The organism is Streptomyces sp. NPDC059679, from assembly GCF_042734105.1.
Lineage (GTDB): Bacteria > Actinomycetota > Actinomycetes > Streptomycetales > Streptomycetaceae > Streptomyces.
This window is the reverse complement of record NZ_JBHWES010000056.1, coordinates 1-56,861: the sequence shown is the minus strand read 5'-3', so window position 1 is coordinate 56,861 and position 56,861 is coordinate 1. Positions and strand designations below refer to the sequence as shown.

Annotated in this window: 49 protein-coding genes and 1 pseudogene (1 of these 50 running past the window's edge); 25 read left to right on the top strand and 25 right to left on the bottom strand. The window is 71.4% G+C overall.

All coding sequences use genetic code 11. The annotated features are described in order from the left end of the window. Positions 1–443, bottom strand: partial view of a WD40 repeat domain-containing protein gene (locus ACFV2X_RS40615; protein WP_385626330.1) — the 5' end (the start) only. 574 nt of this gene lie to the left of the window's left edge; 443 of the gene's 1,017 nt are visible here — the first part of the coding sequence; the start codon lies at positions 441–443; the stop codon falls past the left edge of the window. A gap of 24 nt (positions 444–467) precedes the next feature. Here ACFV2X_RS40615 and ACFV2X_RS40610 point away from each other — a divergent pair, with 24 nt between their 5' ends. The 3 genes and pseudogenes from ACFV2X_RS40610 (at position 468) to ACFV2X_RS40600 (ending at position 2,527) form a co-directional block, all read left to right on the top strand. Continuing rightward, positions 468–1,067: a hypothetical protein gene (locus ACFV2X_RS40610; RefSeq protein ID WP_385626329.1), complete on the top strand. Its 600-nt coding sequence runs from the start codon at positions 468–470 to the stop codon at positions 1,065–1,067. Between the two features lie 62 nt (positions 1,068–1,129). Then, positions 1,130–1,360, top strand: a pseudogene (locus ACFV2X_RS40605) (alpha/beta hydrolase); the annotation flags it as partial. A gap of 237 nt (positions 1,361–1,597) precedes the next feature. After that, complete coding sequence (locus ACFV2X_RS40600) at positions 1,598–2,527, top strand: oxidoreductase (protein ID WP_385626328.1); 930 nt, start codon at positions 1,598–1,600, stop codon at positions 2,525–2,527. 18 nt (positions 2,528–2,545) lie between these two features. On the opposite strand, the gene aroQ is transcribed toward ACFV2X_RS40600, so the two are convergent. The 5 genes from aroQ to ACFV2X_RS40575 form a co-directional block, all read right to left on the bottom strand. Further along, positions 2,546–3,019, bottom strand: a complete 474-nt coding sequence (aroQ, locus tag ACFV2X_RS40595) for a type II 3-dehydroquinate dehydratase (protein WP_385626327.1) — start codon at positions 3,017–3,019, stop codon at positions 2,546–2,548. A 2-nt stretch (positions 3,020–3,021) separates the two neighbouring features. Further along, positions 3,022–3,342 carry a hypothetical protein gene (locus ACFV2X_RS40590; RefSeq protein ID WP_385626326.1) on the bottom strand — a complete coding sequence of 107 codons (321 nt, stop codon included), beginning with the start codon at positions 3,340–3,342 and terminating at the stop codon, positions 3,022–3,024. Positions 3,343–3,514: 172 nt separating this feature from the next. Then, positions 3,515–4,867 carry an MFS transporter gene (locus ACFV2X_RS40585; protein ID WP_385626325.1) on the bottom strand — a complete coding sequence of 451 codons (1,353 nt, stop codon included), beginning with the start codon at positions 4,865–4,867 and terminating at the stop codon, positions 3,515–3,517. 52 nt (positions 4,868–4,919) lie between these two features. Continuing rightward, entirely contained in the window at positions 4,920–5,771 is an 852-nt protein-coding gene (locus tag ACFV2X_RS40580) for a sugar phosphate isomerase/epimerase family protein (RefSeq protein ID WP_385626324.1), read from the bottom strand. After that, a complete protein-coding gene (locus tag ACFV2X_RS40575) occupies positions 5,758–6,813 on the bottom strand; it encodes a zinc-binding dehydrogenase (protein WP_385626323.1) in 1,056 nt (351 codons plus the stop codon). The genes ACFV2X_RS40580 and ACFV2X_RS40575 overlap by 14 nt, the downstream gene beginning before the upstream one ends. A 295-nt stretch (positions 6,814–7,108) precedes the next feature. Here ACFV2X_RS40575 and ACFV2X_RS40570 point away from each other — a divergent pair, with 295 nt between their 5' ends. Then, on the top strand, positions 7,109–7,921 hold the full coding sequence (locus tag ACFV2X_RS40570) for an IclR family transcriptional regulator (RefSeq protein ID WP_385626322.1): 813 nt from the start codon (positions 7,109–7,111) through the stop codon (positions 7,919–7,921). A 5-nt stretch (positions 7,922–7,926) separates the two neighbouring features. Here ACFV2X_RS40570 and ACFV2X_RS40565 read toward each other — a convergent pair whose 3' ends face one another. Further along, positions 7,927–8,364: a MarR family winged helix-turn-helix transcriptional regulator gene (locus tag ACFV2X_RS40565; RefSeq protein ID WP_385626321.1), complete on the bottom strand. Its 438-nt coding sequence runs from the start codon at positions 8,362–8,364 to the stop codon at positions 7,927–7,929. Between the two features lie 232 nt (positions 8,365–8,596). On the opposite strand from ACFV2X_RS40565, the gene ACFV2X_RS40560 reads away from it, so the two are divergent. The 10 genes from ACFV2X_RS40560 to ACFV2X_RS40515 all read left to right on the top strand — a co-directional run bounded on the left by ACFV2X_RS40560 (position 8,597) and on the right by ACFV2X_RS40515 (position 18,827). Beyond that, positions 8,597–9,439 carry a CoA transferase subunit A gene (locus tag ACFV2X_RS40560; RefSeq protein WP_385626320.1) on the top strand — a complete coding sequence of 281 codons (843 nt, stop codon included), beginning with the start codon at positions 8,597–8,599 and terminating at the stop codon, positions 9,437–9,439. Further along, positions 9,436–10,227, top strand: a complete 792-nt coding sequence (locus ACFV2X_RS40555; RefSeq protein WP_385626319.1) for a CoA-transferase subunit beta — start codon at positions 9,436–9,438, stop codon at positions 10,225–10,227. The genes ACFV2X_RS40560 and ACFV2X_RS40555 overlap by 4 nt, the downstream gene beginning before the upstream one ends. A gap of 5 nt (positions 10,228–10,232) precedes the next feature. After that, a complete protein-coding gene (locus tag ACFV2X_RS40550; RefSeq protein ID WP_385626318.1) occupies positions 10,233–11,429 on the top strand; it encodes a thiolase family protein in 1,197 nt (398 codons plus the stop codon). 11 nt (positions 11,430–11,440) lie between these two features. Beyond that, entirely contained in the window at positions 11,441–12,208 is a 768-nt protein-coding gene (pcaH, locus tag ACFV2X_RS40545) for a protocatechuate 3,4-dioxygenase subunit beta (RefSeq protein ID WP_385626360.1), read from the top strand. Next, positions 12,208–12,810: a protocatechuate 3,4-dioxygenase subunit alpha gene (gene pcaG / locus ACFV2X_RS40540; RefSeq protein ID WP_385626317.1), complete on the top strand. Its 603-nt coding sequence runs from the start codon at positions 12,208–12,210 to the stop codon at positions 12,808–12,810. Before pcaH ends, pcaG begins: the two co-directional genes overlap by 1 nt. Next, positions 12,797–14,269 (top strand): 3-carboxy-cis,cis-muconate cycloisomerase, encoded by a 1,473-nt coding sequence (gene pcaB, locus ACFV2X_RS40535; RefSeq protein WP_385626316.1) that lies wholly within the window; start codon positions 12,797–12,799, stop codon positions 14,267–14,269. Before pcaG ends, pcaB begins: the two co-directional genes overlap by 14 nt. Next, on the top strand, positions 14,262–15,524 hold the full coding sequence (gene pcaC, locus ACFV2X_RS40530) for a 4-carboxymuconolactone decarboxylase (protein WP_385626315.1): 1,263 nt from the start codon (positions 14,262–14,264) through the stop codon (positions 15,522–15,524). Before pcaB ends, pcaC begins: the two co-directional genes overlap by 8 nt. Before the next feature lie 113 nt (positions 15,525–15,637). Beyond that, positions 15,638–16,912 carry an ABC transporter substrate-binding protein gene (locus tag ACFV2X_RS40525; protein WP_385626314.1) on the top strand — a complete coding sequence of 425 codons (1,275 nt, stop codon included), beginning with the start codon at positions 15,638–15,640 and terminating at the stop codon, positions 16,910–16,912. A gap of 8 nt (positions 16,913–16,920) precedes the next feature. Then, positions 16,921–17,919 (top strand): carbohydrate ABC transporter permease, encoded by a 999-nt coding sequence (locus ACFV2X_RS40520; RefSeq protein WP_385626313.1) that lies wholly within the window; start codon positions 16,921–16,923, stop codon positions 17,917–17,919. Positions 17,920–17,924: 5 nt separating this feature from the next. Continuing rightward, positions 17,925–18,827 carry a carbohydrate ABC transporter permease gene (locus tag ACFV2X_RS40515; protein ID WP_385626312.1) on the top strand — a complete coding sequence of 301 codons (903 nt, stop codon included), beginning with the start codon at positions 17,925–17,927 and terminating at the stop codon, positions 18,825–18,827. Here ACFV2X_RS40515 and ACFV2X_RS40510 read toward each other — a convergent pair. After that, positions 18,785–19,915, bottom strand: coding sequence for an ArsR/SmtB family transcription factor (locus tag ACFV2X_RS40510; protein WP_385626311.1), 1,131 nt, complete (start codon positions 19,913–19,915; stop codon positions 18,785–18,787). The two genes, ACFV2X_RS40515 and ACFV2X_RS40510, sit on opposite strands and share 43 nt — an antisense overlap. A gap of 245 nt (positions 19,916–20,160) precedes the next feature. Further along, positions 20,161–21,213 (bottom strand): AraC family transcriptional regulator, encoded by a 1,053-nt coding sequence (locus ACFV2X_RS40505; RefSeq protein WP_385626310.1) that lies wholly within the window; start codon positions 21,211–21,213, stop codon positions 20,161–20,163. A 100-nt stretch (positions 21,214–21,313) separates the two neighbouring features. Here ACFV2X_RS40505 and ACFV2X_RS40500 point away from each other — a divergent pair, with 100 nt between their 5' ends. Next, entirely contained in the window at positions 21,314–22,225 is a 912-nt protein-coding gene (locus ACFV2X_RS40500; protein ID WP_385626309.1) for an MBL fold metallo-hydrolase, read from the top strand. 49 nt (positions 22,226–22,274) lie between these two features. On the opposite strand, the gene ACFV2X_RS40495 is transcribed toward ACFV2X_RS40500, so the two are convergent. Then, positions 22,275–23,897 (bottom strand): MFS transporter, encoded by a 1,623-nt coding sequence (locus ACFV2X_RS40495; RefSeq protein WP_385626308.1) that lies wholly within the window; start codon positions 23,895–23,897, stop codon positions 22,275–22,277. Positions 23,898–24,325: 428 nt separating this feature from the next. Continuing rightward, on the bottom strand, positions 24,326–25,390 hold the full coding sequence (locus ACFV2X_RS40490; RefSeq protein ID WP_385626307.1) for an aldo/keto reductase: 1,065 nt from the start codon (positions 25,388–25,390) through the stop codon (positions 24,326–24,328). A 117-nt stretch (positions 25,391–25,507) separates the two neighbouring features. Here ACFV2X_RS40490 and ACFV2X_RS40485 point away from each other — a divergent pair, with 117 nt between their 5' ends. After that, a complete protein-coding gene (locus ACFV2X_RS40485; protein ID WP_385626306.1) occupies positions 25,508–26,341 on the top strand; it encodes a helix-turn-helix transcriptional regulator in 834 nt (277 codons plus the stop codon). A gap of 182 nt (positions 26,342–26,523) precedes the next feature. Here the strand turns inward: ACFV2X_RS40485 and ppdK are convergent, their stop codons facing one another. Next, positions 26,524–29,250 (bottom strand): pyruvate, phosphate dikinase, encoded by a 2,727-nt coding sequence (gene ppdK / locus ACFV2X_RS40480; RefSeq protein ID WP_385626305.1) that lies wholly within the window; start codon positions 29,248–29,250, stop codon positions 26,524–26,526. Positions 29,251–29,796: 546 nt separating this feature from the next. Between ppdK and ACFV2X_RS40475 the strand changes: the two genes are divergently transcribed. Next, positions 29,797–31,188 (top strand): hypothetical protein, encoded by a 1,392-nt coding sequence (locus ACFV2X_RS40475; RefSeq protein WP_385626359.1) that lies wholly within the window; start codon positions 29,797–29,799, stop codon positions 31,186–31,188. Here the strand turns inward: ACFV2X_RS40475 and ACFV2X_RS40470 are convergent. The 5 genes from ACFV2X_RS40470 to dusB all read right to left on the bottom strand — a co-directional run bounded on the left by ACFV2X_RS40470 (position 31,130) and on the right by dusB (position 40,474). Next, positions 31,130–34,660, bottom strand: a complete 3,531-nt coding sequence (locus ACFV2X_RS40470) for an SAV_2336 N-terminal domain-related protein (protein ID WP_385626304.1) — start codon at positions 34,658–34,660, stop codon at positions 31,130–31,132. The genes ACFV2X_RS40475 and ACFV2X_RS40470 overlap by 59 nt on opposite strands. Then, positions 34,660–35,622 (bottom strand): AAA family ATPase, encoded by a 963-nt coding sequence (locus tag ACFV2X_RS40465; protein WP_385626303.1) that lies wholly within the window; start codon positions 35,620–35,622, stop codon positions 34,660–34,662. The genes ACFV2X_RS40470 and ACFV2X_RS40465 overlap by 1 nt, the downstream gene beginning before the upstream one ends. A 14-nt stretch (positions 35,623–35,636) precedes the next feature. Continuing rightward, complete coding sequence (locus ACFV2X_RS40460; protein ID WP_385626302.1) at positions 35,637–37,862, bottom strand: caspase family protein; 2,226 nt, start codon at positions 37,860–37,862, stop codon at positions 35,637–35,639. 23 nt (positions 37,863–37,885) lie between these two features. Beyond that, a complete protein-coding gene (locus tag ACFV2X_RS40455; protein WP_385626301.1) occupies positions 37,886–39,136 on the bottom strand; it encodes a hypothetical protein in 1,251 nt (416 codons plus the stop codon). Between the two features lie 129 nt (positions 39,137–39,265). Beyond that, positions 39,266–40,474 (bottom strand): tRNA dihydrouridine synthase DusB, encoded by a 1,209-nt coding sequence (gene dusB, locus ACFV2X_RS40450; RefSeq protein WP_385626300.1) that lies wholly within the window; start codon positions 40,472–40,474, stop codon positions 39,266–39,268. A 164-nt stretch (positions 40,475–40,638) separates the two neighbouring features. On the opposite strand from dusB, the gene ACFV2X_RS40445 reads away from it, so the two are divergent. Then, on the top strand, positions 40,639–42,117 hold the full coding sequence (locus tag ACFV2X_RS40445) for an MFS transporter (RefSeq protein WP_385626299.1): 1,479 nt from the start codon (positions 40,639–40,641) through the stop codon (positions 42,115–42,117). 124 nt (positions 42,118–42,241) lie between these two features. Next, positions 42,242–43,336, top strand: coding sequence for a serine hydrolase domain-containing protein (locus tag ACFV2X_RS40440; RefSeq protein ID WP_385626298.1), 1,095 nt, complete (start codon positions 42,242–42,244; stop codon positions 43,334–43,336). A 65-nt stretch (positions 43,337–43,401) separates the two neighbouring features. On the opposite strand, the gene ACFV2X_RS40435 is transcribed toward ACFV2X_RS40440, so the two are convergent. Further along, complete coding sequence (locus ACFV2X_RS40435) at positions 43,402–44,283, bottom strand: helix-turn-helix transcriptional regulator (protein WP_385626297.1); 882 nt, start codon at positions 44,281–44,283, stop codon at positions 43,402–43,404. 101 nt (positions 44,284–44,384) lie between these two features. Here ACFV2X_RS40435 and ACFV2X_RS40430 point away from each other — a divergent pair, with 101 nt between their 5' ends. Beyond that, positions 44,385–45,851, top strand: a complete 1,467-nt coding sequence (locus ACFV2X_RS40430) for an MFS transporter (RefSeq protein WP_385626296.1) — start codon at positions 44,385–44,387, stop codon at positions 45,849–45,851. A gap of 102 nt (positions 45,852–45,953) precedes the next feature. On the opposite strand, the gene ACFV2X_RS40425 is transcribed toward ACFV2X_RS40430, so the two are convergent. Both ACFV2X_RS40425 and ACFV2X_RS40420 read right to left on the bottom strand, forming a co-directional pair. After that, complete coding sequence (locus tag ACFV2X_RS40425) at positions 45,954–46,598, bottom strand: response regulator (RefSeq protein WP_385626295.1); 645 nt, start codon at positions 46,596–46,598, stop codon at positions 45,954–45,956. Further along, a complete protein-coding gene (locus ACFV2X_RS40420) occupies positions 46,586–47,782 on the bottom strand; it encodes a sensor histidine kinase (protein ID WP_385626294.1) in 1,197 nt (398 codons plus the stop codon). The genes ACFV2X_RS40425 and ACFV2X_RS40420 overlap by 13 nt, the downstream gene beginning before the upstream one ends. Positions 47,783–47,965: 183 nt before the next feature. Here ACFV2X_RS40420 and ACFV2X_RS40415 point away from each other — a divergent pair, with 183 nt between their 5' ends. After that, on the top strand, positions 47,966–48,520 hold the full coding sequence (locus tag ACFV2X_RS40415; RefSeq protein WP_385626293.1) for a hypothetical protein: 555 nt from the start codon (positions 47,966–47,968) through the stop codon (positions 48,518–48,520). Here ACFV2X_RS40415 and ACFV2X_RS40410 read toward each other — a convergent pair. Both ACFV2X_RS40410 and ACFV2X_RS40405 read right to left on the bottom strand, forming a co-directional pair. Next, complete coding sequence (locus ACFV2X_RS40410; RefSeq protein ID WP_385626292.1) at positions 48,489–48,782, bottom strand: hypothetical protein; 294 nt, start codon at positions 48,780–48,782, stop codon at positions 48,489–48,491. The two genes, ACFV2X_RS40415 and ACFV2X_RS40410, sit on opposite strands and share 32 nt — an antisense overlap. 135 nt (positions 48,783–48,917) lie before the next feature. Next, the gene (locus ACFV2X_RS40405; RefSeq protein ID WP_385626291.1) at positions 48,918–50,300 is read right to left on the bottom strand and encodes a glycine--tRNA ligase; all 1,383 of its coding nucleotides are present in this window, start codon (positions 50,298–50,300) and stop codon (positions 48,918–48,920) included. Between the two features lie 219 nt (positions 50,301–50,519). On the opposite strand from ACFV2X_RS40405, the gene ACFV2X_RS40400 reads away from it, so the two are divergent. The 4 genes from ACFV2X_RS40400 (at position 50,520) to ACFV2X_RS40385 (ending at position 53,919) form a co-directional block, all read left to right on the top strand. Then, positions 50,520–51,485, top strand: a complete 966-nt coding sequence (locus tag ACFV2X_RS40400; protein WP_385626290.1) for a metal ABC transporter substrate-binding protein — start codon at positions 50,520–50,522, stop codon at positions 51,483–51,485. Between the two features lie 29 nt (positions 51,486–51,514). After that, on the top strand, positions 51,515–52,423 hold the full coding sequence (locus ACFV2X_RS40395; protein ID WP_385626289.1) for an ATP-binding cassette domain-containing protein: 909 nt from the start codon (positions 51,515–51,517) through the stop codon (positions 52,421–52,423). A 1-nt stretch (position 52,424) separates the two neighbouring features. Then, positions 52,425–53,354: a metal ABC transporter permease gene (locus tag ACFV2X_RS40390; protein ID WP_385626288.1), complete on the top strand. Its 930-nt coding sequence runs from the start codon at positions 52,425–52,427 to the stop codon at positions 53,352–53,354. Between the two features lie 145 nt (positions 53,355–53,499). Next, positions 53,500–53,919 (top strand): Fur family transcriptional regulator, encoded by a 420-nt coding sequence (locus ACFV2X_RS40385; protein ID WP_385626287.1) that lies wholly within the window; start codon positions 53,500–53,502, stop codon positions 53,917–53,919. 16 nt (positions 53,920–53,935) lie between these two features. On the opposite strand, the gene ACFV2X_RS40380 is transcribed toward ACFV2X_RS40385, so the two are convergent. From ACFV2X_RS40380 to ACFV2X_RS40370, 3 genes are read right to left on the bottom strand one after another with little or no spacing between them, the layout of a single operon-like run. Next, positions 53,936–54,580 (bottom strand): response regulator, encoded by a 645-nt coding sequence (locus tag ACFV2X_RS40380; RefSeq protein WP_385626286.1) that lies wholly within the window; start codon positions 54,578–54,580, stop codon positions 53,936–53,938. Then, positions 54,532–55,845, bottom strand: coding sequence for a sensor histidine kinase (locus ACFV2X_RS40375; RefSeq protein ID WP_385626285.1), 1,314 nt, complete (start codon positions 55,843–55,845; stop codon positions 54,532–54,534). The genes ACFV2X_RS40380 and ACFV2X_RS40375 overlap by 49 nt, the downstream gene beginning before the upstream one ends. Before the next feature lie 23 nt (positions 55,846–55,868). Then, positions 55,869–56,585: a CPBP family intramembrane glutamic endopeptidase gene (locus tag ACFV2X_RS40370; RefSeq protein WP_385626284.1), complete on the bottom strand. Its 717-nt coding sequence runs from the start codon at positions 56,583–56,585 to the stop codon at positions 55,869–55,871. Positions 56,586–56,861: the final 276 nt, after the last annotated feature.

Sequence of the window (56,861 nt, the reverse complement as noted above, 5' to 3'; positions counted from 1 at the left end):
GCCTCGGGATCCGCCGGATCCCATACCCACACCTCGGGGGTGGGTCCACCGGCCACGAGGGTGATGCGCCCGTCCACCGACACCATGCCCAGGGCGTGAACGCAGCTGCGGAACTCCGGCGGGGCATTGAGCAGTTCGCCGCTCATCACATCCCACAGACCCGGCCCTTGATGCTGCCCACCCGCGGCGAACAGCACCCGCCCATCGACGACGGTCACGTCCATATGCTCGAAGTCCGGGTACACGGGAATTCCGTACGACCCGTTGTCGAAATCGTCCAGTGGCCGCTCCAGCCACTCGTCCCCGATCAGGTCCCACGTCCACACGTCGTTACGACTGGCGCAAACCGCCCACGGCTGTCCATTCACATCGGCCACAGCGAAGTCGTCGATATTTCCTTCGGACGGAATCATGCTGCTCTTGATCAGCCGAGGGTCAGTCATGCCTGCCATCCTAAACTGGCCGCCATGTCACCCAAGAGCTTTTACGAGTTGGTCTTCAGCGTGTCCCCCGGAGCTGCCCGTAAGGACGCCCATTACGTCGTCGGCACCCTTGATGAGGTCAAGCGCGCCCTGGATTCCGAGCTCTCCGCCAGCACCAATGTCTACTTGCTGTGCTGGCACAGCACGAAATTGGCGTTGAATGTGTACGAGCGGGGCGAATGCGTCCACTCGATCAACCTCCACCCGTACATCACCGTCTCAGTCGACGGATATCCGGACATCACCTTTCTTGAATCGGGCAAGCCGGTCGGCTATGAAGTCGGCGCGGATGACCCGTACAAGGTGGAAACGGCGCTATCCGATGGAATGTTCTCCGGAGAACTCGACGACGCCATCGAGGCCACCGTCGATTGGGCGAGCGTCGAGGTCCCGGCGCCGGCCGGCGAGATCGCGGTGGACGGCGACTATGTGAAGCTCGTCGATCACCCCTCGGGCGACGGCAATGACGAGGGCTATGAGGATGACGAGGACTTCGACGAGGACGACTTCGATGAGGATGAACTGGAGGACGAGCTCATCGAGCGCGGCTATGTCCCGTACGGGTTCAGCGACTTCGAGGAGTGAGACCGCCGCATCCGGCGAGAACCCATGTGTGCGGCGCCCCGGCCCCGGCCAAGATGGCGATCATGAGCGTGTTCATCGAGGATCCCGCACGGCTCGGTGAGGAACGGCTGTCCGACGGGCGGTCGCTGGGGTGGGCCGACTGGGGGCCGCCGGACGGTGTGCCCGTGTTGCTGTGTCCGGGGGCCGCCACCAGCCGGTGGCTCGGCTTCGGCGCGGGTGTCGTCCAGGGCCTCGGGGTGCGCCTTGTCTCGGTGGACCGTCCGGGGCTCGGCGTCTCGGCCACCGCACCCGGCGGGAGTGTGGACCCACGCCGAGCCCGTCCTCACCTCCCTCCTGCGGAAGGCCGCGGCCAACCGGTAGCCAGCGGGTAGGCGGCCGGTGGGCGACCGTCCCGCAGGCCGACCCACGCCGCGCACGCCGCCTACGCCACACATGCCTCGCACCTTCGCGGCCTCGCGCCTAGGCTGTCGCCGGAGGCGATGGCTACCGGCCGGTAGCCCAGACGGCGACAGACCGCGAAGGAGCGCGAGATGAAGGGCTGGACCGCGAGCGACATCCCCGACCAGACCGGCCGCACCGCCGTGGTGACCGGCGCCAACAGCGGCATCGGCTACATCACCGCCCGCGAGCTCGCCCGCCACGGCGCCCAGGTGGTGCTGGCCTGCCGCAGCGAGGCCCGCGGGGCCGAGGCCGCGGAGCGGATCCGGGCGCAGGCCCCGGGCGCGGATGTGCGGGTCGCGCCGCTGGACCTGGCGGACCTGAAGTCCGTACGGGCCTTCGCGGCCGAGCACAAGGGCGACCGGCTCGACCTGCTGATCAACAACGCGGGTGTGATGGCCCTCCCCTACCGCAGAACCGCCGACGGCTTCGAGATGCAGTTCGGCGTCAACCACCTGGGACACTTCGCGCTGACCGGCCTGCTGCTGCCGAAGCTGCTGGAGGCGGGCCCGGGGGCGCGGGTGGTCAGCGTCTCCAGCTTTATGCACATGCTGGGGACGGTCGACCCGCGCGACCTCAACATGGAGCGAAAGTACGGGCGTTGGACCGCCTATGCCCGCTCCAAGACCGCCAACCTCCTCTTCGTCCACGAGCTGTCCCGCCGCCTGCGCGCCTCCGACACCCCGCTCACCGCCGCCGCGGCCCACCCCGGCTACGCCTCGACCAACATCGCCACCACCGCCCCCAAGATGGAGGGCCGCCGCGGCACCCAGCGCTTCATGGAAATCGGCAACCGCTTCTTCGCCCAGTCCCCCGACAACGGCGCCCTCCCCACCCTCTACGCCGCCACCGCCCCCGACGTGCACCAGGACGACTTCTTCGGCCCGTCCTTCGGCATGTGGCGCGGCACCCCCACCCGCTCGGCCCGCGCCAAGTGGACACGGGACGACAAGGCGGGTCGGGGGCTGTGGGCGGCGTCCGAGCGGCTGACGGGCGTACGGTACGACGCGCTCGCGGGCTGACGGCGCACGCTCACCGCTCTACTCCGCGGCGCGGCGCCGCTCCTCGATGCGGTTGAGCACGGCGCGCAGCGCCAGCTCGTAGCCGAAGACGCCGTGGCCGCAGAGGTACCCCTGGCTCACCGCCGCCGTCACCGACGTATGCCGGAACGGCTCGCGGGCGTGCACATTGGAGATGTGGACCTCGATACAAGGCACGCCCAGCCCCGCCACGGCGTCCACCGCGTCCCGCAGCGCGTAGCTGTAGTGCGCGTACGCGCCGGGGTTGAAGATGATGCCGTCGTCGTGGCGGGCCTGGTGGACGAGGTCGATGAGCACGCCCTCGCTGTTGCTCTGCGCACACCGCACCTCGACACCCAACTCCTGCCCCAGCGCCGTCGTACGCTCCTCGATCTGCTCCAGCGTGGTGGCCCCGTACGTGGCGGGGTCGCGCTCGCCGAGGAGGTTGAGGTTGGGACCGTGCAGCAGCAGGACGCGGGGGTGGTGGGCGGTCATCGTCAGGGGCGTCCGATTCGTTCGTCGAGGGCGCGGCGGGCGCCTTCGAGGGCGGGGGCGGTGGCCCGGCGGGCCGTCTCAGCGTCGGGGAGGCCGAGGGCGGTGGCGATCTCGTCCCAGCTGTGGCCCGAGCCGAGCAGCGCCTGGACGGCGGCGCCGAGGGCGGAGTCGGTGGCGCGGCGGGCCTCGGCGATCTCGCTGAGGGTGGCGAGCAGATCGGGGGCGGTGTGGGCGGCGCCGGTGTGCCGGCCGACGAGGGTGAGCGACTGGTCCGCGGTCACCCACCAGTCGGCCGGGGTGGGGGGCTGTTGAGTCACGGTCACCCGGCCATGGTAGCTCCGTGGACCGTTGAATGGTTTACTTGGTCCGCTGTACGGACCATGATCCGCGATAGGTCGAAATACCGGTGGCACGGCGGCGGCACACCGGCCTTGGTGAAGCGCGGCGGGCCGATCGTGTCCGGCCTCGTGTCCGGCCCGCTCCACGTCACGTACCTCACGCCTCGACGCGCTCCACCTTGTCGATGAGCAGCGCGTACGCCAGCAGCCCCACGGCCACCACGATGGCGATGTAGCCGAGCGCCCACGCGAAGGAGCCGGTGCTGTCGACGATGACGCCGATCACCAGCGGGGTGAGCACCCCGCCCGCGTTGGCCATGAAGTTGAACACGCCGCCGCCGGTCCCGGTGAGCCGGCGCGGGACGGCGTCCGAGAACAGTGCCCAGCTGTTCTGCATCAGCCCCTGGGCGAAGAACGCGATCGACATGAAAGTGATCACGAGCGGAACGGAGTTGGTGAAGTTCGCGCAGACGATGATCGAGGCCAGCACGAAGCCGATCATCACGGGCGCCTTGCGGGCGAACGTACGGGACTTCCCGCTGTTCAGCATCCGGTCCGACCAGGCGCCACCGACCAGGGTGCCGACCAGCGCCGCCAGATACGGCGCGGAGGCCCAGAACCCGGCCTTGATGACACCCATGTCCTTCTCCTCCACCAGATAGCTGGGGAACCAGGTGAGGAAGAAGAACAGCACGGAGGCGCTGGCGAACTGCCCGATGTACATGCCCCACAGCCGCCGGTTGGTGAGCAGCACCCGCAGATCGGCCCAGATGTCGGTGGGCTCGCTCGCCGCAGCCTTCTCGGCGGCGTCGGCGGTCTCCTGCTCGTCCGCCTGCCGGATGTGGGCGAGTTCTCCGGCGCTGACCCGCGGGCTGTGCTCCGGACGGTCGTACACCCGGCGGAACCAGACGACGGAGAAGAGCAGCCCGATGGCACCGGTCACCAGGAAGACCGAGTGCCAGCCGAAGTGCACGGTGAGCAGCGAGAGCACGGGTGCGGCAATCGCCAGCCCGATGTACTCGCCCGCGGTGTATGTGGCGGTGGCCCGCCCGCGCTCGCGGCCGGGGAACCAGTTGACGACGAGCCGGTTGTTGGACGGGAAGGCCGGGGCCTCGAAGGCGCCGAGCGCGACGCGCACGCCGATCAGCGAGCCGAAGCCGCGGGTCAGCGCCATGGCGGCGGTGGCCAGCGACCAGCCGATCAGCGCGTATCCGAAGGCCAGCTTGGCGCCGACCTTGTCGATGAGCCGCCCGGTGGGGATCTGCAGCAGCAGATACGCCCAGCCGAAGGAGGACAGCAGCACGCCCTGTTCGGTGGCGCTGAGGTGGAAGTCGTCCTTGATGTGCGGGAGGGCGACCGACAGGTTCGTACGGTCCAGGTAGTTGATCGCGGTGATGACGAACAGCGACGCGAGCAGGCCGTAGCGAGCACGGCTGACCGCCGGGCGGGCGCTGTCGGGGACGAGGGGTGGGGCGGCGGATGGGTTGGTGTTGGTGCTTGTGGTGCTCACGAAGACTCCTTTGTCTCAGCCGGGGGACTCGGCCGGGGGGCTCAGCGGGATCTCAGGCTGCGGGGGCGGCCGTGGCCAGGACGCGACACGTGGTCCGGTAAGCGCGCGCGGCGGCCTCCGCGGGTGCGCGGGCGTCGAGGTCGTCGGAAAGGACCTCGACCGACACGGGAGCCCGTACGCCGGCTCGGCGCAGCAGACGCAGCAGACCGGTGAGGTCGGCCGCTCCCTCTCCCGGCAGCTGCCGCTGGTGGCGGGCTTCGTGCAGGGTGTCGGACAGGGGGATGGGCAGAACGTCGCCGAGCTGGACGCTCACCACGGCGCCGGGCGGCAGGGCCGCGATCTCCTCGGGACGGGTACGGCCGCGGGTGAGGTGCCAGGCGTCGAGGATCAGCCCCGGGGAGGCGGCCCCCGGCGGGCGCGGGGACCGTACGGCGGCCACGACGCGCGCCGCGAGGCCCAGGTCGCGGATGCCGGAGAACGGCATGAACTCAAGCCCCAGCACCGCCCCCGCCCGCTCGGCACGCTCGGCGGTCGTACGGAGCCCGTCGACGAGGTCCTGGTACGGGTGCTCATCGAACATCCCGGCGTTGATGCGCCGGGCGCCGAAGGTCTCCGCGATATGGAAGACGGTGTCGTCCTCACTGCGGCGCCGCTCGTCGTAGCGCCGTGGCCGCGCCCAGTGGCGCAGCAGCTCAACCTCGGTGAGCCGCAGGCCGTACTCGGTCAGCAGGCACGTCATCCGGGCGTCGGTCCAGCCCTCCGCGCGGGCCTGCCGGTACTGGTGCACGGCCAGGCCGATGCCGGTGAACCCGGCCTGCGCGGCGGCCCGGACGCGCTCGTCGAAGGAGGCGGTGCGCAGGGTCAGGGCAGACACGGTGAGCCCGGGTGCGTCAGTCGCCGTCATCAGAGCAACCACCGTCGTCAGAGCGACCCGCGTCGTCGGAACCGCCACCGGCGTCGAAGCAACCGCCATCATCCAGGGAGATCCACGTCTTGCCGGCCCGCTCGCGCGCCCCGGCGAACGCCTCCTGCGCACGCTCCAGCGGGAAGCGGGCGCAGATCGCCGCGCCGGGCCGCACCGCGCCGGAGGTGATGTCGGCCAGCGCGGCCGTGAAGTCGCCGGGGTGGTCGTAGATGAGCGAGCCGCGCAGGGCGAGCTGGGAGCGGACCAGCTGGTTGACGCTCAGCGGCAGCCCCGCCGAGCCGAGCCCGACGAGGACGGCGGTGGCGCCGGGGACCGTACGCTCCAGGGCCGCGCCCAGCGCGGCAGCCACCCCGGAGGACTCGAAGACGTAACGAAAGCCCCCCTCGCCGTCGGCCGCCGCGCGGGCGCCCAGCGCCTCGGCGTGCGCCAGGCGGCTGGGGTGCGGCTCCACGACGGCCGGGCGGATGCCGATGGCCAGCAGCGCCTGGCACAGCAGCAGGCCCTGCGCACCCGCGCCGACGACCAGCGTCTTGTCCCCGGCCCCGACTCCCCCGCGCCGCACGGCGGTACGGGCCACCGTGTACGGCTCGGCGCAGGCGAGATCGGCGGGGTCGGCGGTGTCGGGGACGGGGTGGGCGAACGGGGCGGGGACGGCGATCCGCTCGGCGAGGAGACCGGGCGCGTTCATGCCGACGATGGCGCGCTTGGTGCAGGCGGAGGTCAGGCCGCGGGCGCACTCGGGGCAGTCGAGACAGGCGTAGTTCGGCTCGATGACCACGCGCTGCCCCACGGCGCGGTCCACGACCCGCTCGCCGACGGCGACCACCCGGCCGAAGCCCTCGTGGCCGACGACCCATGGCAGCGCCGGGACGGCCCGGTCGCCGTCGAAAACGGCCAGATCGGAGCCGCAGATGCCCATGCCTTCGAGGCGGACCAGGACATCGTGGGGGCCGCACTCGGGTTCCGGCCAATCGTCGACTGTCTCAAGGCGGCGGGGAGCGGTGAGGACGGCTGCTTTCACCGTGTCTCCTACGTGGGGAGGGGAGGGCGGACGGGGGGAGTTGGTCCGCTGAACGGACCTTGGGGTCCGCGTGCCGGTGACGATAGAACGTACGCTGAGCATCGACAAGAGGTTGCGGGCGAGTAACCACGGTGTAAAACGGACGGCCCGGCCGGAAACCCGGGCCTGACAAGCCAGAAAGCCCTTACCCACCCGCCCCGGCCCTGGTCCGCGCAGCGGACCTCGGTCCATACTGGGCGTCCCCATCGGGCCTGGACAGGTCCGCCGAGCGGACCGAACGGCGAGGAGCAGCGGTATGAGCGAAGACAGCACGGGCGGCACGGGCGACAAGGAAGGGAAGGAAGGGAAGGAGGGCGGCGAGGCCCGGGGAATGCGGACGGTCCAGCGGACCATCGACATCCTGGAGTTGTTCAACGAGCACCGCCCCGCGCTGTCCCTCCGCGAAATCGTCACCACCAGCGGCCTGCCCAAGACCACCGTGCTGCGGATCCTTCAAACCCTGCGCCTCAACGGACTGCTCTGGCTGGACGAACATGGCCGCTACACCGCCGGCCCCGCCTTCCTGCGCTGGGTCCGCATGGCGGACCAGGGCTGGCGGCTGCCCGCCCCCGCCCGCCGGGCGCTGCGCGAACTGGCCACCGAGCACCGGGAGACGGTGCACCTGTACGTACGGCGCGATGTACACCGCATCTGCATCGCCCAGGAGGAGGGGCCACAGGCGCTGCGCCATGTCGTCCAGGTCGGCGACGAACTGCCGCTGTGGGCAGGCGGCCCGTCCAAGGTGCTGCTGCTCGGGGCGGACGACACGCTGCTCGACCGGGTCGCCCGCCGCTCCCCGCACGGCCCGGACCACGCCACGACACTGCGCCGCTGGGCGGCCGAGACGCTGCGCAACGGGTACGCGGTCAGCCACGGTGAGCACGAGGAGGGGCTGTCGGCGGTGGCCGTCCCGGTACGGGCGCGGGGCGGCGAGGTGGTCGCGGCGCTGTCCTTCGGCGGCCCCTCGGCCCGCTTCACGGCGGAGCGGCTGCCACGCTTCGTCAACTCACTGACGATGGCGGCCCGCACGGTCGGCGGAAGCGGAGGGTTCGGCGGCCTGCGCGGGTAGGCGCCCTACGCCCGCAACTCCTCCGCCGCGTCCGCGACCCGCGCGATCAACCGCAGCAGCGTCTCCCGCTCCCCCTCGTCCAGCGGCGCGAGGAAGACCCGGTTCATCCGCGCCGTACGCGTCACCAGCTTGCGGTGGACGCGTACGCCGTCATCCGTCAGCTTGAGCACATTGCGCCGCCCGTCGTGCGGGTCACGCACCCGCTCGACCAGCCCCCGCCGGGCCAGCCGGGCCACAAGGTCGGCGATGGTGGAGCGGTCGAGGTGGACATGTTCGCTGAGGGTGCGCTGGTCGATGTCCGGCTTCTCGACGAGCGCGTTGAGCACCGCGAACTGCGGCGAGGTCGTCTCCTCCGAGACCATCGCGCCCCACAGCAGGGAGTGCGCCTGCTGCAGCCGGCGGGCCAGGTGCCCGGGATGAGTGCTCAGATCGACCCCGCCCATGCCCCGTCGCCCCTCTCCGCGTCCGGTTCCTGCGCGCACCTCTTGCGCGCACCCCGGATTTGATTCGCACACTGAACAATTCTGCCCCGCGGAAGCACCCGTGTCGAGCACCAAGGTTTCTCCCTAGACTCTCTTGACTGAGACCCCTTGACGATGACAGCGTCCTGGGACGACAAAAATAATCAGCACACTGAGCATCTGGGCTCGGATGTGCGAGCACCGCGGAGTGACGATGGCCGACATCCGAAGCCTGCACGACGCCGTGGCGGACCTTGTCCACGATGGGGACACCCTCGCGATGGAGGGCTTCACCCACCTCATCCCGTACGCCGCCGCGCACGAGATCATCCGTCAGGGCAGCACCGACCTCACCCTCGCCCGGATGACCCCCGACGTCATCTACGACCAGCTGATCGGCGCCGGACTGGTGCGCAAGCTGATTTTCTCCTGGGGCGGCAACCCCGGCGTCGGCTCGCTGCACCGCTTCCGTGACGCCGTGGAGAACGGCTGGCCGCGCCCCCTGGAGCTGGACGAGCACAGCCACGCGGGCATGGCCAACCGCTATGTGGCGGGCGCGTCCAAGCTGCCGTTCGCCGTGTTGCGCGGTTACCGGGGAAGCGACATCCCGACCCGTACGGAGACGGTCGCAACCGTCGTATGCCCCTTCACCGGCGAGGAGCTGGCCGCGGTCGCGGCCCTCAACCCGGACGTCACCGTCATCCACGCCCAGCAGGCCGACCGGAACGGCAACGTCCAGCTGTGGGGGCTGACCGGCGTGCAGAAGGAGGCGGCGCTCGCTGCCGACCGGGTCCTGGTGACCGTGGAGGAGATCGTGGACACCCTGGAGCCACGGCCGGGCGGGGTCGTCCTGCCGACCTGGGTCATCGACGCGGTGGCCGAGGTCCCCGGCGGCGCCCACCCCTCGTACGCCTCCGGCTACTCCGTCCGGGACAACGCCTTCTACCAGGCCTGGGACCCGATCGCCCGCGACCGCGAGGCGTTCACGCGATGGATCGAGGAGAACGTGCGAGGCAGCATCAACAACGGCAGCGGCGACAAGGTCGGCGCGCGATGACCGACCACACCACACGCGTCGACTTCACCCGCGACGAGCTGATGGAGGTCAACGCCGCCCGCGCGCTCGCCGGCGCCAGGACCTGCTTCGTCGGCATCGGCCTGCCCAGCACCGCCGCCAACCTCGCCCGCGCCACGGTCAATCCGGACCTGGTCCTGATCTACGAGTCGGGGACGATCGGCTCCAAGCCGACCCGGCTGCCGCTGTCCATCGGCGACGGCGAGCTCGCGGAGACCGCGGACGCCGTGGTGCCGGTGCCGGAGATGTTCAACTACTGGCTGCAGGGTGGCCGGATCGACGTCGGTTTTCTGGGCGCGGCGCAGGTCGACCGCTACGCCAACATCAACACCACGGTCGTGAGCCGCGGCCCGGACAAGCCGGAGGGGCGGCTGCCGGGCGCGGGCGGCGCCCCCGAGATCGCCTCGAACTGCGGCAAGGTGCTGATGGTGCTGCGCCATTCCATCCGTAACTTCGTCCCCAAGCTCGACTTCGTGACCACCCTCGGCCACGGCGGCGGCCCCGGCGACCGCAAGAAGCTGGGCATGCCCGGCGCGGGCCCGGTCGCCGTCATCACCGACCTCGGTGTGCTGCGCCCCGACCCGGCGACCGCGGAGCTGGTGCTGACCGAGCTGCACCCGGGGGTATCTGTCGAGCAGGTACGGGCCGCCACGGGCTGGGAGCTGCGGGTGAGCGACGGGCTCGGCGCGACCGAGCCGCCGACGCCGCGGGAGCTGGCCGCGCTGCGCGCCCTCAAGAACGCCGGGAAGAGCTCCGGAAAGGACGCTTGACACAGATGAGCAACGGCACTCTGCGCGAGGTCTACATCGTCGACGCCGTCCGCACGCCCGTCGGCAAGTACGGCGGCGCGCTCTCGGGCGTACGCCCCGACGACCTGGCCGCCCATGTCGTACGCGCCCTCCTCGCCCGCACCCCCGACCTCGACCCGGCCCGCATCGACGACGTCTACTTCGGCAACGCCAACGGCGCGGGCGAGGAGAACCGCGATGTGGCCCGGATGGCCGTCCTGCTGGCGGGGCTCCCCGTCAGCGTGCCCGGCGCGACCGTCAACCGGCTGTGCGCCTCCGGTCTGGAGGCCGTGCTGCAGGCCGCCCGCGCCATCGCCGTCGGCGATGCGCATATCGCGCTGGCCGGGGGCGTGGAGTCGATGAGCCGCGCCCCCTGGGTGCTGCCCAAGCCGGAGCGGGCCTTCCCGGCCGGGCACCAGCAGCTGTACTCCACCACCCTCGGCTGGCGGATGACCAACCCCGATATGCCGCCCGAGTGGACCGTCGCCCTCGGCGAGGGCGCCGAGCTGATCGCCGACAAGCACGGCATCGGCCGCGAGGCGCAGGACGCGTACGCGCTCGCAAGCCATGAGAAGGCGGTACGGGCGTGGAAGGAAGGGGCGTACGACGCGGAGGTCGTGCCGCGCGAGGGCGTGGACCTGCCCCGGGACGAGACCATCCGCGACAACACATCTATCGAATCGCTCGCCAAGCTGAAGCCCGCCTTCCGTAAGGACGGCGGCACGGTCACCGCCGGCAACTCCTCGCCGCTGAACGACGGCGCGGCCGCGCTGCTGCTCGTCGACGAGGAGGGGCTGCGGGCCACCGGACGCGAACCGCTGGCCCGGATCGGCGCGTCCGCCGTCACCGGCATCGAGCCGCAGTACTTCGGCCTCGGGCCGGTCGAGGCCGTGAACCGCGCGCTCGCCAAGGCCGGCCGCGCCTTCGCCGACCTGACCACCCTGGAGCTCAACGAGGCGTTCGCCGCACAGGTGCTGGGCTGCCTCGCCGAATGGCCGGACCTGGACCCCGCCCTCGTCAACCCGCGCGGCGGCGCCATCGCCATCGGCCACCCCCTCGGCGCCTCCGGCGCCCGGCTCGCCGGGGCCGTCGCCCACCAGCTCGCGGCGGCGGGCTCCGGGGTGGGGCTGGCCACGCTGTGCATCGGCGTCGGGCAGGGCCTCGCGCTCGTACTCGAAAGGTAACGGTGACTCAGTTGTCTCTCACCCAGTCCGACATCGACGGCGAACTGGCCGCGCTCCAGGAGGGGTACGGCAAGGCCCGCGCCGACGGCGCGCCCGCCGCCCACCACCCGCCGCGCGACTTCCCGCCGTACCGCAGCAGCCTGCTGCGCCACCCCAAGCAGCCGCTCGTCGCCGTCCAGGGCGACCCGGAGACCGTCGAGCTGCACACGCCGGTCTTCGGCCAGACCGACATCACCGCGACCGACAACGACCTCACCGTCCAGCACCAGGGCGAACCCCTCGGCGAGCGCATCACCGTCTCCGGGCGGCTCCTCGACAGCCGGGGCCGCCCGGTGCGCGGACAGCTCATCGAGCTGTGGCAGGCCAACGCGTCCGGCCGCTACGCCCATCTGCGCGACCAGCACCCCGCCCCGCTCGACCCCAACTTCACCGGCGTCGGCCGCACCCTCACCGGCGACGACGGGAGCTACACCTTCACCACCATCAAGCCGGGCGCGTATCCGTGGCGCAACCACGTCAACGCCTGGCGCCCCGCGCACCTCCACTTCTCCCTCTTCGGGACGGCGTTCACCCAGCGCCTGGTCACCCAGATGTACTTCCCCGGCGATCCGCTCTTCGCCTACGACCCGATCCTCCAGTCGGTCGCCGACGAGCGGGCGCGGCAGCGGCTGGTCGCGACGTACGACCACACGCTGTCCCAGCCCGAATGGTCGCTCGGCTACCGCTGGGACATCGTCCTGGACGGGCCGTCCGCCACCTGGATCGAGGAAGGCCGCTGATGCCCGCGCAGCCCGCCCGACAACTCCCCTTGTCCCCCACCCCCTCGCACACCGTCGGCCCCTTCTACGGCTACGCCCTGCCCTTCACCGGCGGCGGCGACATGGCCCCGGCGGGGCGCGCGGACGCGATCACCCTGCACGGATACGTGTACGACGGCGTGGGCGCCCCCGTCCCCGACGCCCTGGTCGAACTCTGGCAGGCGGGCCCCGACGGCTCCCTGTCCGGCGCCCCCGGCTCGATCCGCCGCGACCCGGTGACCGGCGGCTACGCCGGACGCAACGGAGTGGACTTCACCGGCTTCGGCCGGATCCCCACGGACGCCGACGGCCACTGGACCGCCCGCACCCTCCCCCCGGGCGCCCCCTCCCCGGCCCCCTACATCAGCGTCTGCGTCCACGCCCGCGGCCTGCTGCACCACCTCTTCACCCGCGTCTACCTCCCCGAAAACGCCACCGCCAACGCCGCCGACCCCCTCCTCGCCTCACTCCCCCCGGCCCGCCGCGAATCCCTGGTGGCAACGGCCGGGCCGCAGCCGGGGACGTACCGCTTCGACATCCGCCTCCAGGGCGAGGGGGAGACGGTCTTCCTTGAGTTCCGCTAGCTCCCACGCGGCTTCTTCCGCCGACGACACCGGGCTGCTGTCACCGGTGCGGGCCGGGTCGGCCGTCGAGGAGGCCACCGGGGATGTCGCCTTCCTCCAGGCCATGCTGGACGCGGAGGCCGCGCTCACCCGGGCGCAGGCCGCGCTCGGGCAGGCGCCAGGCGCGGCGGCGGTGGCCGTGGCGGACGCGGCGCGGGCCGAGCTGTACGACGTGCGGGACCTCGCCGTACGCGCCCGCGCCGGGGGCAACCCGGTCATCCCGCTGGTCGCCGACCTGACGGCGGCGGTGGCCCGTACGGACCGGGAGACGGCCGCGTACGTCCACCGCGGCGCGACCAGCCAGGACATCCTGGACACCGCCACCATGCTGGTCGCCGCCCGCACCCTGCCGCTGATCCTGGCCGACCTGGCCCGCACGGCCACGGCCCTCGGCCGCCTGGCGGCCACTCACCGCACCACCCCCATGCCCGCCCGCACTCTCACCCAACACGCCGTGCCCACCACCTTCGGCCTGAAGGCAGCAGGCTGGCGCGCCCTGACCCTGGACGCCCACGACCGCCTCACCGCGCTGCGCCCGCCCGCCCAATTGGGGGGCGCGGCCGGTACGTTGGCGGCCTTCGCGGCCTTCGCGGCGTTGACGGAGGGCGCCGGTGTGACTGGCACGGCGGGCGATGACCCTGGCGTTCGGCTCGCGGCGCGGTTCGCCGGCGAGCTGGGCCTCGCCGAGCCCGTGTTGCCGTGGCATACGCTGCGTACCCCCGTGGCCGACCTCGGGACCGCGCTCGCCTTCACTGTCGGTGCGCTGGGCAAGGTCGCGGCGGATGTCCTGGTGCTTTCCCGGACGGAGATCGGGGAGGTCGCCGAGGGCAGCGGGGGCGGGTCGTCCGCGATGCCGCACAAGAGCAACCCGGTCCGCGCCACGCTCATCGCCGCCGCCGCGCGGCAGGCCCCCGGGCTCGCCGCCACGCTCCTCGGCTCGCTCGCCGCCGAGGACGAGCGGCCCGCCGGGGCGTGGCACGCCGAGTGGCAGCCGCTGCGCGAGCTGCTGCGGCTGGCGGGCGGGGCCGCGCGGGAGGCCGCCGAGCTGGCGGAGGGCCTGCGGGTGTTCCCGCACCGGATGAGCGAACACCTCGCGCTCACCGACGGCCTCATCGTCAGCGAGCGGATCGCCGCCGCGCTCGCGCCCCTCGTCGGCCGCTCGCGCGCGAAGGAGCTGCTGACGTCGGCGTCCCGGCGGGCCGGGGAGGAGGGCGTCGGGCCGGCGGCGGCGCTGGCCGGAACCCTGGCGGAGGTGCCGGGGCTCGCGGACGTGCTCTCGGAGACGCGGCTGCGGGAGCTGACGGATCCGGCCCGCTACACCGGCTCCGCCGCCGCACTCGTCGACCGCGCACTGCGCCGCGCGGATCCTCCCCCTCACCCCTCACCCCTCGCCCCCGCCCGGAGCACCGCCCATGACTGACCTCCCTCACCACTTCCTCGACGGCCACGCCACCGCCCCGCCCCTCATCCTCGGCCCGTCCATCGGCACCTCCCTCGCCGTCTGGGAGCCCCAACTGCCCGCCCTCGCCCGCACGCACCGCGTGCTGCGCTGGGATCTGCCCGGCCACGGCCGCTCCCCCACCGGGCTGCTGCCCTCCGACGGCAGCGCCACCGTCGGCGGCCTCGCCGCCCTCGTGCTGCGGCTCGCCGACGCGCAGGGGTGGGAGCGGTTCGCGTACGCGGGGATCTCGATCGGCGGGGCGGTCGGGCTGTATCTGGCCACGCACCATCCGGAGCGGGTCGAATCGCTTGCCGTGATCTGCTCCTCGGCACGTTTCGGCGAGCCCGCGTCCTGGCGCGAGCGGGCCGCGCTCGTACGGGCCGAGGGTACGGAGGCGATGGTCGCGAGCCGGCCGGGCACCTGGTTCTCGCACCGCTTCGCCGCCTCGCCCCGCGCCGTCGCACTGCTGGCGGACTTGCGGGCCTGCGACCGCGCGGGGTACGCGGCCTGCTGCGACGCCCTCGCCTCGTACGATCTGCGCTCCGCCCTGCCGTCCATCACGGGCGTGCCCACGCTGGTCGTCGCGGGCCGCGACGACCCCGCCACCCCGCCCGCGCACGCCCGCGAGATCGCGGACGCGGTGCCGGGGGCGAGTCTGCTGGAGGTGGCGGGGGCCGCGCATCTGGCCGGGGTGGAGCGGCCGGGGCCGGTCACCGCGGCGCTGCTCGCGCACTTTGCCGCAGGGGCGGCCACGGACGCGGACACCGATACGAACACCGACACCGACACCGACGCAGAAGTCAACGTCAGCGCCGGCGACGACGCCTCCCGCCGCGCCGCCGGATTCGCCGTCCGCCGCGCCGTCCTCGGCGACGCCCACGTCGACCGCGCGATCGCCCGTACGACCCCCTTCACCGCCCGCTTCCAGGACTTCATCACCCGCTACGCCTGGGGCGAGATCTGGACCGGCGACGCCCTGGACCGCCGCATCCGCAGCTGTATCACCCTCACCGCGCTCATCGCCCACGGCCATGACGCGGAGCTGGCCATGCACATCCGGGCCGCCCTCACCAATGGCCTCACCCGTGAGGAGATCGGCGAGGTGCTGCTGCAGAGCGCGGTCTACTGCGGCGTTCCGGCGGCGAACTCCGCGTTCGCCACCGCCCAGCGGGTCTTCGACGAGATGGATGACGACGCCGCCGACGCCCCGTCAAACTCTGGCCGGAGCAGCTGACATACCGCCGCAACAGCGCTGTCGTAATACGCCCCCATGGTTGATCACTGGGTCGTACCGTGGTTGGTTGGCACGATCTGGTTACAGGGAGCGATGACGCGAGGGGGCGCAGCATGTCCATCAGCCGTAGACGACTGCTCAGCACTGGCGGGAGCCTGGCTCTGACGGGAGCGCTGGCCGCCGCGTGCGGCTCCAACACCGGCCGGGAGTCGGACGATTCGGACGGTAAGCCGGTCATCGAGCAGTGGTACCACCAGTACGGCGAGGACGGCACCGAGCAGGCGGTGAAGCGGTACGCCGCCGCGTACGGCAAGACCGGCAAGGCCAAGGTCGAGGTGCAGTGGCGGCCGGGGAACTACGACCAGCAGACGGCCGCCGCGCTGCTCACCGCGTCCGGCCCGGACGTCTTCGAGGCCAATGGCCCGACGCTGGATCAGATCCAGGGCGGCCAGGTGGTGGATCTGACCGACCTCCTCGACGGCGTCAAGGACGACTTCAACCAGGCGGTCCTGGCCCCCAAGACGTACGAGGGCAAGATCTGGGGCGTTCCGCAGGTCGTCGACATGCAGCTGCTCTACTACCGCAAGAGCCTGCTGAAGGACGCCGGCGTGGAGCCGCCGCAGACGCTCGACGCGCTGGTCGACGCGGCGAAGGAACTCACGGACAAGAAGACCAAGGGGCTGTTCCTGGGCAATGACGGGGGCGCCGGGGTGCTCGGCGGCACCCCGCTGCAGGCCGCGGGGCTGCAGTTGGTCACCGACGACGGCAAGGCCGGCTTCGACGACCCGGCCGCCGCCCGCGCGCTGGAGAAGATCCACCGGCTGTACGCGGACAAGTCACTGCTGCTCGGCGCTCCCTCGGACTGGTCGGATCCGTCGGCGTTCATCCAGGGGCTCACGGCCATGCAGTGGTCGGGCCTGTGGGCGTTGCCGGCGGTCAAGAAGGCGCTGGGCGATGACTTCGGGGTGCTGCCGTTCCCGAAGGACGGGTCGGCGGGGAAGCCGTCGGTGCCGGTCGGGGCGTATGGCGCGGCGGTCAGCGCGAAGGCGAAGCACAAGGAGGAGGCGAAGGCCTTCGTGAAGTGGCTGTGGGTGGACAGGACGGAGTACCAGGAGGACTTCGCGCTGTCGTACGGCTTCCACATCCCGGCCCGGATCTCGCTCGCCAAGAAGGCCGACAAGCTGCGCGACGGCGCGGCCGGGGACGCGGTGCGCTACGCCACCGACCACGGCTTCGCCGAGCCGCTGCTGTGGACCCCCGCGAGCCGGACCGCGTACCAGGACGCGCTCAGCCGGATCATCAAGGACGGCGCGAGCGCGGATCAGGAGCTGCGGGACGTGGTGCGCAAGGTGGGTGCGGAGCTGCGGCGCGTGCAGAAGAAGAGCTGACGCCCGCGATGGCGCAGGACTCGCAGATCACCCCGGCCACGCTTTCGCGCACGCCTCAGGACAAGCCTGCGCCCGGTACGTCACGCACGACGCTGCGGCACAGGCTGCTGGGCAAGCAGAACCGCACGCTGTGGTTCTGGGTCTTCGTCGGCCCGTTCGCGATCGGGCTCAGTCTGTTCACCTACGTACCGCTGGCGTGGAGCGTCTACCTCAGCTTCTTCGACGCGCACAACACCGTCTCGCCGACGGACTTCGTCGGCCTGGACAACTACACGGCGATGCTGCGGGACGACGCCTTCACCGACAGCCTCGTCACCTTCCTGGTCTTCACGGCCTTCATCGTCCCGGCCACCTACCTCCTCTCGCTCTCCCTCGCGCTGATGGTCAACCGGCTGCGCTGGGCGCAGGCGTTCTTCCGGTCGGTGTTCTTCCTCCCCGTGGCGTGCTCGTATGTCGTGGCGGCGCTGATCTGGAAGATGTCGATCTTCAACGGGGTGCGGTTCGGGCTGGCCAACACCGTGCTCGGCTGGTTCGGCGCGGATCAGATCGCCTGGCTGTCGACGACCGACCCGCCCTGGTACTGGCTGGTCATCGTGACCGTACGGCTGTGGCTTCAGGCGGGCTTCTACATGGTGCTGTTCCTGGCCGGGCTGCAGCGCATCCCGCGCGGCCTGTACGAGGCGGCGGCGGTGGACGGGGCGCGGCCGGGGTGGCAGGTCTTCCGGTACATCACCTTTCCGCAGCTGCGGGCGACGTCGATCGCGGTGACGCTGCTGCTGGTCATCAACGCGTTCCAGGCGTTCGACGAGTTCTACAACCTGCTCTCGGACTCGCGCGGCTATCCGCCGTATGCCCGTCCGCCGCTGGTGTACCTGTACTACACGGCGCTTGGGCAGGGGCAGAACCTGGGGATGGGCAGCGCGGGCGCGGTGATCCTGGCGCTGATCATCGCGGTGGTGACGGTGGCTCAGGCCCGCTGGTTCAGGCTCGGCCGGAAGGAGGACTGACCGGAATGGGAGAACCCCTCACCCCCGAACGCACCGCCCCCGAACGCGCCACCCCCGCGCGCGATCCCCTCGTACGCGAACCGCTCGTACGCGTCGGCCGCGCGCTGCGGCTCGTCCTGCTGATCGCGCTGGCGCTGCTCTTCCTGATCCCCTTCTATCTGCTGCTGCGCAACGGGCTGTCGCGCGAGGAGGACATCACCTCCGCCGAGTGGACGTTCTTCCCGAGCGAGCTGCGCTGGTCCAATATCGGCGAGCTGTTCGACGACCCGAATGTGCCGATGGCGCACGCGCTGCTCAACTCCTCGCTGATCGCGGTGGCGACGACGCTGGGCACGCTGCTGCTGGCCTCCCTCGCGGGGTACGGGCTGGCCCGGATCCCGTACCGCTACGCGAACGTGGTCTTCTACTGGATCCTGGGCACGCTCATGGTCCCGGCGGCCGTCACCTTCGTGCCGACCTTCGTCCTGGTGTCCTCGCTCGGCTGGGTGTCCACGCTGCGCGGGCTGGTGGTGCCGACGCTGTTCAGCGCTTTCGCGGCGTTCATCTTCCGCCAGTACTTCCTGGGGTTTCCCAGGGAGCTGGAGGACGCGGCGCGGGTGGACGGGCTCGGCTACTGGCGTACGTACTGGCGGGTCGTGGTGCCCAACTCCCGGCCGGTGTTCGCGGCCGTCGGCACGATCGTCTTCATCGGCGCCTGGAATGCGTTCCTGTGGCCGCTGGTCATCGGCCAGGACCGGGACGCGTGGACCGTGCAGGTCGCCCTGTCGACGTTCACCACCGCCCAGACGGTCAACATCCACGAGTTGTTCGTCGCGGCTGCCGTCTCGATCCTGCCGCTGCTGGTGGTCTTCCTCTTCCTGCAGCGCTACATCGTCGCGGGCGTGGAGCGCTCGGGCATCGACGACTGAGCGGAGGACTGAGCAGGGGACTGAGCAGGGGACTGAGCGGGGGCGCCGCCGCGCAGCAGGGCGGCGCCCAGCGGGGTCAGGGTGTGCAGTACGGCGCTGCCCCGGCGGAGGGTGAGCACCAGGCCGGCGTCGCGCAGCACGGTGGCGTGCTGGCTGGCGGAGGCGATCGACACGCCCACGCGGCGGGCGAGTTCGCTGGTGGTGCAGCCGCCGCCGACGCCCTGGAGCACGGCGGAGCGGGTCTGTCCGACGAGCTTGCTCAGCGACTGGGCGGCCCCGGCGCCAAGGCCCGGGACGGGGGCAGGGGCGGGGCGGGGTGTGGCGACGGGCCGGGCGCGGGGGGCCGTGGCGGGGCGGGCCGGGGGGTGGGGCGGTGCGGGGCGCGGGGCGTGTTCGACCGGGTAGACCAGCACCGGTCTCAGGTCGGGGTCGAAGAGGGTGACCGGGGTTCTTCGGCAGAAGAACGACGGCTGGAGCAGCAGCCCGCGCCCGCCGAGCTCCAGGTCGCGGTCGACCGGGTAGTCGACCTCCAGGACCGGCGGCCGCCAGCGCATCGTGGGCGGCAGGGACGCCAGCAGTCCGTCGGCTCCCCCGTCCAGCAGGGCGCGGCCCCGTACGGCGCGGTCGGCCTCGATACGGGCTTGCAGGCGCGGCCAGTACGGGGCGATGGCGGCGTGGTGGTAGGAGGTCAGCGCGGCGGTCAGACGGTCCAGCGAGCGCCGCTCGCCCTGGCCGAGGTCGCGTATCCAGCCGGGGAGGCGGGCCGCGGCCGGGAGGCGGGAAATCTCGGTGTGCAGCCGGGTCTGTGAGGTGGCGCGCAGCGCTTCCATGCCGCTGTCGCAGCCCATTCCGCCCTCGGCCGGGGTGAGGAAGTCGGGGAAATAGCCGCGTGAGGGAATGAGCGGCGCGAGCAGCCGCGCTTCGCCGTTAAGCCTATTTCGCGCCAGTGAACGCCATTCTCCGTATACGGTGACGGCCCGGTGCTCCCGCAGCCGGTGGAAACTCAAAACGGTTTCCCACAGCGCGTCCGGGCGGATCGCCATCCGCAGCCGGGCCAGATCGAGCTCGCCGAAATGCACACGCAGCACCGGACCCCCACCAAGTGACACCCGTGATCGCCCCCCGACCACGGAAGAGTATGCACGGTGCCACCGTCAGTGACCACGTCCTTTTGGCCAGAGTTGAAACGGGGCGCGGCAAGCCGTGCGGGGCCGGAATGCTGTTCACCGTTGAAAAGCGCGGCCTCCGGGAAAGGCCCCGGAGGGACGTCCGCAATTCAACAGGCGGTGCTCACGACCGGATTTGCTCGTTCCCGTGGGGGGTGACGAGTGTGTTACGGCCGTCTGGGCACTTCTGTTGCCGCCCCAGCCGATGCGAGCGGCAACGGCTCCCGTGGGGGGAGTGAGAGGGGGCGGCCCCCGGCCAGGTGCCGCCCCCTCGCCCGCGCCGTGGTCCGTCCCGCCGTGGTCCGTCCCGCGGCGGTCTCCGCCCGGTACCGCCCGGGGCTGGTGCCGAACTCCCGGCTGAAGGCGTGGGAGAGGGCGTACGGGGTGCCGTAGCCGACCCGGCGGGCGATGGTGGCCAGGGGATCCGGTGTGTCGCGGAGCTGGGCGGCGGCGAGGGTCAGGCGCCACCAGGTGAGGTACGCCATCGGGGGGCGGCCGACCAGGGCCGTGAACCGGCGGGCCAGGGTGGGGCGCGAGACGCCCGCCTCGGCGGCCAGGCGGTCGTTGGTCCACGGGGCGGAGGGGTCGGAGTGCAGCGCCCGTAGCGCGGCGGCCGCCACTGGGTCGACCAGAACGCCTGGCCAGACTCCGGACGCGCCCTCGGCCATCCAGGAGCGGAGCACGTAGATGAGGAAGAGATCGAGCAGGCTGGGGATCGCCATGCAGGAGCCGGGCTGCTGTCCTCCCAGCTCGCGGCCCAGCAGGTCGATGACGGAGCGGAGTTCGGGGTGGCTGCCGACGCGGTTCGGCAGATGGACGACCTCGGGCAGTTCCGCCATGAGCGGGTGTACGCGACTGCGGTCGAGCCGGTACTTGCCACAAACCATCTCGACCTCGCCCGAGACGGCCTCCGGCCGGCGCGGAACCGTCCCGTCCAGCCATCGCTCGAACGGCACCGCCCGCTCTACGGCCACCGCGTCCACGGGAGAGTCGGCGATCACATGCCCCGTGCCGTGTGGCAGCAGCACCGCGTCACCCGTACCGAGCGAGACCGGAGCGCCGCCGTCGGGCAGCAGCCAGCAGCCGCCCTCCAGTACGACATGGAAGCCCGCGCCGTCATACGGGGCGAGCCGCGTGCACCACCTCCCGCTCACCCGCACCCGGCTGGAGGAGGGCCGCCCGAGGCGCACGGTCGAGATCGCGTCGCTCACCACATCCATCGAGCCAGAGTATCGATGGACTCAAGGCTGAGACGGATGCGTATTCGGTTGAGCTCAGTGAGCATTGAGGAGATCAACGGCTCTTTCTAGGGTCGAGGACATGAAGAGCGAGAGCGTGCAGAGCATCGTGCTGGGCGATGTCGAGGTCATCCGGGTCACCGAGTGGCAGGGGCCATTCGCACCCACCCGCGGCCTCGTCCCGGCGGCGACCGCCGAGGTGTGGAAGGACAACGAGGAGTGGCTGGCGCCGGACCACTGGGATCCGGACAGCGACAGGGCGGTGGTCGCCCTGCAGAGCTGGGTGCTGCGCAGCGGCGGGCGGACCGTCCTGATCGACACCGGGGTGGGCAACGGGCGGGAGCGGCCGAGTTCGCCGCAGTTCCACCAGTGGCGCGGTGACTTCCTCGACCGCCTGGCGCGCGCCGGGGTCCGCCCGCAGGACGTCGACGTGGTCGTCAACACCCATGTCCACGGCGATCATGTCGGCTGGAACACCAGGGACGCCGAGGGGGCATGGGTGCCGACCTTTCCCCATGCCCAGTACCTGATCCCCGCGGCGGACGACCACCACTTCGGCCCGGAGAACGCGTACGCGAACGGCCTGCGCGAAGACGACCGGCTGATCTACGAGGACAGCATCGCGCCCATCCACCGCGCCGGTCAGGCCGTCCTGTGGAACGGCTCCCACCGCATCGACCAGCACCTCACCCTGGAGTCCGCACCCGGCCACACGCCCGGCTCATCAGTGCTGCGGCTCGCCTCCGGCAGCGACCGGGCGGTGTTCGTCGGCGACCTGCTGCACAGCCCGGTGCAGATTCTCCACCCCTCCCTCAGCACCTGCTTCTGCCTCGACCCGGCGCAGGCGGTGAGCAGCCGCCGCCGGATCCTCGAACGAGCCGCCGACGAACGGGAGCTGGTCATCCCCGCGCACTTCGGCGGGGCGGGGGCCGTGGAGGTCCGGCGGGAGGGTGACGGGTTCGCTCTCGACCGGTGGGCGGCCTACCCGAAGTGAGCCCGACGGTGGTCGCGGCCACCGGGCCGCGACCACCGTCAGCGCCCGGTCACTCCAGCGGCGCGGTCTCGGCCGTCGGCTTCCTCCCCGGGCCGAACAGGAAGCAGAACAAGGCGGCGGCCACCAGCACCACGGCGCACGCCACAAACGTGGTGCGCATGGCGCCCACGAAGCCGGTGGCGAACGTATCGACGGTGACGCGTTCGTACAGCCTGGTCGCGGCCGGGGGCAGACCGTCCGGCGCCGTGGGCGGGCGGAAGTGCTGCCCGGCGGCGGCGCTGTCGTCGATGAACCGCGTACGCAGCTGCTCCGGCAGCCGGCCGGCGCGCTTCTGGGCCTCGCTGTGCAACGTCGAGGAGAGGCGGGCCGACAGCAGGGCGCCCAGTACGGCGGTGCCGAGGACACCGCCGATCTGCCGCGTGGTGCTGGAGACGCCGGAGGCCGCCCCGGCCAGCCGTGGGTCGACACCGTCCATGGTGGCCTGCTGCAGCGGTGCGAACGTGGCGCCGCCGGCGATCCCGATGATGGTCAGACCGGGCAGCAGACTCCACGCACTGCTGGCGGGGCCGACCATCGCCACCAGTACGAGCAGGCCGACGGCCAGCAGCGTCACCCCGGCCATCAGGACGTACTTGCCGCCGAACTTGTCCGACAGCCGTCCGGCGTACGCGGAGCCGACCGCGGTGAGCACGGCGTTCGGCAGCACCACCAACCCGGTCCCCAGCGCCGAGTACCCGCGCGCCATCTGCAGATACAGCACCAGCACGAACATGATGCCGATCATGCCGAGTTGGAAGACGAAGCCGACCCAGTTGCCGACCGCGAAGTTGCGTGCCCGGAACAACGCCAGCGGCATCAAAGGCTCTTCCCGCAGCCGCTGTTGCCGCTGCTGCCAGAGGACGAACACCACCAGCAGCACGACGCCCGCGACGACGACCGAGGTGATGCTGATCGGCCCGGCGATGGTGCCCCAGTCATAGCGCTCCCCCTCGATCAGGCCGAACACGATGCCGCTCAGCCCGGCGGTGACCAGCGCGACGCCGACCAGATCGAGCCGGTGGGTGCGGCCCGAGCGCATGGGCGGCGCGAAGGTCAGCGCCAGCACGGCGGTGGCGATCCCGATCGGGACGTTGATGAAGAAGATCCAGCGCCAGCTGAAGTGAGCGAGCAGAAAGCCGCCCACAACCGGGCCGATGACCGGCGCGAAGCCCACGATCGCCCCGAACAGGCCGAAGGCGCGACCGCGTTGCCGTGGCGGGAAGATCGTCAGGATCGACGAGATGACCTGCGGAAACAGCAGCGCCCCGGCCAGCCCCTGCAGCGCCCGCGCCGCCAGCAGCCGGCCCGGCGAATCGGCCAGCCCGCACAGCGCCGAGGCGACGGTGAAGCTGACGATGCCGATCACGTACAGCCGTCGGTATCCAAAGATGTCCCCCAGCCGCCCGGTGGTGATCAGCAGCACCGAGAAGACGAGCAGATAGCCGTCGATGACCCACAAGACCTGGTCGTACGAGGCGTCAAGGCTGTCGATCAGGGTGGGAATGGCGACATTGACGATGGATCCGTCGAGCAACGACATGAAGAAGCCGATGCACATGATCGCGAGAACCAGCCACGGACGCTGTGTGGTTGGTTGCTCCGCGGATGTGACCGCGGACTTGACTTCCGACACTCCGGAGACCTCCCTGAGGGAAGGGAGAACCGGAAGAGCCGACGGACGCACGTCGCCACCATCACAGAACACCCTTCCCAGGATGTGGTGAGGTGGCTTCCACCCTCCCCGTGTCATCCGGACCCGGGGGAAGCTGGTTGGCGAGGCGCGAGGCCCGACGGTGAGAAGCCGGCTGGGAGCGTAACACGCGGGGCTCGTAGGTCCGGTCAATCACGGACGGGGGCAGAGGTCCCCGATCAGCCCGCCGGGTTCGTGGTGCGGGTGTCCGTAGTCGGCGGCGAGGGGGCGGCACCCGCCTCCGTATCGCGCCCCTCGGAGGCGGACGGGCCTACTTCATCCCCGCCTCGGCGGCACCGCCGGAGGCGCGGACAACCGATCGGCACCAAGGAACTGGTCGCGCCGGCGGAGGGCCTGCGCTCCATCGGATATCAGCGGCGAGTTTCGATCTTCAGGTCACCTGCGGTCACCTTGCGGATGTGGTCACTGGCGAGCATGTCGTGCGGGAAGCCGAGTCCAATCGTGCCGGCCTCGTCGAGGCGGGCCAGTTGGGAGGCGGTGAAGTCGATCTCCAGGGCGCCCAGGTTGTCCTCCAGCTGCGTGGGGGTGCGGGCGCCGATGATCGGTGCCGTCACGCCCGGATTCCGCAGGGTCCAGGCCAGCCCGGCCTGGGCGGGGGTGCGGCCCAGCTCCGTGGCGACCTCCTTCACGACATCAGCGATGGCAAGGTTACGTTCGGTGAGCGTACCCAAGGCGAGGTTGAAGCTCTTGCGGGTGCCGTCGTCGGATGCGACGTTCGCCGCGATCAGGTCGTCGCGGCTGTACTTGCCGGTGAGCACCCCGCCGGCCAGGGGTGAATACGGGATCACCCCCAGCCCCATCTCGCGTGCCATGGGGATCAGGTCACGTTCCCCGGTACGCTCGATCAGGTTGTATTCGATCTGCAGCGCGACCAGCGGCGACCAGCCGCGCAGGTCGGCGATCGCCTGCATGCGCGACACCTGCCAGGCCGGGGTGTTGCAGATCCCCGCATACAAGATCTTGCCCTGCCGGACCAGATCGTCCATGCCGCGCAGGATCTCCTCGACCGGTGTCGTGAAATCCCACACGTGCAGGTAGAGCAGATCGATGTAGTCCGTATTGAGCTGTCGCAGGCTCGCTTCCACCGAAGCGAACAGGCTCTTGCGGTGACTACCCGCGGAATTCGGGTCGCCGGGCCGGCGCAGCGTCGTGTATTTCGTTGCCAGCACCAGGCTTTCGCGCTTGTCGCGGGTGAATTCGCCCAGCAAACGCTCGGAGCTGCCATTGGTGTAGGTGTTGGCGGTGTCGATGAAGTTGCCGCCTCGCTCGACGTAGAGGTCGAACAGCTTGCGTGCCTCGTCCTGCTCGGCTCCCCAGCCCCAATCGGTGCCGAAGGTCGCCGCACCCAGCGCCAGCGGTGAGACCCGCAGCCCGGAGCGGCCCAGCAGCCGGTAGGTGTCGAGGGTGATCGACATCGTGTCCTCCTGTGCTCGTGATCCATTGCCGAGAACAAGGCTGTGACCGCAGCGAGCCGGGGGTAAGGGAAAGAGGTTCCTGGGAACGCCGGTCCTACCCTGGCTGTTGGAACGAACATGACGCCCCACACCGTGGACGCAACACAGGAGCTGGCCGCGTTTCTGCGAACCCGGCGCGAACGGCTGGACCCGCGCGATCTCGGTCTGCCGTCGCGTCGGCAGGCCCGGCGGACCCCGGGACTGCGCCGCGAAGAGGTCGCCGAACTGGCCGGAGTCAGCGTCGACTACATCGTGCGACTGGAACAGGGCCGCGGGCTGCGGCCCTCAGCGGACGTGGTGGAGGCACTGGCCCAGGCCCTGCGCCTGGCCCCCGTCGAACGCGCCTACCTCTTCAACCTGGCTCAGCAGCACCCCCGCAACGCCGACAAGCCCGCCACCACCGCGGCGCCGTCATTGGCCCGGCTGGTCGCCGACCTGTCGCCGCTGCCGGCCATGCTGATGAACCACCGCTACGACATACTGGCCTGGAACCGCGAAATGACGAGGCTGTTACTGGATTTCGACACCCTGCCGCCGTCACAGCGCAATTCGATGTGGCTGTGCCTGATGCATCCGGAGATACGCGAGTTCTACGTCGACCGGGAACGCGTTGTGCGGGAGGGGATCGCTCACCTGCGCGCTGCGTGGGCCGCGCATCCGGAGGATCGGGCCTTGACCGGCCTCATTGCCGAATTCATCACTCATGACGAGGAATTCGCACGATTGTGGGCCGAGCGGGACATCAAGGTCAACGGCCGCGGACACAAGGTGATGAGGCATCCTGACGTCGGTGTGATCGCAGTGCATTTCGAAGTTCTTACGCCGCTTCAAGATCCGGATCAGCGGTTGGTGATATTCCGCGCCGCGGACCATGAAAGCCGGTCGGCATTGGACCGGTTGTGCACACGGTGATGTCGAACCGCCCCCCGTGTGCGCCGCGATGCCGATAGCGCTGCTCGCGTACACATACACGACCCGCTGACCCGATCAGCGAAGGAGGGGGCGGCACCTCCGCACAGGTGCCGCCCCCTTCGCGGGCCGGAGTCAGCGCCGGGGTGAGGGTAGGAGACCCCAGCGTGACTCCGGTGGTTGGGTTACCGCTCCATGACCGCCGCGCGGCCGGCCTCCAGGCGGGCGACCGGGATGCGGAACGGCGAGCAGGAGACGTAGTCCAGGCCCACCTCGTGGAAGAAGTGGACGGACTCCGGGTCGCCGCCGTGCTCCCCGCAGACGCCGAGCTTGAGGCCGGGGCGGGTGGCGCGGCCGGCCTCGGCGGCGCTTCGGACGAGGGAGCCGACGCCGTCCTTGTCGATGGTCTCGAAGGGGCTGACGCCGAAGATGCCCTTCTCCAGGTAGGCGGTGAAGAAACTCCCCTCGACGTCGTCGCGGGAGAAGCCCCAGACGGTCTGAGTGAGGTCGTTGGTGCCGAAGGAGAAGAAGTCGGCGGACTCGGCGATCTGAGCGGCGGTCAGCGCGGCGCGCGGCAGCTCGATCATGGTGCCGAGGGTCAGCTTGAGGTCCACGCCCCGGGCCCGCTCCACCTCCTCGATGACCCGCTCGGCCTCCTCGCGGACGATCTCCAGCTCCTGGACCGTGCCGACCAGCGGAATCATGATCTCGGCGCGCGGATCGGCCTTGGCGTTACGGCGCTCGGCGGCGGCCTCCGCGATGGCCCGTACCTGCATGGCGAACAGGCCCGGGATGACGAGGCCGAGGCGCACCCCGCGCAGGCCCAGCATCGGGTTCTGCTCGTGCAGCCGGTGCACGGCCTGGAGCAGCCGCAGGTCGTTCTCGTTGTGGTCCTTGCGGGACTCGGCGAGCGCGACGCGCACCGACAGTTCGGTGATGTCGGGCAGGAACTCGTGGAGCGGCGGGTCGAGCAGCCGTACGGTGACGGGCAGGCCGTCCATCGACTCGAAGAGCTCGACGAAGTCGTCCTTCTGGAGCGGCAGCAGCGCGCCGAGTGCGGTCTCGCGCTCCTCGTCGGTGTGGGCGAGGATCAGCCGCTCGACCAGTTCGCGCCGCTCGCCGAGGAACATGTGCTCGGTGCGGCACAGGCCGATGCCCTGGGCCCCGAACCGCCGGGCGCGATTGGCGTCCTCGGCGTTGTCGGCGTTGGCCCGCACCCGCAGCCGGCGCACCCGGTCGGCGTAGGCCATGATCCGGTGTACGGCGCCGACCAGTTCGTCGGCGTCGTCGGCGCCCGCGTGCATCCGGCCCTCGAAGTATTCGACGACCGGGGACGGGACGACCGGCACCTCGCCGAGGTAGACCTTGCCGGAGGAGCCGTCGATGGAGATGACGTCGCCCTCCTCGATCACCAGCCCGTCCTTGCCGTCGAGCGCCGGCGCCGTCATCCGGCGCCGCTTGGTGTCGACTTCCAGCTCCTCGGCGCCGCAGACACAGGTCTTGCCCATACCGCGGGCGACCACGGCGGCGTGCGAGGTCTTGCCGCCCCGGGAGGTCAGAATGCCCTCGGCGGCGATCATGCCGTCGAGGTCGTCGGGGTTGGTCTCACGGCGGATGAGGATGACCTTCTCGCCGGACCGGGACCATTTGATGGCGGTGTACGAGTCGAAGACGGCCTTGCCGACGGCCGCGCCCGGCGAGGCGGCGATGCCCCGCCCGAGCTTGCGCACCGTGCCGCCGTTCGCCGCCTCCTCGTCGAAGCGGGGGAACATGAGCTGGGCGAGCTGCGCGCCGTTGACCCGGCGCAGCGCCTCGGCCTCGTCGATCAGGCCCTGGTCGACCAGCTGGGTGGCGATCCGGAAGGCGGCCCCGGCGGTGCGCTTGCCGACGCGGGTCTGCAGCATCCACAGCTTGCCGCGCTCGATGGTGAACTCGATGTCGCACAGGTCCAGGTAGTGGTTCTCGAGGGTCTCCATGATCCGCATGAGCTCGTCGTACGAGCCCTTGTCGATCTGTTCGAGGTCGGCGAGCGGAACGGTGTTGCGGATACCGGCGACGACGTCCTCGCCCTGCGCGTTCTGCAGGTAGTCGCCGTAGACGCCCTGCTGGCCGCTGGCCGGGTCACGGGTGAAGGCGACGCCGGTGCCCGAGTCGGGGCCGAGGTTGCCGAAGACCATGGAGCAGATGTTGACCGCGGTGCCCAGGTCGTGCGGGATGCGCTCCTGACGGCGGTAGAGCTTGGCGCGGTCGCCGTTCCACGAGTCGAAGACCGCCCGCACCGCGAGGTCCATCTGCTCGCGCGGCTCCTGCGGGAAGCTGCGGCCGGTCTCCTTGGCGACGATGTCCTTGAACTCGCCGACCAGCCGCTTGAGGTCACCGGCGTCCAGGTCGACGTCGACGGTCACGCCCTTGGCGCGCTTGGCCTCCTCCAGCGCCTCCTCGAAGAGGTCGCCGTCCACGCCGAGCACCGTCTTGCCGAACATCTGGATCAGACGGCGGTAGGAGTCCCAGGCGAACCGCTCGTCGCCCGCCTGGGCCGCCAGGCCGGCCACCGAGTCGTCGGAGAGCCCGATGTTCAGGACGGTGTCCATCATGCCGGGCATCGAGAACTTCGCCCCGGAGCGTACGGAGACGAGCAGCGGGTCGTCCGCCTGGCCGAGCTTCTTGCCCATCTTGTTCTCGAGGGCGTCGAGGTGCGCACTCACCTCGTCGCGCAGGGCGGCCGGCTCCTCACCACTGGCGAGGTAGACCTTGCATGCCTCCGTGGTGATGGTGAAACCCGGTGGCACGGGGAGACCGAGATTGGTCATCTCGGCGAGGTTGGCACCCTTCCCGCCGAGCAAGTCCTTGAGATCCTTGTTGCCCTCGGTGAAGTCGTAAACGAACTTCTGCTGATCTTGTGTTTCCGGCACGGGACTCGATCTCCTCGGCTCGGCTGCCCTGACGGCGGGGAGCGTACCCAGATCAAAGGCTTCTGAGCATGTGCACTCCCCCGTCATTCGGCCGTAACCACCCGCCTGCCACGAGTTCGAAAGTCACTCGTACGAAACAGCCCGCTTCTCAGCTTCTTCAAGAGCCGAACGCACGCCCACGCTGCGCCCATATCGAAGCGCCCGAATGTCGCTGTGCGTAACCAATGGTTCGAGCTGTCGAACATCAACTGGGTGGCACGGAGTGCCATGACTTGGAGAGGTAAGCGCAGCCCCCGACCACTGAATCACCCCACCACAGTCGCTCATCTGAGCAGAAGGGCTATCAGAGTGGCGAGAATCACGCGCTCTGACGGGCCCTCATCTCGCCTTTTGGATACAACGAGAGGGGGCCCGCTCAAACGAGCACGCTCACATGAGCGGGGCCGCCGGGACGGGCTCGGATATCTTCGCCGTAACGGCAAAACGAGGCCACGAACCCCCACGGAGCCCTTGGTGGAAAGCGGCGAGCCCTCCCAACCCGCGCCGATGCGGCTGCTGCACGGCGCCCGGCGGGTGCTCCTGGAGAACTGGACCGGCACCTCCACCGTCCCCTCGCGCGGTCTGTACCCGCATCAGTGGAGCTGGGACTCGGCGTTCATCGCCATCGGACTGCGCCATCTGTCGCCGCACCGCGCCCAGCGCGAACTGGAAACCCTGCTCGCCGCCCAGTGGGGCGACGGCCGGATCCCGCACATCGTCTTCAACCCGGCGGTGCCGCTGGACGCGTACTTCCCGAGCCCCGACTTCTGGCGCTCCTCCAGCGCGGGCGCGGCGCTCGGCGCGCCTGCGGCCGTCGAGACCTCCGGCATCGTCCAGCCGCCGGTCCACGCGCTCGCCTGTCTGCTCGTGCACCGGGCCAACCCTCGGGCCTCGGCGCGCCGCGGCTTCCTGGCCCGCGTCCACCCACGGCTCGCGGCCTGGCACCGCTATCTCGCCGAACACCGGGACCTGGGCGGGGGCGGGCTGGTGTCCGTGGTCCACCCCTGGGAGCCCGGCATGGACAACAGCCCCTGCTGGGACGCCCCGCTGGCGCGCGTCGATCCCGCCCCGCCCGACACCTTCCACCGCGCCGACCTCGACCACGGCGCGGCTGCCGACCGGCCCACCGACCTGGACTACGGCCGCTATGTGCGGCTCGCCGCCGACTACCGGGACCGCGGCTACGGCGATGACGGCGGGGCCGGTTCGGGGTTCTGTGTCGAGGACCCGGGCGTCAACGCGCTGCTGATCGCTTCCGAGCACGCGCTGGCCGAGATCGCCACCACCGTCGGCGCCGACCCGACGCCCCATCGGTCGCGGGCGCGGCGGCTCACCGCCGCCCTGGTCGAGCGGTTGTGGGACCCGGCCGCCGGGCTGTTCCTGTGCCGTGACCTGCGTGGCGGCGGGCTGATCCCTGAGCTCAGCGCCGCGGGTCTGCTGCCACTGATCGTGCCCGACCTGCCGAGCGAGATCGCCGCCGCCCTGATCCGCACCGCGTCGGGCCCCCACTTCGGCCTGGGCGGCCCGGTGCGTCTCGTACCCAGCTACGACCTGCTGGGGCGCGCCTTCGACCCGTACCGCTACTGGCGCGGCCCCGCCTGGTTCAACGTCAACTGGCTGCTGGAGCGCGGCCTGCGGCTCCACGGTGCGGTGGACCGGGCCGACGCGCTGCGCTCCGCCGCCCTCGACGCCGCCGTCTCCTCCGGCTTCGCCGAGTACGTCGACCCGTACACCGCCGAGGCGCGCGGCACCCGCGACTTCAGCTGGACGGCGGCGCTGGCGCTTGACCTGCTGGTGGCCTCGGGTGGGATGGGCGTGGACGACCTGGCGGTGCCGCCGGTCACGCCGACGGATCACCGTCCGTCGCCCGCAGCCTGGCCAGGGCCTTACGGGTTCTGACGGTGCAGTCGTGCTCCTCGCCCAGGACGCGCTCGCTGATCTCCAGGACTGCGCGCCACTCGGCCTCAGCGTCATCGAGCCGGCCTAGGCCCTTGAGTGCGACGCCGAGGTTGTGGCGGGTCCAGAGGGTTGCAAGGTCCTCCGGCCCCAGGACGCGCTGCCGCCCGCGCACGGTCTCCCGGATCTCGGCCTCGGCCTCGGCGAACCGGCCCAGCTCGTTGAGCACATAGCCGAGGCTGTGCCGGGCCGTCAGCGTCTCACGGGCCTCCGCCCCCAGAGACCGCGTGCGTCCCTCCACCACCTGACGGAGCAGGGTCTCCGATTCCTCGTAGCGTTTCTGGTCACGCAGCAGGGTGGCCAGTTGGAAATGCGTCAACAGCGCGCTGGGGTCGTCCCGCGCCAGTACCCGGGCCTCCGCCTCCATGGTCACGCGGTACTGCTCCTCGGCCTCTTCCGGACGCCCAAGTTTCGCCAAGGCCAGGGCACGGCTGTATCGCGTCACCAACGTCGCTTCCGCGTCAGCTCCGAGCACGCGGATCCGGTCCTGGAGCACCTGGGTGTACTCCTCGAGCGCCTCCTCGTACCGCCCGGCCGCTTCAATGCTCTCCGCCAGATAGTCCCGAGTGGCGAGGGTGCTGTCATGCTCGCCGCCGAGCACGGCGATTTGTCGCTCGAGAACATCACGGTAGGCCGCTTGTGCTTCGTCGTGCCGCCGCTGGTCTTCCAAGAGCAATGCCCGCAGACGCAATGCGGTCAACGATTCGTCGTGCCGCTCCCCGAGCGCGGCGACCGACTCCTCCACCAGCGTGTCGACCTCGGCTTCCGCTTCCGCGTACCTCTTCAAGTCGCGCAGCTGGTGAATGTGTTTGCTGCGGGCCATGCGTGTTCTCCAGTGTCCGGGCCCCAAACCGGTGAGGGTTCTGTGGACCAGGTCGCGCCACAGCGACTCCGCCTCTTCCGTGCGCCCCCGAGCTACCAGGATGTCGCCCAGTGCGAAGAGTGCGGCAAACGAGGCTTCATCATCAGGCCCGGCCGATCGGCAGTCCTCTACCACCGACCGCACCTCGGCCTCGGCCTCGTCATAACGCCCAAGCCTTTGCAACGCGGTGGCCAGCCAAATACGTCCACTGACGGTGTCATAGTGCCGAGGGCCGTTCAGTTCACGTCGGCCGCGCACCACCGTGCGAAACTCCGCTTCGGCCTCTTCCCTGCGGAGCAGTCCCAGCAGGAGGGTCCCCCGCGTCCGGCGCAACCGCAGGACCGTCGCTCGGTCGCCACCGTCCGAACGCCGCTCCCACGCCTCGATCAGCGTGCGGCACTCCTCCTCCGCCGCCGCCGTCCGCCCGGCATCGTCCAGCAGGTCGACGAGATAGTCACGGGCGAAGAGCGTGTAATCGTGCTCCTCGCCATGGACCCTCCCGGAGATTTTGACCACCGCACGCAGTTGACGCTCCGCCTCGTCGTGCTCTCCCATCTGGTTCAGCGTGAGCGCCAGATGTCCGCGGAGATTCCTGGATTCGAGGTCCTCGAAGGACGCCAGCTCCGCGATCTGCCCCCGCACCACCTCGCCCAGCTCATCGGCGTACGTCCGCCACCCGGTGTTGACCAGCAGACGGGCCAGACTTGGCAGGGTCCGCACCCCCGGCCAGCCGGTGTCGTTCCGCTCGTCAGCCTCGCCCAACACCTCCTCGGCGCTTTCGCGCACCACCGTCGGCAGCCCCTCGTCCGCCGCGATCCGCCGCACCACCGCGATCAGGGGCGGCTGGACGCGCTCGGAGGTGTAGGAGCGATCAGACGGCTGAGCAGGCGATTCGGCCGGCTGCGCCGACTGCGGCTCCGGCGGCGGTCCGTCGTGCGGGTCCTCGTCCAGCAGCCCCAGCCGTTGCTGCAGCTCCGGGGAGGCCGCGGCGAAGGGGCGGGCCTCCTCGGCGACGCGGGAGTCGCCGTGGTCCCCGGACAGCCGGGCGCGGAACTCGGGGCCGCTGCCCTGGCGGCGCAGCAGGAACTCGGTGACCTGCGCCGCCGTCTCCAGCGCGTCCGAGGTGCGGACGCCGTCCAGCAGTAGATCCGCGAGGCCGGGGTGGAACTCGTACTCGTCCGCGTCCGCGCCTGCCTCCCGCCTCCGCAGCAGCCCGCCCAGGAACACCTCGGCCAGCTGCGCCGGGTGGAAGCGCTCCCCGCGGCGGTCCCCACGGCGCTCCCCGCGGCCGGCGCCCGCCTGGTGGATCAGCCGCATCACCGGCAGCGTCAGCGGATGGACGGTGGCCAGCGCCCCGGCCAGGCGCTGGCTCTCGGGGGAGGCCGCGGCCCGGAAGCGGCGCAGCCGCTCCTCGGCCGTCGGTGCGGGGACCTGGGCCGTGGCCTGTGCGGCCACCGGTTTCTCGGCCCCGTCCAGCAGCATTACGGGCAGCAGCGCGCTGCCGTCGCCCGTGCCGGTGAGCGTGGCCCACGCGCCCAGCTCGTCCTCGGCCAGTTCCAGCACCGGCACCGGGGTGCCCTCGTACGAGACGAGGCCACGCGGCAGCACCGGATGGCGCACGGACAACACGCGGCCCGGTGCGCCCTCCCGGCCCCCGGCCTCGACCAGCAGCCGCTGGATGGGCATGCCGCGCTCCGGCCACATCCGCGCGGGCAGCGGCTGGATGACGGCCACGGGCGAGTAGCGGGCCCAGCGGTGGAGGAGCCGCGGGATGGCGCCGCTGCGCCATCCGGGGCCCACCCCGTCCGAGAGGACCAGCATCACCGTACGGCCGGAGATGTCGGTGAGCTGCCGTGCGGTGCGGCGTGGGGCGTCGGGGGCGTACGGACGGGCCGTGAGCACCGGCTCGGGCCCCGATGCGCTGTCCAGGCCGTAGGTCCGTACGGAGCGGAAGGCTCCCTGCCGCTCCAGCAGGCCGCGTACCTCGGCGGCCAGTTGGCGCCAGAGCACCATCGAGGGGCCGTCGTCCACGACGAGCGCGGCGCTCAGCCTCCGCTCCGGGCGCGGGCGCAGCAGCACGTCCGGCAGACCGGTTTCGGCGATCCATGCGGCGGTGGCGGCCTCGTCCATGTGGAAGTGGGTGCGGGAGGGCACGCTCCGCCGCAGGGGCCGCAGCGCGCGGGACAGTCCGCGCGCCGCGGGGAGCGCCCGTACGCCCCTGACCCCGACCGCGCGCGCCGGGCGGGCCCCGGCGGGCCGGGCGGTTCCGGGGGCGAAGAGCCCGGCGGGGGCGAGGGCTTCGGGCTCGGGTTCGCCCGCGGTGCGCTGCGCGGCGAGGTGACGCTGAGCGCCCTTCCTCTCCTCGCCGCTGTCCAAGGCCCCGTCGGACGCGGGACCGTCGGCACCCGCGGTCGACGCCTGCTTCGCGCCGTCGCCGTCGCCATCGGTCGCGGACGGCGCGGTGGTGGCGGCGAACCACAGGACGTCGCGCAGCTCCACCTCGGAGAGCTCGACCCCCGCGTCCTCCAGCAGGGCGCACAACCGCTGGATCATTACGCGTCGACTTCGTTCAGCGAGCGGAGCAGCTTGTTCAGGATGTCCCCGTCCACCCGCACCCCGGAGGACCGCAGCCGGACCGCGTTGAGCAGCTGGTCGGTGGCCAGCTCCCGCTCGTTGCGCAGACTCATGAAGTGGGCGATCAGGTCCCGTGCGTCCGCGCTGACCTCCTCGCCCAGATGCATGGTGACGATCTGCTGGAGCTGCTGCTCATCGGGCTGCCTGAGGTCGAGCCGTACGCAGCGGCGCAGGAACGCCGGGGGGAACTCGCGCTCGCCGTTGCTGGTGATGACGACGACCGGGAAGACCCGGCAGCCCACCCAGCCGCCGGTGATCGGCTTCCTTTCCCGGGAGCCGGCGATCTGCACCTGGACCGTGGTGCCCTCCCCCAGGCGGGCCAGTTCGGGGATCTCGAACTCGCCGTCCTCGAAGACGGTGAGGAGGTCGTTGGGCAGGTCCACGTCGCCCTTGTCGAGCTCGTCGATGAGCAGCACGCGCGGCCTGTCGGCCGGCAGCAGCGCGGTGCCGAGCGGGCCGAGCCGCAGATAGTCGCCGATGTCCGGCTCGGGTCCGGTGGTCTCGTCGGGGGTGGCGCGCTGCCTCAGGGAGGTCTCGCGCAGCCGGCCCACCGCGTCGTACGAGTAAAGGCCCTCGGTGAGCGTGGAGCGGCTGTTGATCGGCCAGTGCAGCACCTCACCGAGGGTGAGCTCGCGTGCGACGGCACGGGCCAGGGTCGACTTGCCGGTGCCGGGCGGGCCGGTGACCAGCAGCGGGCGGTGGAGGTGCAGCGCCATGTTGACGACGTCGCGGTCCTCTTCGGAGATCAGATACGGCAGCCGCCCCTGGGACCTGCGCGGCGAGTCGTCGCCGAAGCGCCGCCACGGCGGTGCGGCGGGCCAGGTCTCCACGTCGTGGGGCTCGGTGTCGCCGCCCTGGAAGAGCCTCCAGTCCTGTGCCATCGTCTTCTGTCTCCTCAGGGTGCCGACAGGTCGAGTTTTTCCGGGAGCGGTCGGTGGGGATCGTCCCACAGCAGGGCCACATGTCTGCCCGGATGGCTCTCGTCGGCGTCGCTCGCCGACCGGAGCTTGCGCAGATGCTGAGGCAGGGTCTTGAGCCGTTCGGCGCCGCGCAGGGCCGCCTTCAACTCGGCTCGCGCGGTGTCCGGTTCCGCCTCGACGTGCCACAGGAGGACGGGCACTCCGCCGAACAGACAGGCGTTGAAGACCTCGGAACGAGCCCGCGCCGGGGCGGTCACCACCGCGCCCGGGGCGTCCTCCTTGCCCTGGAGGTCACCGTGGACCTGCTTGAAGGTGTCCATGTGCGCGGGCAGCCAGTGCAGATCCTCGGCGCCCGCCGTACCGGCCTTGTGCCACCGCCGCTCCCAGACGTGCCGCTGATTGGCGCGCAGCTCGGTGCACCGCACCACGACCGGATAGTCCGTGCCCAGTGAGCGCTCAAACGGGCCCTGGGCGCCGAGCTGCCAGCGGTGGACCGCCAGTTCGAGGTCGGTGGGGGCCACGAAGAACTCCACCAATGTGTCAAGGGTCCGGGCGTGCGTGGTCAGGAGGTCATCGAGGCCGCGCTGTATCTCCTCCAGCGTGGCGGGGGTGTCGGCCTTCGCCAGGGAGCGTACGGTCTCGCCTGCCCGCGACCAGACCTCGTAGGCGCGCCGCTGCCCGCTGCCGCCCGGTGGGTGCAGCCGTATCTGGATGCTCCCCCCGCTACCGCCCTGGTCCGCGGCGGTGTCGGGGCGGGCGTGGCGGCGCCGGGCGTGTTCCTCCGCTTCGGCGCGCCGCTCGTGCAGCTGGCCGTCGAGCCCAAGCCGCTCGGCGCACCCCAGTGACCAGGTGCGCAGCTCGCCCGCGATCTCGCCGCCGAGCGCCGCGTAGTGCTCCACGACGCGCAGCAGCTGCGGGAGTTGCCGCGGCGGGGGGAGCAACAGGGCTTCGAGGGCGTCGACGAGCGCGACCGGTTCGAGGGACGGGAGGTCGACGGGGTACTTGTCCCGGGCGACCTCGGCGATGTCGTACCGGCCCGGCTCGTCCAGACGGCCCAGCAGCGCGACGAGCCGCGCGTACTCGGCGCGGGTGAGCCACTGGTTCTGGAGGGCGTGGCAGACCTTGTGGAACTCCGCTCGCTCCGGAGGCCGTTCGCCGGTGAGCTCGGCCAGGAGTGTGGCGGTACCGTGCGGGTTGGCCAGCGCCCAGTCGACCAGTTCCTCGGCCGAGGGGGGCACCGTACGGGGCGATGGGGTGGTGAACTCGTCGCAGAGCCTGGCGGCGACGGCCGCCGCGCGCCCGGGCCCGGCCGCCAGCAGACCGGCCACCTCGTAGATCAGCTTCTTCCGGGACCGCTGCTGCTCGAGGTCAAGGGGGCGGCGCCAGCTGAACTCACGCTCCTTCTCCTCCTGCCAGTTGCTGACGAAGACCGTGGGGAGCTGCCGCGTCCCCTCGTCCTCGCGCAGCCGGTCGAACTCGTCCGAGACGGCCTGCCACACCCGGTCCAGGTCCGGCGCCGCCCCGTCCACTGAGGCCGCTTTGAGCTGCCGTAACAGTACGGAGGTGAACAGTCCGGCACCCTGCTGGTTCTTGGCGACGGCCCCGGCCTGGCAGGCCCGCATCCAGAAGATCTGGCGGTCATGGTCGGTCTGCGGCTCGATGGGGAGCGTGTCCGGGGGGTCGGCCAGCTCATGGACGCCGACATCGAGGGCCTGGCGGCACGCGTCGATGACCACGGTGACCCTGCCCATGCTCGACCACTTCAGATGGTCCGTCCGCAACAGGTTGACCAGGCTGTCGGCGTCCGCCCCCTGGATGTCCCTCTCATGGGTCTCGGGATACAGCAGGCTCCACCGGCCGTCCCGCGCCTGCACTCCGTGCCCGGCCCAGTAGACCCACAGCCAGTCGCCGTCGATCTCGCGCAGCCCCTCCCGGAAGAGCTTGCGCACATGGGCGCGGTCCGCCGGTCGGTACGCGGGGTGCACCGCCTCCAGGGCCGCCTTGTTGCGCCCCATGGGGGAGGCCAGCAGCTGGATGTTCTCCGCGGGGACGCCCTGCCCGGTCAGCCACTTCCGCATCTCGATGGCGTCGTGCACCGGGCCGTCGAGGTTCAGATCGTCGCCGCCGTTGTACTGCTCGACCGCCACGATCACGGCATGGGTGCGGCGCCAGTCGTATGCCGCCTGTGTCGCCTGTGCCACCTGTGTCGCCTGCGCCGCCTGCCTCACCGGGGCAGCTCCGGGGCCAGCAGTTCGTACAGCCGCTGGTGGGCGAAGTACGAGGTGTGGGCGCGCGGAAAGGGCTGGCGGGTGTTGACGCGCAGGTCGGTGACCCGGTCGGGGAAGACCTTCTCGCCGACGAAGCCGAGCAGATCGTGCTCGTCGTAGACGTTGAGCCAGCGGGGGAAGGTGTCGGGCAGCGGCTCGTCGCGGCGCAGCGAGGTGAGCGCGTCCAGCTCGTAGAGGAACGGCGCCTGCGAGCCGACCGTCACCAGCAGCGCCACCTCCGGCGGCGGCTCGGTGGCATCCGCGAGGAAATCGACACAGGCGATGCCGCCGAGGCTGTGGGCGAGCAGCACGACCGGCCCGTCACCGCTCTCGGCCGCCTCGCGCACCGCCGCGCGGATCGCGGCCCGCACACCGGCACCGCGCGCCTGGTAGCGGAGGATGTCGCCGCCGGCCGGGACGGAACCATTGGTGATCCGGCCGCGGTACCTGTGGGCCAGCGAAGAGATCGGTGACAGGTAGGAGTTGAGCGCCCGCACGGCGATGCCCTTCGCGGCGCCGGCGACGACTCCGCCCCGGTCGGTGCCGCCCAGCTGATCGCTGAGCGCGCCGACGACGGTGTCCCGGTCGGCACCGTCCGCCTCGAGCGGTTCGCCGACGCCCTGCGGGCCCTCGGCCAAGCCGACGGCCAGGGCGTATACGGCACGGGCCGCGATCTGCTCAATGCCGTCGACGGGCGGTGTTCCGCCCAGGGTGCGGGAGATCTCATGGGCGACGCGGACGCCGGCCGTGCCGAGATGCGGCGCGAGATCAGTGGCCAGCTCGCCCAGGCTGCCCCCGCCGTCCGCCACGGCCTTGAGGCTCAGCCCGCGCACCTTGTCGGCGGTCTCCTGCCAGGGGTCCCGGCGCCCGGGGGCGAAGCCGGCCCGCGCTCCCCCGCCGCGCCGCGCCTTGGCCGCCTCCGCGAATTCCCGCAGCTCGGCGAGCGGATCGACCTCCAGCAACGCCCAGACGGCCAGCGGATCGTCCTCGTCCAGCAGGGCGTCGCCGCCGACCCCCCGGTTCCGCGTCCGCACCGGGATCGACGCGCCGCCGAGGCCCAGCGAGGCACCGTGCTCCTCGCCCCAGAAGCAGCGGACGACCCGGGCCTCGGCTCTCGCCCGGCCCAGGCCGCTCACCACCCGCGCGAAGCTCTTCTCGTACGACGCGGCCCGGACCCCCGTGCCATGGACGAAGACGACGCTTGTCACCGATCCCCCCAGACCGTCCGGCTCCCCGCCGGGACCACGAGCCCATCACCTTAACGCGTCATGCCCCTCTCCGGACGCGTCATGCCCCGCGTTCAAGGCGTCATGCTCCCGCGCGCCCCAGGTCAGCGCTCAGCCGCCGGAGGTGTCCAGCTCCGCGTCCGCGCTGACGCCCGCGCAGTCGTACGGGTCGTCCAGCCAGCCGTCCGGCAGCACCACGCGGTTGCGGCCGGAGGTGCGCCCGCGCGGGCCGTCCGCGCCCGCCGGCCACTCCTGGTCCAGGTCCAGCTCGCCGAGCAGCGCGTCCAGCTCGGCCAGGGACGAGGTGATGGCCAGCCGCTTGCGCATCTCGGAGCCGACCGAGAAGCCCTTGGTGTACCAGGCGACGTGCTTGCGGAAGTCGATGACGCCCCGCTCCTCGTCCTCCAGCCACTGGGCCAGCAGCTCGGCATGGCGCCGCATGACCGCCGCGACCTCCTTGAGGGTCGGCCGGGCCGGTGCGGCGCCGCCCTCGAAGGCCGCCACCAGGTCGCCGAAGAGCCACGGCCGCCCCAGGCAGCCGCGCCCCACGACCACGCCGTCGCAGCCCGTCTCGCGCATCATCCGCACCGCGTCGTCCGCCGACCAGATGTCGCCGTTGCCCAGCACCGGGATCTCGGGGACGGCCTCCTTCAGCCGGGCGATGGCGTCCCAGTCGGCGGTGCCGCCGTAGTGCTGCGCCGCCGTACGGCCGTGCAGCGCGATGGCGGTCACGCCCTCCTCGACCGCGATACGGCCCGCGTCGAGGTAGGTGATGTGGTCGTCGTCGATGCCCTTGCGCATCTTCATGGTCACCGGCAGCGGGCCCGCGCCGGTCACGGCCTCGCGCAGGATCGAACGCAGCAGGTGGCGCTTGTACGGGAGGGCCGAGCCGCCGCCCTTGCGGGTGACCTTGGGCACCGGGCAGCCGAAGTTGAGGTCGATGTGGTCGGCCAGGTCCTCTTCGACGATCATCCGTACGGCCTTGCCGACGGTCACCGGGTCCACCCCGTACAGCTGGATGGAGCGGGGCTTCTCGGTCCCGTCGAAGTGGATCAGCCGCATGGTCTTGGCGTCGCGCTCGACCAGCGCCCGGGTCGTGATCATCTCGCTCACGAACAGCCCCTTGCCGCCACTGCCCCCATCTCCCGGGGGGTGCAGCACCGGATTGCGGCTGCGCCGCGGGCCGGACCCCCAGCCGTCGCCTTCGGCGAATTGCCGGCAGAGGGTGCGGAACGGCGCGTTGGTGATCCCGGCCATGGGTGCGAGCACCACCGGCGGGGTCACCGTGTGCGGTCCGATCTGCAGCTGCGTGGCGGTCATGGAAGAGGTGTCCTCGGGTATGGGGCTCGGGTGCGGAGCTCGGGTATGGGGTCAAGAGGGAGGCGAACTCTCATTGTCCCGCACGCGGCGTTCCGCGTACGCCACGGGAGATTGTCCCGACCGTTCGCGCGGCCTGACCCGACTTGTCGATGTAGCGTTCAACCATGCCTGAGCTGAGCCAACGGCGGCGCCTGCTCGTGCTGGCGATCTGTTGCATGAGCCTGTTGCTCGTCAGCCTCGACAACACCGTCCTCAATGTGGCGCTGCCCTCGATGCGGCGTGAGCTGAACGCTTCCGTCTCCGGGATGCAGTGGACGATTGACGCGTACACGCTGGTGCTCGCCGCGCTGCTGATGCTCGCGGGCTCGACGGCCGACCGGGTGGGGCGTAAGCGCACCTTCCAGACCGGTCTGGTGGTCTTCTCCCTCGGCTCGGCGCTGTGCAGCCTCGCGCCGAACCTGGAGGCGCTGGTGGCCTTCCGTATGGTGCAGGCGGTCGGCGGTTCGATGCTCAACCCCGTCGCCATGTCGATCATCACCAACACCTTCACCGAGCCCAGGGAGCGGGCCCGCGCGATCGGGGTGTGGGGCGGGGTCGTCGGCATCAGCATGGCGGCCGGACCGCTGGTGGGCGGGGTACTGGTGGAGTCGGTCGGCTGGCGGTCGATCTTCTGGCTCAATGTGCCGGTGGGGCTCGCGGCCCTGGTGCTGACCGCCCGGTACGTGCCCGAGTCGCGCGCCCCGAAGCCGCGCCGACCCGATCCGGGGGGCCAGGTGCTGGTCGCCGCGCTGCTCGGCACGCTCACGTACGCGATCATCGAGGCGCCCGACCGGGGCTGGGGCTCCCCGCTGATCGCCGTATGCACCACGGTCTCCGCCCTCGCGCTGGTCGCGCTCGTGGCGTACGAGCGGCGCCGCACCGAACCGCTGATCGAACTGCGCTTCTTCCACAGCGCGCCCTTCAGCGGGGCGACGGTGATAGCGGTGAGCGCCTTCGCGGCCCTGGGCGGGTTCCTGTTCCTGAACACGCTGTATCTGCAGGACGTACGCGGGCTCGGCGCGCTGCACGCCGGGCTGTGGATGCTGCCGATGGCGGCCATGTGCTTCGTCTTCGCGCCACTGTCCGGGCGGCTGGTCGGCAGCCGCGGCCCGCGGCTCTCGCTGCTGCTGGCCGGGACGGCGATGGCGGCGAGCGGGGTGCTGTTCGCGGCCTTCGACGCCCAGGCGACCGACGCCCTGCTGCTGATCGGCTATGTGCTGTTCGGCATCGGCTTCGGCCTGGTCAACGCGCCCATCACCAACACCGCGGTGTCCGGGATGCCCCGCACCCAGGCCGGGGTCGCGGCGGCGGTGGCCTCCACCAGCCGCCAGGTGGGCCAGTCGCTCGGCGTCGCGGTCATCGGCGCGGTGCTGGCCTCGGGCGCGGCGAGCGCGGCGGGCGGGGCGCACAGCGCCGCCTCGGCCACGGCCTTCGTCGACGCGGCCCGCCCCGCCTGGTGGATCATCGCCGGATGCGGGGGCTCGGTGCTGCTGCTCGGGGTCCTCACCACCGGCCGCTGGGCGGCGGGCACCGCCAAGCGCGCTGCCGCGCTCTTCGGCGACGAGCGCGCGCCCGCTCAGGTCTCGGCCACCACCAAGGCGTAATCCGGACCCGTTGTGTCGCATACCGGCCGAACCAGTTGCCCCACATACCCCACCCCGGTATTTTCCCCATAGACCTCCTGGACACCCCCAGGGGGTATGGGGACGGGTGGAGGAAGCGCGGACGATGAACGTCGAAGGGTTCGCCGCGGACGGCTACGACGAGGTGCGTCGGGTCTTCGAGCGGCTGGTGGACAGCGGCTCGGAAACGGGGGCCGGGCTGTCGGTCTGGCGGGAGGGCCGCGAGGTCGTCCGGTTGAGCGGGGGGTGGTCCGACGCCGGACGGAGCCGTCCCTGGCGCGGCGACACGCTGGTCCAGCCCTACTCGCTGTCGAAGTCGTTCGTCACACTCGCCGCCCTGGTGGCGGTCCGCGACGGCGCGCTGGCGCTGGACGAGCCGATCGCCAGGTACTGGGGCGAGTACGGGGTCCGGGGCAAGGAGCGGACCACGCTCCGCCAGGTGCTCACCCACCGGGCCGGCCAGCCGCGTTTCCCGGCCGCAGCCGCGGGTCTCGACCTGCTGGACGAGGACGGGCTACGGAAGAGCCTGGCGCAGGCGGCGCCGGAGTACGAGCCCGGGACGTCGCTCGGGGAGCATGCGCTGACCTACGGCCACCTGGTCGACGGCATTCTGCGCGCGGGCGCCGGCACGACGCTGGGAGAGATGTTCAACGATGTGGTGCGGCCCGCGCTGGGGCTCGACGCCTGGTTCGGGGTACCGGATCACGCACTGGACCGCGTCGCCGAACTCGAGTACGCGGACCCCGACTGGCCGCGGCAGCTCCACGCGGCACCGTGGCTCCAGATCCCCGCCGGGGCCCTGGACACGGCGCGGACGAACTCCCGCGCCTGGCGGCAGTCGGTCTTCGGGGCGGCCAATCTGCACACGACCGCGACCGCCATGGCGGCGTTCTTCTCCCGGCTCACCAGCGAGGACGGCCCGGTGCGCGAACTGCTGGGGCCACAGCTGCACACCGAGCTGCTCACCTCCCGAATCACCGGCTTCGACGAGGTCTTCGGCACCGACATCACCTGGACGCTGGGGTTCGTACGCGACAAGGGCAAGATCGCCAAGGGCGGGATCGGCGGCTCGGCCGCCTGGTGGTCGCTCCGGCACCACCACGCCTGTGCCTATCTGACGCGGCGGCTGGACGATCACTCCCGGGCCGCCCGGATCGCCGCGGCCCTGGGCGACGACCTGACGGTGGTGGGCGAGGACTGAGCGAAGACGGGCGCTACGCCCCTCTCCGGAAAGCGCGGGGCCGCCACCGGAAAACGCGGTGCCGCTCAGACCTCGGCGAGCACCAGGGTGTGAAGCCGCTCCAGGCGCTCGTGGGTCTCGTCGTCCGCCGGGGTGTAGACGTGCAGCTTGGGCCCCGAGCGCGGGCCGGTCCACAGGTTGGTGCCGGTGACCCGGAGCGTGCCCACCTGCGCCTGGCGGAAGACCTTGACCTTGTCGCCGGGCCGCAGCACCTCATGCCGGGCCCAGACCTCGCGGAACTCAGGCGAGGCGTCCTGGCACCGCTTCAGCAGCGCCTTCCACGTCGGCTCGGCCAGATGCTCGGCCATCGCGGCCCGCAGCTTGGCGGCCATCACCCGAATCGTCTCCTCCGGCTCGACCATGCTGGCGCGCCAGTCGGCGTGGGTGAGGGACAGCCACAGGCAGTTGCGGTCCTCCGGCGGCACCGCCTCCAGGTCGCACAGCAGCCGCCCGTAGGTGCGGTTGTACGCGAGGATGTCGAACCGCGAGTTCTGCAGGCAGGCCGGGAACGGCTCCAGCTGCTCCAGCATCAGCCGCAGCGCCGGGGTCACCCCCGTGCACTGGCTGCCGGGGTTCGGGTCGACGGCCCCTGAGAGCGCGAACAGATGCTGCCGCTCGCTGCGGTCGAGGAGCAGCGCGCGGGCGATGGCGTCGAGGACCTGGGTGGAGACATGGATGTCCCGGGCCTGTTCGAGCCAGGTGTACCAGGTGACCCCGACCGCGGCGAGCTGGGCGACCTCCTCGCGGCGCAGCCCCGGCGTACGCCGACGCCGCCCACGCGGCAGACCTACCTGCTCGGGGGTGATCCGCTCGCGCCGGCTGCGCAGGAACGCGGCGAGCTCGTCGCGGCGTATGCCGTCGGTGGCGGCAGTGGCGGCCGTCGCGCTCTCCTGGGCCATGGTGGTCATGGGACCAGGGTGCCTGAGGGCTCAGCCGGTTTCCAGGTAGTTCTTGTACCAGGATAAGGAGACTCTGGTACCCGGCTGAGCCTGGCGCGAGGGTCGTATCCGTGAGCCAGACAACCATCCGTACCCAGACACCGGCCGCCAGGGCGGCCGGGGCTTCCGGTCCCGCCGGGGCCGCGCCCGACGCCGGCGGGACCCTGAACGCCCTCGGCCTGTTCACCGTGCTGCTCGGCGCGGCCCTCCCTCTCATCGACTTCTTCATCGTCAACGTCGCCCTGCCCGCCATGGACCGCGATCTGAACGCGGGCCCCGCCCTGCTGGAGCTGGTCGTCGCCGGGTACGGCGTCGCGTACGCCGTACTGCTCGTCCTCGGCGGCCGGCTGGGCGACACCTTCGGGCGGCGCAGGCTCTTCCTCGCCGGTATGGCCGCCTTCGCGCTGACGTCCCTGGCCTGCGGTCTCGCGCCGAACGCCTGGAGCCTGGTCGCGGGCCGCGTGGCGCAGGGCGCCTCGGCGGCCCTGCTGCTCCCCCAGGTGCTCGCCACCATCCACGCCACCACCTCCGGGCCGCGCCGCGCCCGCGCGGTGAGCCTGTACGGCGCCACGGCCGGCCTTGCCATGGTGGCGGGGCAGATCCTGGGCGGCGTACTGGTGGCCGCGGACCTCGCGGGCACCGGCTGGCGCGCGGTTTTCCTGGTCAACGTCCCGGTCGCGCTGGCCGGCCTGGCCCTCGCCGCCCGCGCCATCCCGGAGACCCGCTCCGACCGCCCCGCCCCCGTCGACGTCCCCGGCACCGCGCTGCTGGCCCTCGCCCTGATCGCGCTGCTGCTTCCGCTGACCGAGGGCCGCGCGGCCGGCTGGCCGCTGTGGACCTGGCTGCTGCTGGCCGCCTTCCCCGTCGCCGCCGTCGCCTTCTACGCCATCGAACGCCGACTGGAGACCTCCGGCCGCACCCCGCTGCTCCCGCCGAGCCTGTTCGCCCTGCCCGGCCTGCGCCGGGGCCTGCTGATGCTCCTCCCGTTCAGCGCGGGCTTCGGCGGCTTCATGTTCGTCATCGCGGTCGCCCTCCAGCAGGGCCTCCGCTACGGCCCCGTCGAGGCCGGCCTGGCCCTGGCCCCCATGGCCACGACCTTCTTCATCGCGTCCCTGATGGGCCCACGCCTGGTCAGCCGCTACGGCAACCGCGTCGTGACCACGGGCTCGGTGATCCAGGCCATCGGCATCGCCCTGCTGATCCTGACCGTCCACCAGAGCTGGACCGGCCTCACCCTCGCCGACCTGCTCCCCGGCATCGCGATCGCCGGCTTCGGCCAGGGCCTGCAACTGCCCGTCCTGATCCGCGGCATCCTCGCCGAGGTCCCCGCGGAACGGGCGGGGGTCGGCAGCGGAGTCATGGTCACCACCCAACAATCCGCCCTGGCCCTGGGCGTGGCCACCCTCGGCACCCTCTTCCTGACCCTGACCCCCTCCATGGGCATGGGCGACGCGATGGTCCGAACCCTGGCCCTCCAGCTCGCGGGCGTCGTGGTGACCGGGCTGCTGAGCCTGCGGTTGCCGCGGATGCCGGGGTGAGCGGCCTTCACTCCAACCGGGCGACGAGGCAGCCCGGATACCCCCGGCACGAGTCCCCGGCCGGCCCCCGGGCGGAGCCGCACATCGGCGGCGGCCGGTCGCTCAGCCCACGCCGAGGAAGCGCAGGACCGCCAGGACCCGTCGGTGGTCGCCGTCCGCGACCGGCAGGTCCAGCTTCGCGAAGATGCTGTTGATGTGCTTGGCCACCGCCGACTCGCTGATCACCAACCCCTCCGCGATCCCCGCGTTCGACCGCCCCTGGGCCATCAGCTCCAGTACCTCCCGCTCGCGCGCCGTGAGTCGGTCCAGGGGGTCGCGGTGGCGGCGGACGAGGAGTTGGGCGACGACCTGGGGGTCGAGGGCGGTGCCGCCGCCCGCGACGCGGTGGAGGGCGGCGATGAAGTCCTCGACGTCCGCGACGCGTTGTTTGAGGAGGTAGCCGATCCCGCTGGTGTGCGTGGTCAGCAGGTCCGCGGCGTAGCGCTCCTCCACGTACTGGGACAGCAGCAGCACCGCCGTGTCCGGCCACTGGCGGCGGATCAGCAGCGCGGCCCGTACGCCCTCGTCGGTGAAGCCCGGGGGCATCCGGACGTCGACCACGGCGATGTCCGGGTGGTGTTCCTCGACCGCCGCGAGCAGGCCCTCCGCGTCATCCGCCTCCGCCGTGACCTCGAAGCCCGCGGTCTGGAGGACCTTCACCAGGCCGATCCGCAGCAGGACCGAGTCCTCGGCGATCACAGCACGCACGGCAGCTCCACGGTGATGACGGTCGGGCCCCCGCGGGGGCTGCTGAGGTCGAAGGTCCCGTCCACGGAGCCCACGCGCCCCACGAGCCCCGTGAGGCCGCTGCCCTGGGCGGGGTCGGCGCCGCCGACCCCGTCGTCGGCGATCACCACCCGCAGTATGTCGCCCGTCCTGACGACCGTGACGTCGGCCCCCGTGGCCTGTGCGTGCTTGGTGGTGTTGGCCAGGGATTCGGAGACGACGAAGTAGGCGACGGCCTCGACGGTGGGCGCGGGGCGTTCGGGGATGTCGATGTGCAGCCGTACCGGCAGTGGGGCGCGGGCGGCGATGCCGGAGAGAGCGGCGTCCAGGCCGCGGTCGTCGAGGACGGCCGGGTGCAGCCCGCGCACCAGGTTGTTCAGCTCCTCGATGGCCTCCTTGGCCTCCCGGTGCGCCTCGTCGATGACCTTGCGGGCCTCCTCGGGCAGATCACCGAGCGTGGCCTTGGCCAGGCCGAGGTTGACCGCCATGGAGACGAGCCGCTGCTGGGCGCCGTCGTGCAAGTCGCGTTCGATGCGGCGGCGTTCGGCGTCGGCCGCGTCGACGGTGCCCGCGCGGCGCTCGGTCAGGTCCTCGACCCGGCGCTCCAGCTCCGTCGCCGGGTCGGGGCCGAGCAGCGCGGTGGCGGCGCGGACGTCGGCCCGTACGAGGGCGCCGGTGAGCCAGTACGCGAGGGCGAGCAGGGCGAAGCCGAGCGCGGTGACATACGTGGCCGCCATGGTGGTGGGGAGGAACTTCAGCCGCCCGCCCAGCGAGCTCCAGGTGAACACGGTCGAAGCCGCCAGTCCCACCACCAGGGCGAAGCACCAGACGAGTACTCCGCCGCATGCGATGGCCGGGCCGACCAGCAGGTTGTAGCGCAGCTCCGGGCCCCGGCGCGCCGGGCCGGGGATGTCGATGCCGAGCAGGGCCTTGAAGCGGCGCCGCTGCATCCGGGTGAACGCCGGGCTGACGGCGGCCAGGGCGGCGACCGGGAGGGCGACGGCGGCCAGGACGCCCAGGAGCGGCATCGCGGTGTCGCTGTAGACCAGCCACGGCACGCTCAACACCAACAGGGCCAGGAACTGCACGGATACACCCGCGAGCAGGAATACCGCGTCGCGCCGCAGCCGGGTGAGCGCTGCTCGCGGCGCGGTGGGGAGTCTCATGCGCCGACCTTAAACCGCGGCCCCGGGGCGGGTCGCTGATGCCCGTACCCGGATCGGAGGTGCAACTAGTGCCACCCCCGTTCGGCAACTCGCGTTACCGACAGGCGCGATCGTGCCGGGAAGGCTGGTGGCCGTGCCCGAGGAGCAGCCGAGCCGAATCGGGCCGGAAGGAGATCAGCCCTGATGAGCGCCCTGTACGCCCCCACGGCCCGCCCTGCACGGACTGCCCGCCCTGCACGGACCGCACCGGCCACCCGGGCCGCCCGGGCCGCCCGCGTGATTCGGGCCGGGCTCGGCGGCCCGGCCCGCCGTAGCCGCCGGGGCCCCCGGGCCGTGGAGTGCGTGCTGCTCGGCAGTGGCGTCGCGCTCGTCCCCTGGCTCGTCGTCCTGGCGACGACGCTCCCGCCCACCGCCCAGGTCGGCCACTGGAACGTCGCGTGGGTGGGCCTGGACGCGCTGGAGGCGGTTGGGCTGGTGGCCACCGGGCTGCTGCGGCGGCGGGGCGACGACCGCCACCGGCTCACCGCGGCGGCGACCTCCGCGCTGCTGGTGGTGGACGCCTGGTTCGACACCGTGACCGCGGCCCCGGGCGCCGAACTGGCCGCGGCCCTCGCCATGGCCGTGGGCGCGGAGCTGCCGCTGGCGGCGCTGTGTGCCGTGCTGGCCCTGAAGACGGACCGTACAGACTCCACGAACCGCGCCGGCCTCATGTCCGGGACGTGGCCCACCACAGGATGACCGCGGCGATCAGAAAGCAGACCGTCATCGCCCACAGCACCTGCCGCCGCGCCCGCGCGTCGGCCGTCATGGTCGGGCTGCCGACCGCGCCGTGTGCCTGCGCGAGGTGATCGAGGCCCTTGTGCCGGGCGCCGCCGTAGGTGATCTGTTCTTCCCAGTCGCAGTGGAGGCAGCCGAGCATCCGCCGCTGCCGGGCGCCGTATCCGTAGCTCACCTCGAAGACGGTCCCGTCCTCGCGGGTGGCCGTGATGTGATGCGTCACACCTCGCACGATTCCGGAACCCCCCGGTTCTCCGCAGAGCCACAAAGCTGTGCCCTGGCGCCGCGGCAGTCTACCCGCGGCGCCAGGGCCCGTCTTGGCCTGATCGCCTTATGAAACGCCCTGATCAGCAGCCGATCAGCAGCCGATCAGCCGACCGCCCAGGTACGACTGGATCTGGTCGAGGGAGACCCGCTCCTGCTTCATCGTGTCGCGCTCCCGCACGGTCACCGCGTTGTCCTCGAGGGTGTCGAAGTCGACGGTGACGCAGAAGGGCGTGCCGATCTCGTCCTGGCGGCGGTAGCGGCGGCCGATCGCGCCCGCGTCGTCGAACTCGATGTTCCAGTGCTTGCGCAGGTCCGTCGCGAGCCCCTTGGCCTTCGGCGAGAGCTGCGGGTTACGGGACAGCGGCAGCACGGCGACCTTGACCGGCGCGAGGCGCGGGTCGAGGCGCAGCACGGTGCGCTTCTCCATCTTGCCCTTGGCGTTGGGCGCCTCGTCCTCGATGTACGCGTCGAGGAGGAAGGCCAGCAGCGCGCGGCCCACGCCCGCCGCCGGCTCGATGACGTACGGCGTCCAGCGCTCGCCGGCCTCCTGGTCGAAGTACGACAGGTCCTGGCCGGAGGCCTGCGAGTGGGCCTTCAGGTCGTAGTCGGTGCGGTTGGCCACGCCCTCGAGCTCGCCCCACTCCGAGCCGCCGAAGTTGAAGCGGTACTCGATGTCGGCGGTGCGCTTGGAGTAGTGGGAGAGCTTCTCCTTGGGGTGCTCGTACCAGCGGATGTTGGCCTCCTGGAGGCCGAGGTCGCGGTACCAGTTCCAGCGCTGCTCCATCCAGTACTCCTGCCACTGCTCGTCCTCGCCCGGCTTGACGAAGAACTCCATCTCCATCTGCTCGAATTCGCGCGTGCGGAAGATGAAGTTGCCCGGCGTGATCTCGTTGCGGAAGGACTTGCCGATCTGGGCGATGCCGAAGGGCGGCTTCCGGCGCGAGGTCTGCTGGACGGCGAGGAAGTTGGTGAAGATGCCCTGGGCGGTCTCGGGACGCAGATAGGCGACCGAGCCGGAGTCCTGGGTGGGGCCGAGGTGGGTGGAGAGCAGGCCGGAGAACTGCTTGGGCTCGGTGAAGCTGCCCTTGGTGCCGCAGTGCGGACAGTTGATGTCCGCCAGCCCGTTCTCGGGCTGCCGGCCGTGCTTGGCCTCGTACGCCTCCTCCAGGTGGTCCGCGCGGAACCGCTTGTGGCAGGAGGTGCACTCGGTGAGCGGGTCGGTGAAGGTGGCGACGTGGCCGGACGCCTCCCAGACCTCGCGGGCGAGGATCACCGATGAGTCGAGTCCGACCACGTCGTCGCGCGAGGTGACCATCGAGCGCCACCACTGGCGCTTGACGTTCTCCTTCAGCTCAACGCCGAGCGGTCCGTAGTCCCAGGCAGCTCGCTGCCCGCCGTAGATCTCGCTGGACGGGTAGACGAAGCCACGGCGCTTGCTCAGGCTGACGATGGTGTCGATCTTGTCGGCGGCCACGGTGCTCTCTTCATTGATGACGGCTGATGACGACTGTGTGAGACGACTGTGTGTCGCTGATGGCGGCTTTGCGGACGGCGTGCGGACGTCAAAGCGAATGCTTCAGGTTACCGGCGGCTCCACCCCTCGGATCAAATCGGTATGCGAAACGATCGACGAAACGATCAAGAAGAGGTCCGTTGTTGACAATCGTTTCCATCTTTGTTGAAAATGAGAGTCATGAACATACGCCGCTCCATCATCCCGGCCGCCGTCGCCGGAGCCGCTGTTCTCGGTCTGGCCACGACGCTCACAGCCTGCTCCGCCGATGCGACAGACGGCCGTACGGACGGCAAACTCGATGTGGTGGCGTCGTTCTACCCCATGCAGTTTCTCGCCGAGCGCATAGGCGGCGGTCACGTCCATGTGTCCAGTTTGACCAAGGCCGGCGCGGAACCGCACGACCTGGACATCAGCGCCCGGCAGACCGCCGACCTCAGCAAGGCCGGACTGGTCGTCTACCTCAAGGGTCTGCAGCCCGCCGTCGATGCCGCCATCGGCCAGGCCGAGCCGAAGCACGTCGCCGACGCGGCCTCCTTCACCACCCTGGAAGACCACGGTACCGAGGTGGACGGCGACCACGAGCACGGGACCGACGAGCACGAGCACTCCGGCGAGGACGCGGGCTCCGACCCCCACATCTGGCTGGATCCGGTGCGTTACGCCCAGGTCGCCGAGGGTGTCGGCAAGGCGCTGCAGAAGGCCGACCCCGACAACGCGGCCGCCTACAAGAAGAACACCGCCGCACTGGTCAAGCAGCTCGGCACGCTGAACGACGACTTCAAGACGGGCCTGAAGAGCCGCACCTCGGACACCTTCATCACCACCCACGCCGCCTTCGGCTATCTCGCCGAGCGCTACGGTCTGCGCCAGGAGGCCATCTCCGGCGTCGACCCGGAGTCCGAGCCCAGCCCGGCCCGGATGAAGGCGCTGCACTCGGTCGCGGAGAAGGAGAAGGTCGGCACCGTCTTCTTCGAGACGCTGGTGAGCGACAAGACCGCCAAGACCCTGGCGGGCGATCTGCATCTGCGCACCGATGTGCTCGACCCGATCGAGGGCATCACCGGCCAGTCCAAGGGCGACGACTACTTCGAGGTCATGCACGCCAACCTCAAGGCGCTCCAGACGGCCCTGGGCGCCAAGTGAGGCGCGAAACGACGAGCGGAGGAAGCCGCATGAAGCCGGAACCACCCGCCACAGCCCCCACCACAGTCCCCGCCGAGACCTCAGCCCAGACCCCCGCCGAGACCTCCGCCGAGACCTCCGCGGAAACCCACGACGCGGCCCCCGCCGAGACCTCCGCCGACAGCTCCGACGAGGCCCCCGCCGTCATATCGCTGCGCGGCGCCACCGCCTCCCTCGGCGGCCGCCCCGTGCTGCGCGGCGTCGATCTGACCGTACGGCGCGGCGAGGTCGTCGCGCTGCTCGGCGCCAACGGCTCCGGCAAGTCCACGGCGGTGCGCTCCGTCGTCGGCCAGGTGCCACTGTCCGGCGGTGAGCTGAGGCTGTTCGACACCCCCAGCCGCCGCTTCCGAGACTGGGCCCGCATCGGCTACGTACCGCAGCGCACCACCGCCGCCAGCGGCGTGCCCGCCACCGTCCGCGAGGTGGTCTCCTCCGGGCGGCTGGCCCGCAGGCGGCTGGGGCCGCCGCGGGCGGCGGACCGGGCGGCGGTGCGCCGGGCGCTGCAGCTGGTCGGGATGGCCGACCGGGCCAAGGACTCGGTGAGCGCGCTGTCCGGCGGCCAGCACCAGCGGGTGCTGATCGCCCGCGCGCTGGCCGGTGAACCCGAACTGCTGATCATGGACGAGCCGATGGCCGGGGTCGACCTGGCCAGCCAGGAGATCCTTGCCGCGACGCTGCGCGAGCAGGTCGCCCAGGGCGCCACCGTGCTGCTGGTGCTGCACGAGCTCGGCCCGCTGGAGCCGCTGATCGACCGCGCGGTGGTGCTACGCGACGGCTGTGTGGTCCATGACGGCCCGCCGCCCAAGGCCGTGGGCCAGCACGCGCTGCCCGGCCACGACCACGTACACCCGCACGCGGCGCACGACGCCGAACCGATCCGGACGGGATTGCTGACCTGACATGTTGGAAATCCTCGACTACGCGTTTATGCAGCGGGCCCTGATCGCCGCCGTCCTGGTCGGCATCACCGCCCCCGCCGTCGGCATCTACCTCGTCCAGCGCCGCCAGGCGATCATGGGCGACGGCATCGGCCATGTCGCGCTCACCGGCGTCGCGCTCGGCTTCCTGACCGGCACCAACCCGGTGTGGACGGCCGTCGCGGTCTCCGCGCTCGGCGCGATCCTCATGGAGCTGATCCGCTGGTACGGCAAGACGCGCGGCGATCTGGCCCTCGCGATGCTCTTCTACGGCGGTATGGCCGGCGGCGTACTGCTGATCAACCTCTCGCCGACCGGCTCCAACGCCAACCTCACCACGTATCTCTTCGGCTCGATCACCACCGTCTCGCGCGAGGACGTGACCGCGATCAGCTGCCTGGCGGCCTTCGTCGTGCTGATCACCCTCGGGCTGCGCCGCCAGCTGTTCGCGGTGTGCCAGGACGAGGAGTTCGCGCGGGTGACCGGGCTGCCGGTGCGCACCCTCAATCTGCTGCTGGCCATCACCGCCGCGGTCACCGTCACCGTCGCCATGCGCGTCGTGGGCCTGTTGCTGGTCAGCGCTCTGATGGTGGTGCCGGTCGCGGCGGCCCAACAGGCCACCCGTGGCTTCGCGATGACGCTCGCGCTCGCCGTCGCCATCGGCGTCGTGGTGACGCTCTCCGGCACGGTCTTCTCCTTCTACCAGGACGTTCCGCCCGGTGCGAGCATCGTCGTGCTCGCCATCGGCGTCTTCGCCGTGATCACCGCGCTCGCCGCCCCGTTGGCCAGACGCCGCGCCCGCAGAGCCGCCACGGCCGAGGAGCGCTGCACCCTCCCGCTGCCCGGCGCCCGCGCCGCCGTTCCGGGGGCGGGCTCCCCCGGAACGGGCGAAGCGGACGATGTCCTCGTCTGACCGGGCGTCTCGCCGAGCGTCTCATCGGGCGTCTCACCGGGCGTCCGGCTGTCCAGCCCGTTCGCTCAGCATTCCCTGGCACAATGGCCACGCGGATGCGCGACGTACGAGCAGGCGACGAGCAGGCGATGTTGAGGAGGCAACTGTGGTGACCGCGGGTCCCCCAGTACACGGCCGGTCCACCAGGCAGCGGGCGGCGGTGGCTGCGGCACTGGACGAGGTTGACGAGTTCCGCAGCGCGCAGGAGCTCCATGACATGCTCAAGCACCGCGGCGACTCCGTCGGCCTGACCACGGTCTACCGCACCCTCCAGTCCCTCGCCGACGCGGGCGAGGTCGACGTCCTGCGCACCACCGACGGCGAGGCCGTCTACCGCCGCTGCAGCAGCGGCGAGCACCACCACCACCTGGTCTGCCGCACCTGCGGCAAGGCGGTCGAGGTCGAGGGCCCGGCCGTGGAGAAGTGGGCCGACGCCATCGCGGCGGAGCACGGCTTCGTGGACGTCGCCCATACGATCGAGATCTTCGGCACCTGCGGGGACTGCGCGACGGCGCCCGAGGCGTAACCGACCAGGGGCAGCTTCAGCGCTTGAGGTAGGCCAGTACGGCCAGGACGCGGCGGTTGTCGTCGGCGGACGGTTCGATCCGCAGCTTGTCGAAGATGCTCGCGGTGTGTTTGGCGACCGCGCTCTCGCTGAAGTGCAGGGCGTGCGCGATGGCGGCGTTCGACCGGCCCTCGGCCATCAGCTTGAGGACGTCGTGTTCGCGCGGGGTGAGGCTGCCGGTGCGCCCCCTGGCGTCGCTGCGGGCCAGCAGCTTGGAGATGACCTGCGGGTCCATGACCGTACCGCCGGCCGCGACCGTACGCACCGCGTCGATGAACTGCCCGGTGTGCGTGACCCGGTCCTTGAGGAGATAGCCGATACCGCCCTCGCCCCCGGCCAGCAGCTCATGGGCGTAGAGCTGATCCACGTACTGGGACAGGATCAGCACCGGCAGCGCGGGGCGGGTGCGGCGGGCTTCCAGGGCGGCCTGAAGGCCCTCGTCGGTGTGGGTCGGCGGCAGCCGGATGTCGACCACGGCGACGTCCAGATCCTCCTCGCGCAGCGCGCGGAGCAGGGCCGGGCCGTTGTCCACGGAGGCGATCACCTCGCAGCCGTGCTCCCGCAGGGCGCGCATCAGCCCGTCCCTGAGCAGGAAGAGGTCTTCGGCGAGGACGACGCGCACGGGATCTCCAAGGTCACGGTGGTCGGGCCGCCCAGGGGGCTGTGCAGGGCGAGACTGCCGTCGAAGGTACCCAACCGGCGCTGTACGCCGCGCAGTCCGGTCCCCCGCGCCAGGTCCGCGCCGCCCCGGCCGTCGTCGGTGACCGTGACCCGCAGCCGTGCGCCGTCCTCGTGTGCCAGGTCCTCGTATGTCAGGTCCTCGTATGTCAGGGTGATGCGCACCTCTTCGGCACCGGAGTGCTTGGCCGCGTTGGCGAGCGCTTCGCTGATCGCGAAGTAGGCGGCGGACTCGACCGGCGCCGGGAGCCGTCCGGGCAGCCGGACCTCGACATGGACGTCGAGGAAGCTGTCGAGCGCCAGCGACCGTACGGCGTCGCCGAGCCCCCGGTCGGCGAGCACCGGGGGCTGGATGCCGTGGACCAGGTCGCGCAGGTCCTGGAGCGCCCGCGCAGAGGTCTCGCGCACGTCCAGGAGCAGCTGTCGGGCGGCCTCCAGGTCGCTGTCCAGGAGCCGGGTGGCCTCGTCCAGCGTCATGCCGAGGGCGACCAGCCTGGCCTGTGCGCCGTCGTGCAGATCCCGTTCGATACGGCGGAGTTCGGCCGCCTGCGCGTCCAGCGACTCGTCGCGGATGTCGGTGAGCCGTTCGACGCGCCGGGCGAGTTCGGTGCTGCGCGGCGCGGACAGCAGGCGGCGGCTCCAGCGGGCGTGCAGCCCGAGCACGACGGGGGCCAGCCGCACCCCGGCCGCGATGAACGCGAGGCCGAGGGCCAGTGCGGCGAGCATCGTCGGGGTGGAGCGTACGGGGATGAAGGCGTACCAGTTGCCGTCGTCGAGGAGCCGCCAGATGAACGGCTGCACCAGCGCGCCGAACGCCCCGTACTCGACGAGGGCGAGCGGTACCGCGACCAGCAGCCCCCCGAACCACGGCTCCAGCCAGGCCCACCGCAGATCGCGCCAGAACCCCTCGTCGCCGAGGACCGCGGCCGCCCGCCGACGGGGCCGCTCGGACGCGGACCGGTCCGGGGCGAGCGGGTCCGGCGGGCTGATCGCCGTACCCGTCCAGCGGGCGGTCCATGACCGGTACCGGTCGGAGAGCCCGCGCAGGGCGCCCGCGGCGGGCGGCAGCAGCCGGAACCCGAGCCCGATCGGAAGCAGCAGCAGCGCGCCGATCACCAGCCCGCCGACGGCGACCACCGCCAGGGCCACAAGACCGAGCAGCTGACACCTGACGAGGGCGCGCAGACCGCCGGCCCCCAATCCCCCCATGACCGCCCATCGCTCCCGTCGGATCAGCGCGCCGAGTGCGCCATGGCGGGGATCCTAGCCGCGGGGGTCCGCCACACCCACGGCACCGCCGCCACCAGGCACGCGGCCCCGAAGAGCACCATGGGCAGCACCGCACCGGACTCCTCGTCCATGAACAGCAGCATGCCCAGGTTGATCAGGGTGTGGAAGCCGCCCGCGAGCAGCAGCCGGTTGGCCCGTACACGCTCCAGCCCGAGTCCCAGGACCACCGACATCGCCACCGTGCCCAGCAGAAACCCGGCCGCGTACGCCGGGGCCTGCGCGAACACCTGCACATGCCACACCCCCCACACCGCGCCGATCGAGGTCGACACGGCGAGTGGACCGAAACGGGTCCGCAGGAGCGGCTGGAGGAAACAGCGCCAGCCGATCTCCTCACCGCACGCGCCGATCAGCTGCGCCACCACGATCAGCGCGAAGGGATGGTCCAGGGCGCGTGGATCGGTGGCGTGGGCGTCACCGGTCGCCAGGGCGTACGTGCCCGCGCTGAGTGCGGTGATCAGCAGCGCGGTGGCGAGCAGCGGCGCCGTGGCGGACAGCGGCAGGGCACGGCTCGCCCGCCCAGGCCGCACCAACCGACCTGCGGGCCACGCCCCGGCGAGCAGCGCCCGCACCGGGGAGGGCCAGAGCAGCGCCACCGCGACCACCCCCAGCGCGGGCCCGAACTGCGTGAGCTGGATGACCTCAGTCGGTATCCGCATCGCAGGCTGTACGGCCCCCAACATCCCCGCCGTCACAAACGTGACAGCGAGGAACACCCCTGCCTTCGCTTTCCACTTGTGCATATCGCCAGGCCCCCGATCGGGTCGTACCGGATCAACGTCGCTGTCGACGATGCCGGTCGGGGAGCCCGCTGCCTCTGCACATAGCTGCCGAGCAGGGGTGTACCAAGGTGCACCCTCTGGGACTTCGCCTGAGTCTGTGGTGAGTTTGGGACACCGACACGCCGTTGCGTCGGCGTGTCGGTGTCCCAAACC

Coding starts and splice junctions, on each gene's coding strand:
- ACFV2X_RS40440 (WP_385626298.1), top strand. CDS start 42,242: ATGAACGTCGAAGGGTTCGCCGCGGACGGCTACGACGAGGTGCGTCGG.
- ACFV2X_RS40415 (WP_385626293.1), top strand. CDS start 47,966: ATGAGCGCCCTGTACGCCCCCACGGCCCGCCCTGCACGGACTGCCCGC.
- ACFV2X_RS40400 (WP_385626290.1), top strand. CDS start 50,520: ATGAACATACGCCGCTCCATCATCCCGGCCGCCGTCGCCGGAGCCGCT.
- ACFV2X_RS40470 (WP_385626304.1), bottom strand. CDS start 34,660: ATGATCCAGCGGTTGTGCGCCCTGCTGGAGGACGCGGGGGTCGAGCTC.
- ACFV2X_RS40505 (WP_385626310.1), bottom strand. CDS start 21,213: ATGGATGTGGTGAGCGACGCGATCTCGACCGTGCGCCTCGGGCGGCCC.
- ACFV2X_RS40420 (WP_385626294.1), bottom strand. CDS start 47,782: ATGAGACTCCCCACCGCGCCGCGAGCAGCGCTCACCCGGCTGCGGCGC.
- ACFV2X_RS40610 (WP_385626329.1), top strand. CDS start 468: ATGTCACCCAAGAGCTTTTACGAGTTGGTCTTCAGCGTGTCCCCCGGA.
- ACFV2X_RS40465 (WP_385626303.1), bottom strand. CDS start 35,622: ATGGCACAGGACTGGAGGCTCTTCCAGGGCGGCGACACCGAGCCCCAC.
- aroQ (WP_385626327.1), bottom strand. CDS start 3,019: ATGACCGCCCACCACCCCCGCGTCCTGCTGCTGCACGGTCCCAACCTC.
- ACFV2X_RS40395 (WP_385626289.1), top strand. CDS start 51,515: ATGAAGCCGGAACCACCCGCCACAGCCCCCACCACAGTCCCCGCCGAG.
- pcaC (WP_385626315.1), top strand. CDS start 14,262: ATGACTGACCTCCCTCACCACTTCCTCGACGGCCACGCCACCGCCCCG.
- ACFV2X_RS40375 (WP_385626285.1), bottom strand. CDS start 55,845: ATGGGGGGATTGGGGGCCGGCGGTCTGCGCGCCCTCGTCAGGTGTCAG.
- ACFV2X_RS40560 (WP_385626320.1), top strand. CDS start 8,597: ATGGCCGACATCCGAAGCCTGCACGACGCCGTGGCGGACCTTGTCCAC.
- ACFV2X_RS40490 (WP_385626307.1), bottom strand. CDS start 25,390: ATGTCGATCACCCTCGACACCTACCGGCTGCTGGGCCGCTCCGGGCTG.
- ACFV2X_RS40565 (WP_385626321.1), bottom strand. CDS start 8,364: ATGGGCGGGGTCGATCTGAGCACTCATCCCGGGCACCTGGCCCGCCGG.
- ACFV2X_RS40370 (WP_385626284.1), bottom strand. CDS start 56,585: ATGCGGATACCGACTGAGGTCATCCAGCTCACGCAGTTCGGGCCCGCG.
- ACFV2X_RS40525 (WP_385626314.1), top strand. CDS start 15,638: ATGTCCATCAGCCGTAGACGACTGCTCAGCACTGGCGGGAGCCTGGCT.
- ACFV2X_RS40435 (WP_385626297.1), bottom strand. CDS start 44,283: ATGACCACCATGGCCCAGGAGAGCGCGACGGCCGCCACTGCCGCCACC.
- ACFV2X_RS40475 (WP_385626359.1), top strand. CDS start 29,797: ATGCGGCTGCTGCACGGCGCCCGGCGGGTGCTCCTGGAGAACTGGACC.
- ACFV2X_RS40555 (WP_385626319.1), top strand. CDS start 9,436: ATGACCGACCACACCACACGCGTCGACTTCACCCGCGACGAGCTGATG.
- pcaG (WP_385626317.1), top strand. CDS start 12,208: ATGCCCGCGCAGCCCGCCCGACAACTCCCCTTGTCCCCCACCCCCTCG.
- dusB (WP_385626300.1), bottom strand. CDS start 40,474: ATGACCGCCACGCAGCTGCAGATCGGACCGCACACGGTGACCCCGCCG.
- ACFV2X_RS40600 (WP_385626328.1), top strand. CDS start 1,598: ATGAAGGGCTGGACCGCGAGCGACATCCCCGACCAGACCGGCCGCACC.
- ACFV2X_RS40580 (WP_385626324.1), bottom strand. CDS start 5,771: ATGACGGCGACTGACGCACCCGGGCTCACCGTGTCTGCCCTGACCCTG.
- ACFV2X_RS40515 (WP_385626312.1), top strand. CDS start 17,925: ATGGGAGAACCCCTCACCCCCGAACGCACCGCCCCCGAACGCGCCACC.
- ACFV2X_RS40550 (WP_385626318.1), top strand. CDS start 10,233: ATGAGCAACGGCACTCTGCGCGAGGTCTACATCGTCGACGCCGTCCGC.
- ACFV2X_RS40500 (WP_385626309.1), top strand. CDS start 21,314: ATGAAGAGCGAGAGCGTGCAGAGCATCGTGCTGGGCGATGTCGAGGTC.
- ACFV2X_RS40570 (WP_385626322.1), top strand. CDS start 7,109: ATGAGCGAAGACAGCACGGGCGGCACGGGCGACAAGGAAGGGAAGGAA.
- ACFV2X_RS40520 (WP_385626313.1), top strand. CDS start 16,921: ATGGCGCAGGACTCGCAGATCACCCCGGCCACGCTTTCGCGCACGCCT.
- ACFV2X_RS40390 (WP_385626288.1), top strand. CDS start 52,425: ATGTTGGAAATCCTCGACTACGCGTTTATGCAGCGGGCCCTGATCGCC.
- ACFV2X_RS40445 (WP_385626299.1), top strand. CDS start 40,639: ATGCCTGAGCTGAGCCAACGGCGGCGCCTGCTCGTGCTGGCGATCTGT.
- ACFV2X_RS40485 (WP_385626306.1), top strand. CDS start 25,508: ATGACGCCCCACACCGTGGACGCAACACAGGAGCTGGCCGCGTTTCTG.